The organism is Mycobacterium sp. E3339 (assembly GCF_001666915.1).
GTDB lineage: Bacteria > Actinomycetota > Actinomycetes > Mycobacteriales > Mycobacteriaceae > Mycobacterium.
The window spans coordinates 1-45,607 of sequence record NZ_LZIZ01000124.1 but is presented as its reverse complement, the minus strand read 5'-3'; the positions used below and the strand labels follow the sequence as shown (position 1 = coordinate 45,607).

36 protein-coding genes and 1 pseudogene are annotated in these 45,607 nt (G+C 63.0%); 14 read left to right on the top strand and 23 right to left on the bottom strand.

Annotation, left to right across the window (positions count from 1 at the left end):
- Positions 1 to 201: pseudogene (locus A5702_RS26705) on the bottom strand (TetR/AcrR family transcriptional regulator); the annotation flags it as partial.
- Positions 202 to 323: 122 nt separating this feature from the next.
- Between A5702_RS26705 and A5702_RS11310 the strand changes: the two are divergent.
- From A5702_RS11310 to A5702_RS11300, 3 genes are read left to right on the top strand one after another with little or no spacing between them, the layout of a single operon-like run.
- Positions 324 to 533: a three-helix bundle dimerization domain-containing protein gene (locus A5702_RS11310; protein WP_067819874.1), complete on the top strand. Its 210-nt coding sequence runs from the start codon at positions 324 to 326 to the stop codon at positions 531 to 533.
- 39 nt (positions 534 to 572) lie between these two features.
- The gene (locus A5702_RS11305) at positions 573 to 989 is read left to right on the top strand and encodes a DUF6636 domain-containing protein (RefSeq protein WP_068220704.1); all 417 of its coding nucleotides are present in this window, start codon (positions 573 to 575) and stop codon (positions 987 to 989) included.
- Positions 990 to 1,026: 37 nt separating this feature from the next.
- Complete coding sequence (locus A5702_RS11300; protein WP_068220701.1) at positions 1,027 to 2,196, top strand: acyl-CoA dehydrogenase; 1,170 nt, start codon at positions 1,027 to 1,029, stop codon at positions 2,194 to 2,196.
- Here A5702_RS11300 and A5702_RS11295 read toward each other — a convergent pair.
- Positions 2,193 to 2,750 (bottom strand): TetR/AcrR family transcriptional regulator, encoded by a 558-nt coding sequence (locus tag A5702_RS11295; RefSeq protein WP_068220698.1) that lies wholly within the window; start codon positions 2,748 to 2,750, stop codon positions 2,193 to 2,195. The two genes, A5702_RS11300 and A5702_RS11295, sit on opposite strands and share 4 nt — an antisense overlap.
- Before the next feature lie 155 nt (positions 2,751 to 2,905).
- On the opposite strand from A5702_RS11295, the gene A5702_RS11290 reads away from it, so the two are divergent.
- Together A5702_RS11290 and A5702_RS11285 are read left to right on the top strand one after the other, a co-directional pair.
- Complete coding sequence (locus A5702_RS11290) at positions 2,906 to 4,162, top strand: hypothetical protein (protein ID WP_231965042.1); 1,257 nt, start codon at positions 2,906 to 2,908, stop codon at positions 4,160 to 4,162.
- Positions 4,159 to 5,004 carry an SDR family NAD(P)-dependent oxidoreductase gene (locus A5702_RS11285; RefSeq protein WP_068220696.1) on the top strand — a complete coding sequence of 282 codons (846 nt, stop codon included), beginning with the start codon at positions 4,159 to 4,161 and terminating at the stop codon, positions 5,002 to 5,004. Before A5702_RS11290 ends, A5702_RS11285 begins: the two co-directional genes overlap by 4 nt.
- On the opposite strand, the gene A5702_RS27150 is transcribed toward A5702_RS11285, so the two are convergent.
- From A5702_RS27150 to A5702_RS11270, 3 genes are all read right to left on the bottom strand, one after another.
- Positions 5,001 to 5,261, bottom strand: a complete 261-nt coding sequence (locus tag A5702_RS27150; protein ID WP_255378671.1) for an SMP-30/gluconolactonase/LRE family protein — start codon at positions 5,259 to 5,261, stop codon at positions 5,001 to 5,003. The two genes, A5702_RS11285 and A5702_RS27150, sit on opposite strands and share 4 nt — an antisense overlap.
- 32 nt (positions 5,262 to 5,293) lie before the next feature.
- Positions 5,294 to 5,920 (bottom strand): SMP-30/gluconolactonase/LRE family protein, encoded by a 627-nt coding sequence (locus A5702_RS27145; protein WP_197506546.1) that lies wholly within the window; start codon positions 5,918 to 5,920, stop codon positions 5,294 to 5,296.
- 128 nt (positions 5,921 to 6,048) lie between these two features.
- Positions 6,049 to 6,282: a hypothetical protein gene (locus tag A5702_RS11270; protein WP_068220687.1), complete on the bottom strand. Its 234-nt coding sequence runs from the start codon at positions 6,280 to 6,282 to the stop codon at positions 6,049 to 6,051.
- A 631-nt stretch (positions 6,283 to 6,913) separates the two neighbouring features.
- On the opposite strand from A5702_RS11270, the gene A5702_RS11265 reads away from it, so the two are divergent.
- Positions 6,914 to 9,202 (top strand): ATP-dependent helicase, encoded by a 2,289-nt coding sequence (locus A5702_RS11265; protein ID WP_068220683.1) that lies wholly within the window; start codon positions 6,914 to 6,916, stop codon positions 9,200 to 9,202.
- Positions 9,203 to 9,214: 12 nt separating this feature from the next.
- Complete coding sequence (locus tag A5702_RS25605; protein ID WP_156669573.1) at positions 9,215 to 10,360, top strand: PD-(D/E)XK nuclease family protein; 1,146 nt, start codon at positions 9,215 to 9,217, stop codon at positions 10,358 to 10,360.
- Positions 10,361 to 10,487: 127 nt separating this feature from the next.
- On the opposite strand, the gene A5702_RS11260 is transcribed toward A5702_RS25605, so the two are convergent.
- From A5702_RS11260 to queC, 4 genes are read right to left on the bottom strand one after another with little or no spacing between them, the layout of a single operon-like run.
- The gene (locus tag A5702_RS11260; protein WP_068220681.1) at positions 10,488 to 11,264 is read right to left on the bottom strand and encodes a GTP cyclohydrolase I FolE2; all 777 of its coding nucleotides are present in this window, start codon (positions 11,262 to 11,264) and stop codon (positions 10,488 to 10,490) included.
- 5 nt (positions 11,265 to 11,269) lie between these two features.
- Positions 11,270 to 11,653, bottom strand: a complete 384-nt coding sequence (gene queD, locus A5702_RS25600; protein ID WP_082956029.1) for a 6-carboxytetrahydropterin synthase QueD — start codon at positions 11,651 to 11,653, stop codon at positions 11,270 to 11,272.
- Positions 11,650 to 12,357, bottom strand: coding sequence for a 7-carboxy-7-deazaguanine synthase (gene queE, locus A5702_RS11255; protein WP_231965041.1), 708 nt, complete (start codon positions 12,355 to 12,357; stop codon positions 11,650 to 11,652). Before queE ends, queD begins: the two co-directional genes overlap by 4 nt.
- The gene (gene queC / locus A5702_RS11250; protein ID WP_068220675.1) at positions 12,288 to 12,977 is read right to left on the bottom strand and encodes a 7-cyano-7-deazaguanine synthase QueC; all 690 of its coding nucleotides are present in this window, start codon (positions 12,975 to 12,977) and stop codon (positions 12,288 to 12,290) included. The genes queE and queC overlap by 70 nt, the downstream gene beginning before the upstream one ends.
- Before the next feature lie 982 nt (positions 12,978 to 13,959).
- On the opposite strand from queC, the gene dbpB (A5702_RS25595) reads away from it, so the two are divergent.
- The 3 genes from dbpB (A5702_RS25595) to dbpB (A5702_RS11240) are packed head-to-tail and all read left to right on the top strand — an operon-like array spanning position 13,960 to position 17,433.
- On the top strand, positions 13,960 to 15,102 hold the full coding sequence (gene dbpB, locus A5702_RS25595; RefSeq protein ID WP_082956028.1) for a DGQHR domain-containing protein DpdB: 1,143 nt from the start codon (positions 13,960 to 13,962) through the stop codon (positions 15,100 to 15,102).
- Positions 15,099 to 16,343 (top strand): tRNA-guanine transglycosylase DpdA, encoded by a 1,245-nt coding sequence (dpdA, locus tag A5702_RS11245; protein ID WP_068220673.1) that lies wholly within the window; start codon positions 15,099 to 15,101, stop codon positions 16,341 to 16,343. The genes dbpB (A5702_RS25595) and dpdA overlap by 4 nt, the downstream gene beginning before the upstream one ends.
- Positions 16,336 to 17,433, top strand: coding sequence for a DGQHR domain-containing protein DpdB (dbpB, locus tag A5702_RS11240; RefSeq protein ID WP_068220670.1), 1,098 nt, complete (start codon positions 16,336 to 16,338; stop codon positions 17,431 to 17,433). Before dpdA ends, dbpB (A5702_RS11240) begins: the two co-directional genes overlap by 8 nt.
- Positions 17,434 to 17,444: 11 nt before the next feature.
- Here dbpB (A5702_RS11240) and dpdD read toward each other — a convergent pair whose 3' ends face one another.
- From dpdD to A5702_RS11190, 9 genes are all read right to left on the bottom strand, one after another.
- The gene (dpdD, locus tag A5702_RS26290) at positions 17,445 to 19,580 is read right to left on the bottom strand and encodes a protein DpdD (protein WP_156669572.1); all 2,136 of its coding nucleotides are present in this window, start codon (positions 19,578 to 19,580) and stop codon (positions 17,445 to 17,447) included.
- A complete protein-coding gene (gene dpdK, locus A5702_RS11230; protein WP_068220664.1) occupies positions 19,577 to 20,107 on the bottom strand; it encodes a phospholipase D-like domain-containing protein DpdK in 531 nt (176 codons plus the stop codon). Before dpdK ends, dpdD begins: the two co-directional genes overlap by 4 nt.
- Positions 20,104 to 24,444, bottom strand: coding sequence for a protein DpdJ (gene dpdJ, locus A5702_RS11225; protein ID WP_082956027.1), 4,341 nt, complete (start codon positions 24,442 to 24,444; stop codon positions 20,104 to 20,106). Before dpdJ ends, dpdK begins: the two co-directional genes overlap by 4 nt.
- Positions 24,441 to 25,181: a hypothetical protein gene (locus tag A5702_RS11220; protein WP_068220657.1), complete on the bottom strand. Its 741-nt coding sequence runs from the start codon at positions 25,179 to 25,181 to the stop codon at positions 24,441 to 24,443. Before A5702_RS11220 ends, dpdJ begins: the two co-directional genes overlap by 4 nt.
- Positions 25,178 to 28,198, bottom strand: a complete 3,021-nt coding sequence (dpdH, locus tag A5702_RS11215) for a protein DpdH (protein ID WP_156669571.1) — start codon at positions 28,196 to 28,198, stop codon at positions 25,178 to 25,180. The genes A5702_RS11220 and dpdH overlap by 4 nt, the downstream gene beginning before the upstream one ends.
- The gene (gene dpdG, locus A5702_RS11205; protein ID WP_068220650.1) at positions 28,195 to 29,085 is read right to left on the bottom strand and encodes a protein DpdG; all 891 of its coding nucleotides are present in this window, start codon (positions 29,083 to 29,085) and stop codon (positions 28,195 to 28,197) included. The genes dpdH and dpdG overlap by 4 nt, the downstream gene beginning before the upstream one ends.
- 13 nt (positions 29,086 to 29,098) lie before the next feature.
- Positions 29,099 to 31,651, bottom strand: a complete 2,553-nt coding sequence (gene dpdF / locus A5702_RS25590) for a protein DpdF (RefSeq protein ID WP_304440335.1) — start codon at positions 31,649 to 31,651, stop codon at positions 29,099 to 29,101.
- The gene (gene dpdE, locus A5702_RS11195; RefSeq protein WP_082956025.1) at positions 31,644 to 34,748 is read right to left on the bottom strand and encodes a protein DpdE; all 3,105 of its coding nucleotides are present in this window, start codon (positions 34,746 to 34,748) and stop codon (positions 31,644 to 31,646) included. Before dpdE ends, dpdF begins: the two co-directional genes overlap by 8 nt.
- An 805-nt stretch (positions 34,749 to 35,553) precedes the next feature.
- Complete coding sequence (locus A5702_RS11190) at positions 35,554 to 36,006, bottom strand: VOC family protein (protein ID WP_068220642.1); 453 nt, start codon at positions 36,004 to 36,006, stop codon at positions 35,554 to 35,556.
- An 88-nt stretch (positions 36,007 to 36,094) separates the two neighbouring features.
- Here A5702_RS11190 and A5702_RS11185 point away from each other — a divergent pair, with 88 nt between their 5' ends.
- Genes A5702_RS11185 through A5702_RS11175 form a run of 3 tightly spaced genes read left to right on the top strand, consistent with a single transcriptional unit; the run spans position 36,095 to position 39,507 of the window.
- Positions 36,095 to 37,348, top strand: coding sequence for a cytochrome P450 (locus tag A5702_RS11185; RefSeq protein ID WP_067818033.1), 1,254 nt, complete (start codon positions 36,095 to 36,097; stop codon positions 37,346 to 37,348).
- Positions 37,349 to 38,509, top strand: coding sequence for a S9 family peptidase (locus A5702_RS11180; RefSeq protein WP_067818034.1), 1,161 nt, complete (start codon positions 37,349 to 37,351; stop codon positions 38,507 to 38,509). It abuts the gene before it with no gap.
- Positions 38,506 to 39,507 carry a tocopherol cyclase family protein gene (locus tag A5702_RS11175; protein WP_067818037.1) on the top strand — a complete coding sequence of 334 codons (1,002 nt, stop codon included), beginning with the start codon at positions 38,506 to 38,508 and terminating at the stop codon, positions 39,505 to 39,507. Before A5702_RS11180 ends, A5702_RS11175 begins: the two co-directional genes overlap by 4 nt.
- Positions 39,508 to 39,511: 4 nt before the next feature.
- On the opposite strand, the gene A5702_RS11170 is transcribed toward A5702_RS11175, so the two are convergent.
- From A5702_RS11170 to A5702_RS11150, 5 genes are all read right to left on the bottom strand, one after another.
- A complete protein-coding gene (locus A5702_RS11170) occupies positions 39,512 to 40,930 on the bottom strand; it encodes a serine/threonine-protein kinase (protein ID WP_067818040.1) in 1,419 nt (472 codons plus the stop codon).
- 78 nt (positions 40,931 to 41,008) lie between these two features.
- Positions 41,009 to 41,398: a hypothetical protein gene (locus A5702_RS11165; RefSeq protein ID WP_156669569.1), complete on the bottom strand. Its 390-nt coding sequence runs from the start codon at positions 41,396 to 41,398 to the stop codon at positions 41,009 to 41,011.
- A gap of 6 nt (positions 41,399 to 41,404) precedes the next feature.
- The gene (locus A5702_RS11160; protein ID WP_067818043.1) at positions 41,405 to 42,541 is read right to left on the bottom strand and encodes a serine/threonine-protein kinase; all 1,137 of its coding nucleotides are present in this window, start codon (positions 42,539 to 42,541) and stop codon (positions 41,405 to 41,407) included.
- A 118-nt stretch (positions 42,542 to 42,659) separates the two neighbouring features.
- Positions 42,660 to 44,477, bottom strand: a complete 1,818-nt coding sequence (locus tag A5702_RS11155) for an alpha/beta fold hydrolase (protein WP_067818045.1) — start codon at positions 44,475 to 44,477, stop codon at positions 42,660 to 42,662.
- Entirely contained in the window at positions 44,474 to 45,094 is a 621-nt protein-coding gene (locus tag A5702_RS11150; protein WP_067818047.1) for a TetR/AcrR family transcriptional regulator, read from the bottom strand. The genes A5702_RS11155 and A5702_RS11150 overlap by 4 nt, the downstream gene beginning before the upstream one ends.
- Positions 45,095 to 45,147: 53 nt before the next feature.
- Here A5702_RS11150 and A5702_RS11145 point away from each other — a divergent pair.
- A partial coding sequence (locus A5702_RS11145) for a polysaccharide deacetylase family protein (protein WP_068220639.1) occupies positions 45,148 to 45,607 on the top strand: 460 nt, incomplete at its 3' end.

The window sequence follows — 45,607 nt, the reverse complement described above, 5'->3', positions numbered from 1 at the left end:
GTACCACTCGTTCGGCTCGCGGGCGGGGCTCGTCGGCCGCGCCTGGCTGCGAGCCGGGCACCGATTCCTCAGCGCGCCGTTGGACACGCCGGTCGCGTCGCTGACGGCTCTGATCGTGACCGACGCCGGCCCGGACCGCACCGCCAGCCGTTCGACCGCGTCCAGGATCTGATCCTGGTCGTGCACGCGGGGACGTGGCATGCCGGCATAGTAACAGAGCATTCGCTCTGTTACTAACCGTCACCCGCCCGCAGCGGACTTTTAACACGCCCGGCACGCGAAAAGCCGTTTGACAGCGCGCGACGATCGGGAACCCCGTGCTCATGGGTAAGGTCACTCAGGTCAACGAGGAGGCGCTGTTGGCGGACATCGAGCGGCAACTGGTCGACGAGTTCCCCCAAGTGCCGGCTAAGGTCGTCGACGCCCTCATCCGTGAAGAGCACGCCCGGTTCACGCACAGCCGCATCCGCGATTTCGTCCCGTTGTTCGTGGAGAAACACGCGCGCGAGCAACTCAAGGGCCGGGCGAACTAAACGCTATTCGGCGCGCCGCCCCGGGCCTACGCTGGGCTCATGGTCGGGCGCCGATGGGTCACGCTGGTGATTGCCGCGACAGTCGGCGCCGCGCCCGGAACCGCACACGCGGACCCCGTCGACTTCCAATCCCCGTCCGGGAACATCTACTGCATGCTGGACAGCCAAGGCGTCGCGTGCGACATCAGTGACTTCACGTATCAACCGCCGCCGCCCCCGGAGTGCGGCAAGCACTTTCCCTGGGGCAATCGCTTCGTGTTGAACCTGGGCGAGCCCGCCGCCATTCATTGCCATGGCGACACGCTGCGCGTCGCCGGCGAGCAGACGCTCGACTACGGCCGGTCCCTGTCCGCGGGCACGATCACGTGTGCCAGCGAGCCGTCGGGCATGAAGTGCACCGACGGCAGCACCGGGCATTACTTCCGGGTGTCACGGGATTCGTACGATCTCGGCTGAGACTGACCGTACAAAATAGTATGGTACGGTCGGCGCCATGTCCGCGGTCGACGCTCGCCCGACGTACGGGGTCACCGACGCGTTCGTCGCCCGGCTGGCCGAGCGCGCCGAGGAGGCCGAGCGGCTGCGCCGGCTGCCCGCATCGACGGTCAGCGAGTTCCGGGAGACCGACCTGTTCCGGCTGCTGCTGCCGGCCCGCTTCGGCGGCCTGCAGGCGCCGTTTCCCGAACTGCTGCAACCGATTCGGCGGATAGCGCACGGGTGCGCGTCCAGCGCGTGGACGTTGGGCTTCTACGCCCTGCACAACTGGCTGCTGTCGCTGTTCGACATGCGGGTGCAGGAGGAGGTGTTCGCCTCGGGGCCGGTGCTGGCGCCCGCTCCCCTGGCCCCGACCGGCCGCGGCGTCCCAGCCGACGGCGGCGCGCGCCTGACCGGCCGGTGGGCGTGGGCCACCGGCGCGATGGACGCGGACTGGGTGATGGTCGGGGCGCTGATCGAGCGGCCGGACCGCATCGACCCGGCGCTCGTCGTGGTGCCCGCCGAGCAGGTCGAGGTCGTCGACACCTGGCACACCGCGGGCATGCGGGGCACCGGCTCGCACGACGTCATCGTCACCGACGTCTTCGTGCCCGAGCACCGCATGGTGGCCGTGGCCGACATCTACGGCGGCACGGCCCCGGGCGCGACGGCGCACGAGGCGCCGACGTATCGCTGGCCGATGGTGCCCGCGCTGGCGCTGGTGGCGTCGATGCCGGTGCTCGGCGCCGCCGAGCGGGTGACCGAGCTGTTCGCCGAGCGGCTGGGCGAGCGTGTGCTGGCGTATAGCGGTGTGGCGCAAAAGGATCAGCCCGCCGCCCAGATCCGGCTGGCGAGCGCGCGGGTGCGGTTGCGCGCGCTGCGGGCGCTGGTCGACGAGACCGCGGGCGGCATCGATCGTATGGTGGCCGCCGGCGAGCGGGTTACTCGGTCGGTGCGCGCCGAGGCGCGGCTGGCGGCGGCCCACACCGTGCACGAGAGCCGGGCCGTCATCGCCGACCTGCTGGAGGCCTCCGGGGCCAGCGCGCAGTTCCTGTCCAGCCCGCTGCAGCGTTTCAAGCGCGACGTCGACATCGCGGCCGGGCACGTGGTGTTCGATTACGACGTGAGCCGAGAGTTGGCCGGGGCGTTGGCGATTGGGGCCAAGATCTCCCCGATCGCGATGGTCTAGTCCTTGAGCATCAGCTCGAGGAACCGTTCCCGCTGAGCGGCCTGTTGCGCCTGCTGGGCCGAGCCGGCCAGGTGCAGCAGCCCGATCCCGGCGGCGAAGGTCAGCTCGGCGCGCAGCTTGGCGTCCTGTGGGTCGAAGCCGTAGTCGCTGTAGGCCTTGGTGACGGCGCGCAGCAGGCGCCGGTCGGCCGCGCGGACGTTGGCGGCGGCGGCCGGGTCGGTGCGGGCCCATTCGCGCATCGCGCGTTCCAGCGTCCAATGCCCCGGGCTGGTGAGCGCGGTCATCATGGCGGACAGCCGTTCGCGCGGGGGCAGCGCGTCGAGCTCGGCCAGCGACTGCCGCTCCTTGTCCAGGAAGGTGTTCCAGGAGTCGACCAGCGCGGCCCGATAGGAATCCATGTCGGCGAAGTGCCAGTAGAAGCTGCCGCGCGTGACGCAGGCCTGCCGGCAGAGACCCTCGATCTTCAGCGCGCGCACCCCCTGCTCGGCGAGCAGCGTGTAGCCGGCCTGCAGCCAGTCGTCGACGGTCAGACGCGGGGGCTTGCGGGCGGCCACACCTGCAGGTTACGGGTGGGCGCCGCCCGCCGTTCGCTGCCGGCCTATGTGAATTCCTCCCGAACACGCGGCCAACCGACGGGTGCGCACGAAACATGGGTGTAACGTTCGGCTCACTGGCCGACGAACACCTGCTCAGTTTCGTTAGGGGTGGCGTGAGCGCATCCGATATCTCCGACGTGTTGGCACCGACCGACGCCGACGAGGTCGTGGTGTCGTTCCAGGACGAGTCTTTGCTGCTGGGCGGCGACCCCGCCGCCGTCGAGTCCTATCTGAGCCGGCTGCGAGCTGCCGTGGGGCAGGGCGTGCGCGTCGCGGGCATCGACAGCGCCTCGCTCGCGAACGCGGCGATCGCCGGGCTGGCCTCGCTGCTGGCCGACTCGGGCAAGTACGTGCAGTTGCACCGCGATGCCGTGGATGCGTTGAGGGAAGGCAACCTCCTTCCCGTCTGCGACGGCTTCTTCCGGCTGACGACGGGCACCGACGCCTTTGCCCTTCTGCAATGGCGACCGGAACTGCTCGGGCCGGAGGTGATGCTCTCGGCGCAGCTGCTCGCCGTGCAGATGGCGTTGAAGTCCGCGGTGGCCGAGGTCGAAGACGCCGTCCGGCGGGTGGAGGACAAGGTCGAGGCCGTGCTCGAGGTCGCTCGGGCGCAGCGCGCGGGCGACGTCCTCGGCAATAGCCTGACGGTCTCGCGGATGGTCGACTCGCTGGACAAGTACGGGTCGCTGCCCGATGCGTATTGGGATTCGGTGGCCGCGCTGGGGCCGGCGCTCAACGTCGCCGTCATGCAGCTGCGCAACCATGTCAGCCGTATCCTGGCGTCGTTCGGTCCCGACTTGGCGGTGCAACAGCGCGCCGCGAAGCTGCGAAATGCCATCGCCGACAACCGACTTGGCGATACCCTGAGCCTGCTGGTGATCGCCGAGGAGGCGCTGCACAAGTGGCAGCGGCTGAACCTCGCGCGGATCGAGGCCAAGGAGCCAGAGCAGCTATTGCGGGCCATCGACGAGGCGCGCGGGCTCGTCGACCATCACCTGCGTGAGGACCTCGACATCTACCGGAGCGCTACAGAGGTGCTCGACCGGTTCGGACGGACGGCGGCCGTCGACGGCTTCCGGTTCTGGGCGGTGCGCGAGCTGGCGCGACAGCGGGCCGCCCTGCGTGATGAGTTCGATCGCTTCGCGAAGGCGCGCCAGCATCAGGTGGAGGCCTGGGAGGACTTCCACATTCCGAGCGTGTTGGATGCCGCCTTGGCCACGCTTGCGGCCGTCGGCGGTGTGACCGGCCGTGCGCTGGTGGCGGCCGGGCGAGGGGTCGTCTACTTGGGTGGGCACGTCGTCGCGCCGTTCCGTGGGCGTGGTGATGAACCGTCTCAGGCGACCGGACTCGAGGAACACCAGTCGGCGTGATCGAATTGGGGCTGGCGGGCAAGCGTGCCGTGGTGTCGGGTGCGGGCTACATCCCCGAGCGCGCGGGCCACGGTTGGTTCACGTCGCTGGCACTGGCCGAGGCGGGCGCCTCCGTGGCCTGCATCGACATCGACGAGCGGCGCGCCGAGCAAGTCGCCGGCGAGATCGCCAGCCGGGGCGGTCATGCCGTCCCGATCGTCGCCGACATGACCGACCCCGAGCAGGCCGGCCGGGCGATCGACGATGTCGAGGCGGCGCTGGGCGGGGTCGACGTGTGCGTCGACATCATCGGCGGCGCGACCTGGTCGAAGGTCGAGGACTTCACCCCCCAATTGTGGGACGCGGCAATCCATTACAACCTGACCCAGGTGTTCTACCTCTTTCAGGCCGCCGCCCGGTACATGATCGCCCAGGGCAGCGGCGGATCATTGGTGGCGATCGCGTCGGTCGACGGGATCGCCTCGGCGACCTACCACGCCGCCTACGGCGCCGCCAAGGCCGGCGTCATCTCGTTGGTCAAGACCTTCGCGGATGAGCTGGGGCGCTACGGCATTCGCGCCAACGCGGTGGCGCCGGGCAATGTGGGGTCCGGCAACGAGGACCAGCCGCCCGGTGAGTACAACGTCAACGGGATCAATCCGCTGGCGGCGCCGCGCGCGCATGACATCGCCAATGCGGCGTTGTTCTTGTCCTCCGAGCTGGCCGCGCGCATCACCGGCCAGACCCTTGTCGTCGACGGGGGCGCCACCATTCGGCAGCTGTGGGGGCTGGGCGAGTCGATGATCCCGGCCGACCCGGAGCAGGCGCTGCCGGACTTCATGAGGCCCGGGCCGTCGGGCTAGCGCTGATGTATTAGCGGCAAGCCCGGCACCGAGCTTCTGCCCTTCAGCACGTATGGGGTCGCGATCGAGCCGATGTAGATGTCGCGCATGTCGTGCCCGCCCCAGGCGATGCTGGTCGGGCCGCTTAATAGCCTGCCGTCGGGGTCTTCGATCACGGTTGTCGCTTGGCCGTCCGGGTTGATCGCCATGATCCGGTTGGCGAGAACGAGTGTGACCCAGAGGTTTCCCTCGGCGTCGAACGCGCAGCCGTCGGCCATGCCCCACCTTTTGCCGACCTCCGGGTCGGCCATTAGGCGGCCGGCGTCGGGCCGTACTCGTCGGGGCGCCGGCCGCCCAGCGGTGGGCCGAATCGCTCTTCGGGCCCCAGCGTTTCGCCTTCGATCGGAAACCGCACCACATCGGCGGCGAGTGTGCGGACCACATACAGGTAGTCCTCATTGCCGTCCAGCGCCATGCAGTTCGGGAAGCTCACCCCGTCGGCGACCACTCGCGCCGATTGGCGGTCCGGTGCGACGCGAAAGAGGAACCCGTCCGCGGTGCCGCGCGCGATGGTATCCATAAGGTCATCGGCCATCGTGCTCACCGAACACCACAGGCCACCAGTCGAATCCACGCAAACGAAGTTCAGCCACCGCAGCGGGCGTCCGTTGAGTTGTCCGCTTAGGACCTCCGTGACCACGCCGGTCACCGGGTCGAGGTCCAGCAGGACGCCCAAGCCCCAGTTGGCGATGAGAAAATGGCCGTTGCGGTCGAAGGCGATCCCGTTCGGCTCGCCACCGGCCTTGCCTATACGCCGAACGGTGTTCCCATCAACGAGTTCCGCGACAGCGGAGGCCTTGTCGGAGGCAAATACCCGACCATCGCCGGCTACCACTACGTGTTCCGGGCGATTAACCCCGCGCCCGACGGGGCGCAAATCTTTTACATAGATGACGGTCTCGCCCCTTCGTTGATCCGGCCTTGCCCTCGCGCCCGGCTAGCTGGGGTTATCCCGTTGTCTGTCCGCTTCTGCGTCCGCAGGACATGACGTAGATCGGCCAGTGTCTAGAGCCCACCAAACGTGTCTTGGATCAGCTTCAGCAGGGTGGCGGCACCATCTCGGCCGAGCTGAATCGACTGCGAGACCTTGTTGGGTATCTGTCGTTCGTCAGACCCGTATGTATCGAGTTGAAGAAAGGTCTGGCCGTCGACGGTGAAGCTTCGCCAGCCACACAAGACTGGTTTGTGCACCGCGTTCCTGTCTGAGCCAACGTGCTGAAATTCGCTGATTAAAGCCATTGGGCCTCCCCCAATCGTCGGTTCACCGAGAATATCGGCCAGCTAGTCGGAGCCGCATCCACCACACCCAAATCCGTCGGTTGACCACGGTCAAAGGGATAGAGGACGAGCCCGCGGAGGTAAGTGTGGCTGGCATTCGCAATGTCCGCCTTGGGCGTGATGTCGCGGCCCATCGCTGACACCGGCGTCCACCAAAGACGTTTCCGGCAGGTTGGTGCTGAGGTGCTCCAAGAGCAGGCGTCGCGGTACGCGAGGCGGGGGATGACTTCACAACTGAGTCTTGACGCGTCCGGTCCAGAATTAGGAGCACTCAGACCCCACTCGGCATAGATACAAATCGTGTTGGGCAAACGTCTGCGCAGCGCCATGTTTGGGCGGATACTGGCCGCGTCAGAGTGCGGAAGGGTGCGGTGAAGTTGCTCGTGAGCGTTACCTGCGACAAGTACGCGAGCTGCCAACTGCTCGATAAGGCCGGTGTGGAGGCGGGTTGCGATACCTGCCACGTCGTCGCATGCACCGGACGGGGCTCGGAGATATTCGCTAGTCAGGGCGGGCAACATAATGCATTTCCTGCAGGGCCTGCACGGCCCAACCGGGATTTGCAGGAAGAGGAGGCCGCCGCGTGATCACAATGAAAGAGTTTTTTGGTTGCCACGCGGAAGCCCTCGGATTCCTTCCGGACAAGGAAAAGTACGAAGCGATCACGGCCAGTCCGGACGCAACCCTGTACGTGGTCGCAGGACCGGGAACGGGTAAGACAGCGTGCCTAGCAGCGCGCCTTCTGAAACTAGTCCTTGTCGATGACGTCCCACCGGACGGCATTGTTGCAACCACCTTCACTAACAAAGCAGCGGCTGAACTGCGGTCTCGAGTTCTCGACTGGGGATTCCGCATGACCTCTCACCTCGCCGCCGACAAGCGCCTTAGTAAGAAGAAGCGGAAAGCCGTTGAGGCAGTGGATGTTAACCAAATAATCACCGGCACCATCGACAGTCTGTGCGAAGACATGCTCATGCGCTACCGCGACCCAGGCACCCAACCCCCTATCGTCGTCGACGAGTTCGTGGCCGGCACCTTGCTGCTACGTAACGGCCTCTTTGAAGACGGAAGGTTCCGCAGCCGACGGTTCGACGACCTACTTATGTACCTGGATGCGCGTGCGAGCAAATTTGGATGGAACGTCGGACGGAAAACTGAAGTGCTGGCAGCGGTGGCAGACCGACTGATTCACGACCAAGTCGACACCGCGCGGTACCAGCAAGAGCGCGATCCCGACGAAAAATACAAGCGTCAGAAGCTGATCGAGGCGGTCACCTCTTATCGCGAAGAACTTGATAAGCGCCTAATGATGGATTACGCGCGCCTGGAGGAGGAGGCCTTCACCCGACTGCGGAACGGACAATTATCTACATTCGTCGGCCGCATCCGCGCTTTACTTGTTGACGAGTATCAAGACACCAACCTGTTGCAAGAGCAGATTTACTTTCAGTTGGGTCGTGCCTGTGCGGGGGCGCTCACCGTCGTCGGCGACGATGATCAGAGCTTGTACCGCTTTCGCGGAGCGACTGTTGAACTATTCAGCGGCTTTCCCGAGCGCGCCGCCGCGGTGGGCTGGGCCCCCAAACCCGTCTATCTGCAGACGAATTACCGATCTACCCAGCAAATTGTTAGGTTCGTGGATAAGTACGCTCGCCTAGACCCTGGTTATCAACAAGTGCGAGCATCAAACAAGCCCCCGCTCACGCCGCGCGCCAATGCCCCAGAAGGGCCGCCCGTCATGGCGATGTTCCGCGACACAGCCGAAGAGCTCGCTCAATCGCTCGCGCGCATGCTGCGTCAGGTGTTTCGCGGCGACGGCTTCAATCTTGACAGCGGTGTGACGATCCGTTGTCAACGCCGTGAAGGTGATATCGGTGATGCAGCGCTGCTATGCGGCAGCCCACGAGAACACCGCGGTACCACACCGGCGCTTCCCGGGTTGCTGCGGCGGGCGCTCCTCCCTGACATAAAAGTGTTCAACCCGCGCGGACAGGAACTGCAAGACATCCCAGCTGTTGCAGCGCTGGGCGGCGGTCTGCTCTCTTGCCTTGATCCCGATGCGCGAATCGAAGCAGCGATCTTCTTGCCGCCCCAGACGCGGTCCACCTTCCAGACCTGGCGGCTTAGTGCCAATGACTACCCAGCGCTCAATAAGAAGCTCCCACGTAACTTCATCAAAGGCTGGGCTAGTAGGGGTGGCTTTCCAGAACGCGTCTCGGTGCTCGAACTGCTCTACTCCCTCTCTGCTTTTCTTCCCGAATTTCATGACGACGCCGAGGGGCAGGTGTACCTGGAGGCCTTCGCTCGCCAACTCTCGGCATGTGAGCAAGTCAGTTCGTTCCGGGGCCGGGTCATCACTGACCCCAACGGGGAACGGGACGCCAAAGGGTTGAACCTTGGCGACCGCAGCGTGCGCGATTTGCTGCAACACTTCCTTGGTCCCCTGGCTGCCGGCAGCGTCGACGTCAACGAAGACCTGATCGAAGACTTTCCGCGAGACCGGTTGCCGGTATTGTCAATCCATCAGGCAAAAGGCCTGGAGTTCCCACTGGCAATCGTCGACATCGGTTCCTCGTTCAAAAGCAATCACCACAGCAACCGATTCAAGCGGTATCCGATCGGACCGACCGCTGCGCAAGTGATGGAAGACCACTTCCGGTCATATACCCCGCTCGGGGTGCCGCAACGCGACGATGTTGATCGCGCGTTCGATGATCTTTACCGACAGTACTTCGTTGCATTCAGTCGTGCCCGTGATGTGCTGCTACTCGTGGCGCTGAACTCCGCTCGACCCGACGCGAACATCCCCAACGTAGCGATGGGCTGGCGGCGCGACGGTAAGGCTGTTTGGGTGAAAAAGCCACCGTTCATTGAGATTTAGGGAAAAACCGTCGTGGAACTCAGTGTTCGTAAGCCCCCTTACACGATTCCCTCTTACAGTTTGACGGGTGATCTGTTGAGTTTCATGCGATGTGGGCTGCAGTACCGCTATGGCGGACTCGGCCGACTGCCGGCTACACGCCCCGCGCAAATGTGGTTCGGGCAATTTATCCATGGCGTACTAGAAGAAGCATTCAGGCGGTATCGTGCGTGTGATGACGGCGCCATCGTCGACGATGCGGAGCTTGCCGACATCCTTGACTTGATCGCGCGGCGACTAGAGGCCAGCGGTCTTCGGCCCCGAAACCGAAATCTGGAATCGATCGGTAAGGAACGGGCAAAAATTGCTGTCCGACGACTCGGTCCTGAACTTTTCCCGATCATCAGCCAGGCCGAGATCCCACTAAACGGTACGCGAAGTATGCCGTTCGCGCGTTGGCCCAAATCCCTTCCGCGCCGCGAATCTGACCGCTACGAGATGGCGGGAGTTGTCGACGTGATCACCAGAGTCCAACTAGACGAGGCAAAATACAAAGCTAATCGCATCGTGTCCGCAATCACGGCCGCCCTGCAACCGCCGCTGCCGTCCGAATTCGAAGTGATCGTTGACTACAAGGGTATGCGGCGACCACCCACCAGGACGCGGCCTCACGCCCCCGATTTTTGGAGCATCTACGAATGGCAGTTGCAGACCTATGCCCAGTTGCGATCGCTGCAGCCCGATGCAAAGACAGTCAGAGCTGGAGTACTGGTCTTCCTCAACGAGTTGCGTCCGTCCGCAACAGATATTCAAGAGCTGCAGCGCGAGATTCGGCATGGGTGGACCGACGTCGTCCCCGTCGAGGGAACCAACGACGCACGATTCCTGCTTAGCGCCAAACGCGGGACCGTACCAGATCTTTCATTCAATTTTCGCTTGCAGAGGGCACTTCGAGTCGTGGCCGTTACGGACGAATCTCAAGAAGCCTCGGCCCGCCACTTCGATAACGAGGTCCTCAAGATCGAGATAGCGCGCGCGAAGGAACGCACGTCACCGCACATTCGCGCCGAATGGCCGACGAACGCTACCGACAACGCCACGTGCGTCGCCTGTGACTGGCGTACAGTCTGTCCCGAACATCCGACGGCGGCCGTCACGCTTCCAATCGAGAGCGCATGATTCGCGGCGTGCCTGAGTCAGCGCAACCGGGGTTTTGCTAATTCCCCACGGAGCGCAAGCCTGCTGGAGGGTGCTCCGGCCAGTTGCCGCCCTTGCAAGGCCGAAGGCTTGAGCAACCTACTGCAAGTTACTCAGCGTTCCATGTAACACTTGCGACGGCGTCGTGGCTATGGATGCTTTCCAATGTCCGTACTTGTACCTTGTGAGCGACGCCATGGGCTCGACACGCGAGCGACAAGTCACGAACCAAATCTTCTGCGAACATCGGGTTCCCGTAGGCGGTCATAGTGAGCGCCCGCTCATCCGAACGCTTCACTACAGGAAACACCGGGCACGAGCATGTCGATCGGATCATGTCGATCATGGATGCAACGCTCAGCGGGTACGGCGTGTCGCCGTCTCCGAATGTCGTCAACGAAACGCGGCATCTTTGATTGTGTGCGCCGTAGTCGCTGATCGCTTTGCTACATGGGCATAAGGTTGTGACATCGGTTGCGACTTCGACTGCGAGCTTGAAAGATTCAGGGCTTAGATTGCTAGTCATGCGCATTTCGTGAACTTGCCAGCCGGTCTCACCGCTCACCGGGGCGGTCACCTCAGTGGCGAGTGGCATGGCCATGACGATGGTCGCGCCATCGACTTCTAGTAAATCAACCAAGGCCTTGAGCACGGACGGGAATGCTTGAGGGTTGACTATATTCAAGCTGCTCTGGATGGCCTGAGCCATCCGACTCATGTGGGTGCCACGGCGATTCGCCGGAAGCCGCACTGTCACTTCAAAATCGGCGATTCCCGCTTGGCTGAGAACATCGTCGTCGAACCGTATGGGCTGACGAAAACCCGCAATGCCCACTTCATCGATCTCGATTCCTCGAAGGTCGATCTCCCCTTGGATGTCGGGCATTGCTGTCATTGAGGCCCGCCTCCAGGACCGCGATACATGCAGCCCGAAGTGCACGTTTCCGAGACGCTCACCGCCGACATCATCGGAAGGGAAGCTGCCAGTTCACGCCAGATCCACATGACTAGGTTCTCGCTGGTTGGATTTTCCAAACCAGTGATCTCGTTGAGATAGTAGTGATCGAGTTGTGCAATGACCGGTTTGCACGCATCCTTGATGACCCCAAAGTCGACGATCCAACCCGATCGCGGGTCGATGGGACCTTCGACGTGAACGCGCGCACGGTAGGAATGCCCGTGTAAGCGTGAGCACTTGTGGTCAACTGGAACATTGGGAAGCCTGTGGGCCGCCTCAAACGTGAACTCCCAGTAGATCTCTGCCGTTTGCGTCATGGTATTCCTAGATACTTGTGAGTTTGCAAATTCAGCTGCCACCTAGGGCGCTTGAGGCAGTATTCGACCGCAGACGCGGTGTTTTCACGCAGAGCAGGCCCGTCCATTGGCGACAATCGGAATGACTGGAAGTCGAGGTTCTCGTACTGCTCGGGGCCCCCACCATCCTGAGGGAATACCAGCTTTAGTTCGTCGCCCGAGGTCTGCACGAGGGGCGCACCGACCTTCGGGCTGACGCAGATCCAGTCGATTCCGTCAGGGGCACTTCGAGTTCCGTTGGTCTCGATAGCTACATAGAACCCCCGGTCATGGAGTGCGTCTACGAGCACCTCGTCCAGTTGCAGGAGCGGTTCACCACCCGTGCAGACAACCATGCGTCGGTCCCAGGAAACCTCGGGCCATTGACCTTCGACAGCATTTGCAAGTTGAGTTGCATCTCGAAAGCGGCCCCCGCCCTGCCCGTCGGTACCGACGAAGTCCGTATCGCAGAACTTGCAGATGGCCCTGGTGCGGTCCGATTCACGGCCCGTCCACAAGTTGCAGGACGCGAACCGAAGGAACACGGCGGGCCTTCCCGTGTGATGTCCCTCGCCCTGGAGGGTGTAGAAGATCTCCTTAACGTTATAGGGCACTGTCAGGCCGCCTGGTACGTAAGAGGATCCACCTCGCCGGCTTCCGCAAAACCCTTGCGGCGCAACAGGCATGAGTCGCACCGGCCGCAGGGCTTACCTTCGACGTCTGGGTCGTAACACGATGAAGTGAGACTGTAGTCCACACCTAGACCGAGGCCTGTTCTCACGATCTCAGCCTTTGTCATCTCAATCAGCGGTGTATGAATCGTTACGGAACTTCCACTGACACCGGCCTTGGTCGCGAGGTTCGCCATCGTCTGAAAGGCCGCTATGTACTCGAGGCGACAGTCAGGGTAGCCGGAGTAATCGAGAGCGTTCACGCCTATAAATATGTCCCGAGCGCCGACAGTCTCGGCGTACGCGAGCGCGAAAGACAAGAAGATCGTGTTCCGCGCCGGCACGTATGTGGATGGAATCTCATCTGTTAGTGCATCGACCGTATCGTGCTTCGGAACCGCGACGTCGGACGTCAGAGCCGAACCCCCAAACACCCGCAGATCGATGTCTGCAACAACGTGCCGCGCGACGCCTTGTGCTTGCGCAACGCGGCGTGCAGAGGCCAGCTCAATCGCATGCCGTTGGCCGTACCTAAAGGACAGCGCGTACGGAACGTACCCACGATCCTTGGCGAGCGCTAACACTGTCGTTGAGTCGAGACCGCCACTTAGAAGGACTACCGCAGGTGTGTTCATGGTCTTCTCCTGTGGGTGGGTGCGGTTATAGTAGCTCGAAACTACACCGGATAGCCGACACAACTCGCCTGTAGTTTTTGGATCAGAGGTGGCGCCCCTTGGAGAAACTGACGATCGTGGTGAACTGCACGGATCGAAAATCGCAGGTCCCTGCTGCCCGCCTCCGACTCCGGTCGCTCCCCGCAGGAGACCCCACGTCGCGCTTCAAACTGTGGCATCGGCGCGTCGAAGGCGCTCACGCGACGGCAAGGCTGTTCGATCTCTACCAGGGTGAAGCGTGGCAACAAGTGCGCGGCCTAGTGAGCGATGTAGCAAAAGCCGGAAACGATGTCAGATTGCTTGTTGCATCGGCAGGTCTGGGCCTACGCGATGTCAATACCCGCGGACCCGCATACGCAGCAACCTTCGCCGGTGGCCATCCAGATTCGGTGGGCTCAGGGCAAGCTGAGACACGCGACTGGTGGAGACGACTCGCCATGTTCAAGGCGGCGCACAAATTGCCCGAAACTGTAGACAGACGCATATTGCTCGTGCTGTCAGAAAGCTACGCACGGGCAATGGAAGATGACCTCAGTGCTCTCGCAGCTCGCGGTGGTGACCTCCTTCTGATCGGAGGGGCGCGGAACATTCCGGGGCTACCTAGGCTGGCGGCGGATACGTCGCTCAGGCGCGAACTCGGCGGAACCAGGTCAAGCCTGAGCATCCGGATGGCCAGAGCATGGTTATCCCAACGGTCAAACACAGCCCTTCATACCGTCGACGACGAGAGAGCGTGGTCTGAGTGGAAGCGCTCCGTGTCATACATAGAACGCTACGAACGGGCCCCGATGACCGATGCACAACTCTCAAGTCTGATCCGGAAGTTGATAGGTGCAGAGCAGGGGTTGTCGGCAACCCGGGCTTTGCGGCAAGTACGTGACGCCGGCATCGCCTGTGAGCAAAAGAGGTTCGGCCAACTTTTTCGTGAAGCTGTAGGTTCGCCGTGACTGCGAACGATGAAAAATTCCTCGAGCGCCGCGCTTTGCGCATAGAGCAGAACCCGACAATCCCCCTCTATCTATTTACGTTGGCGGCCGAGGAGGTCAGCGCGGTCGCGGATGTCGCACGCATCTCCCGTGATGCGGCGGGCAAGTTGATTGGCTATCAGCGGCCAGAACGACGGAACCACGTCAAGCAGATCCTCGATTATCTGAACTCAGGTGAAGTTCTGTTTCCAAATGGGTTGATCCTTGCTCTTCCCGATACGGTTCGCTTCCGTTCCAGTCGAGGGCCTGGCACGACGGACGGTCTTGCGACAGCCGGCACGCTAGAGATCCCGATTCCCTCCGACGACACGGCACCGCGGCCAGCCTGGATTGTGGACGGTCAACAACGAAGCCTTGCACTGGCTCAGACGAAAAACGGCCGGATACCCGTACCGGTAGCGGGCTTCGTTGCTCCCACGTTGGAGCTGCAGCGAGATCAATTCCTGCGAGTCAACACCGTTGCGCCGCTTCCCGCTAACCTCGTCACCGAGTTGCTGCCCGAGGTTATTTCGGCACCCTCGCCACGATTGTCGCAGCGCAAGATGCCGTCGGCCCTGGTCGAAATGCTCAACCAGGACCCTGAGTCACCGTTCTTCGGTCTCATCAAACGTCCCTCAACCGAGGCCGATGAGCGCCGCCATGCGGTGGTAACCGACACCAGCCTGGTCGAGGCACTACGCGAGTCTCTCGAATCCCCTTCGGGTGTCCTATTTCCGTACCGGAACATGGCAACGGGATCGACCGACACGGAAGGCATCAGGCGCGTCCTGTTGACGTATTGGTGTGCCGTCAGGGACATCTTTCCTGACGCGTGGGGTGAGTCCGCGTCAAAGTCGAAACTAATGGGCGGCGTCGGGATCAGGGCGATGGGTCGACTCATGGACCGGGTCATGGTGCACATCGACGTGAATAGGCCTGGCGCCGACGAAGCTACTCGCCGAGAACTTTCACGTATCGCCAATCATTGTCGATGGACAAGCGGAACGTGGACCGAGCTCGGCTTACCCTGGAACGAATTGCAGAACGTTTCTAAGCACATATCAGCGCTGTCGAACTATCTTGCCCGAGCGTACGTAGCTGCGCGCAAGGAACAAGCATGAAGTTTTACTTTCCCGACAGTCAGGACCAAGTCAGCCCTTCCTACGACTTCATCCACGACGAGTACCACCCTCTCCGTGTCCGCCAACGCGATGACCTCTACGCGCACGAGGTCCTAGCCAAGCGCCCATATGACGGCCTTCTTGTGTCGAAGGCTGTCGTAGACGGTTCGGCTAGAGAAGTGGGCAAGTACTCGATGCCGCAGCGGCAGCGCCTGTACCGACTCGGCGTACGGGGCTTCTTCCGCCTGCCTCCAACCATCGACACGCTCGGAGACTGTGGCGCATTCACTTACGTTAATGAGGCAGAACCACCTTACTCAGTGAATGAGGTCCTAGACTTCTACGGGCAATGTGGCTTCGATGCAGGAGTAAGCATCGATCACGTGATACTTGGCTACCGTCGTCCAGGCGCCGGCGATCCCCCTCCGGAATGGGTTGATAGGCGGCGCATCTCACTTACATATGCCGAAAAATTCTTATCGGCTGTCGTAGACCAACGCGTGAGCTTCGAACCCGTCGGGGCGGCGCAAGGCTGGGACCCTGTTAGTTTTGCCGACAGCGTGCGAGAACTTCAGGGCATGGGCTATCAACGAATCGCCTTGGGTGGCATGGTTGCTTTGAAGACCCCCGACATACTCGCGTGTCTAGAAGAGATCGCAACTGTCCGCCACGCAGAGACCAAACTCCATCTGCTGGGCATCACCCGCACCGAATCTATCGCAGAATTCAGCAGATTGGGCGTGACAAGCTTTGATAGCACCTCATCGTTCAGGCAATCTTTCATGGACGATCGGGATAACTACCACACCGCCGACGATCGATACGCAGCCATCCGCGTCCCACAGGTTGACGGCAACGTTGCGCTCAAGAAAGCGATCCTCTCTGGGGCCGTCTCGCAGCGACGCGCAATCGAGGCCGAACGACTAAGTCTCCGAAGACTTCGCGCGTTCGACTCGGGAGCGTGCGGCGTCGATGACGCCTTAGCCTCCGTACTGGATTACGGACGGATTGTCGGCTTGAAAGGCGACTACGGCGATCAGTACCGTCGCATGCTCATGCGCGCTCCGTGGCGCGAGTGCCCGTGCGGCCTCTGCGCCAAGCATGGCATCGAAATCGCGATCTTCCGCGGTAGTGAGCGGAACAAGCGGCGCGGCTTCCACAATCTGTCGGTGCTGGCGGAGAAGATGAAGCAGTTGACATCGATTGAGCCCGCGCGTCGAGGAAGGATCAAAAGTGGCTGACAGGTATGAAATCCGAGTGCCGGCACTGGAGATACGACAGGGCGACCGCAGAATCTATTGTTTCGGCATCGACGGCAAGCACCTCCTTGACTTCACTGCGGTCTCGCGCGTTCGGCGATCAGACAGTGGCGGCCTCGCGGGCTACCAACGTCCAGAGGTTCTCAACCACATCCGGTCGATACGCCGCTACATCGAGTCTCCCGATGCGTTGCTGCCGAATGCAGTTGTGCTCGCTTTTGATTCGCGGGTACGATTCGAAGCCAAGCGACGACGCCATACAGTCGAATATTCGACAATGGGCGAGTTGATCATCCCGGTTGACGAAACAGTCGAGGACACCGACAAGCCAGCTCTGCTAGTCGATGGCCAACAACGGGTCGCCGCAATCCGCGACGCCGAGGTGGCTGAATTCCCCGTTGCTGCAGTAGCTTTCATTGCTTCGGATCCCGACGAGCAACGCTCGCAGTTCATCCTGGTTAACAACACCAAACCCCTGCCGAAGGGGCTGATCCACGAATTATTGCCAGAAACGAGCGGATACTTGCCGCCGAAGTACGCGCGCCGCCAGCTCCCAGCTCAACTCATGACAAGACTAAACCTTGACGACGACAGCCCATTCCGCGGTGCGATCGCGACACCAACCTCGCCCGAAGGCTATATAAAAGACAACAGCGTCCTGAAGATGATTGAGAACAGTCTGTACGACGGCGCGCTTTATCAGTATCGCAACCCTGCGGATGGCTCTGGCGACGTCGAACAGATGCTCCTGCATCTGAAGATATTCTGGAATCTCGTCGAAAGCACCTGGCCCGTCGAGTGGAAACTCATTCCCCGTAAGTCTCGGCTAACACATGGCGTAGGCATCCAAGCTCTTGGCTATGTGATGGACGCGCTAACTGAGGGTCACGATGCGGACGCGCTGCCTGACATAGAACTCGACCGAAGCCTGAGCGCACTGTGCGAGGTGACCGCGTGGACCAACGGAACGTGGGACCTTGGGCCCGATGACCAGCGGCGCTGGAATGGTCTGCAGAATACGCCCAACGACATCAAACTCCTGACCAATTGTTTTGTTCGAGCATTGCGTTAAGACCCTCCGCCTCAGTTGGAGCTTGCTTCAGCCCAATCAAGCAGGGCCCGCATAAGCGATGAAGCTCCGCGGCCATGAACCAGCACCAGTCGACTCGGGTCATTGATAGCCACCTCGATCGCTCCAGTCGCTGCGTGCTTGGCGTGACTGGTCTGTACGAGCATGACGTCGACGCTTCGCACGAGGGAAGCGAGAAGTTTACTGTTGTCCGCTTCCGATGATGCTCGAACCTTCACGTCAGGCCACCGTTGCTGGACCCAGGAGGTAACGACTTGAATCGCGCTTTCCATCAACGAATAGATGCCGACAGACCTGAATGGCCGGACAACCCGGTCAGATGCATTGTGCTCATTGGGGAGTGCGAACTCAATGTTCGCAGAGTGGAAGAGAAGGCGGAGCACGGAGGCGTCACTACTATCGATTCGATCTGTCCATGCCTGTGCTACTCCTGCTGCTTGGGCTATTACCGTCGCGCGCTGTTCGGGGTCGGGGCAGGCGTACAACAAGAGCAGGTCTACCACTTGCGTTAGCCAAGGTGCGTCCCTGGGACCGAGGAGCGAAAGCTGGCTGGCAACGGAATCGACGATCTCGCCGTATTCCAGCGATGTACAGCCAGCAGCGAGTATCGCCTCAAGCAACGTGAGTGCTGCCTGACGCTCGGTTTTTCCGGGCTCACTCGAGAGCATGATGTCGAAGACGGTCGTTGCAAGCCCGGAAGCTGACGGTGGAATCCCGCCGTCGGTGAGCCACTCAACGAACAGCGCGATGCCGTTTCGTACCCGCGGACGACGCGAGTCATGGAGCGCATCAATGAGGGTCTCCGCGAGTTCGTCTGCTGCGGCGAGGTAATCGGGTCCGCGAGGCCATCCGCCTGACCACTCAGCCAGCAGATCCGGTCGATCAGGCCAATCACCGTTAAGCCAGTCCAGCCAGTCTGTTGGTACCCGGTGTTCGGCGGTCAAGGATTGAAGGACCTCGATGAAGCTGCGTTCGACGGCGTTCGCGAGCAGGCCTGAACGGTCGGCGGCACTTAAGTTGTCGACGACGGCCAGCGCACGCGTTGCGGCAACTGGGTCTCGTAGATTGACGGCTGCCGCAAGGGCAAGGGAGGCGTCCGAGCGGGTCGGTTCCTGTGCGCTCGCGACGTTAAGCGCCGCGACATAGTCGCCCTGATGGTAAAGGTTGAGCGCAGTCGCCGGCGTCGGCGGAGGCCGCTGCGAGGCGGTAATCGCCGCCAGCGCGCCAGTGATGACAGCGTCGTTTGGATAGCGATCCGACAGTTCCCGTAAGTTCTGCTCATGGGGACGGTCATAGAGCAACTGTCCCAGCGCATAACAGTGGGCTGTCGCCGTATCAGTCACTTGATAGCTGTGGGTCACCAGATCCGGCCAGGCGATATCCAGTCGTTCGGCGGCCTCGCGCAAGCTGGCTTCCGTTGCGGACTCGAGCGCCGGCGCCACCACTAGCGCGTGGGCCGCTTCGGCGATACTTTCTGTGACCGCCCGTGGGCGTGCCAGCAGCGAGATATTCTTCAGTGCGGGATCGTCGCGCAATTCCAAAGGTGTGCCAAGTGCGCTCAGCATCTCGACCCGAAGAAACCGCAGATTTGTCGCGCTTAACAGCGCGCGTCCGCGTAGTTCGTCGAGAGCCGCTTGCGCCTCGGAGCGGTCGTTGGCCGCCAGACTCTCGTAAAATTGCCGAAGGACCCGGCCGACCGGCCGGGGTCGATCGACCGCGCGGTCGGGCTCGAGCGCCCAGACGGCAGTCAACGTATCGATGTTGCGCCGCACGGGTTCGACCCACCCTGGCGTGACATCGACGCGGATCACCGACCCCTGCGGAACAAGTTGCAGCGCAGCCTGATCCGTCGCGTCTAGGGATGTTCGCGACACATCTACCAAACCGTTGGTCAGTGGGCGGCCAAGACAGCAGCGGACTTCCTCGCGCAGGAGTCGCCCGTCGCGATGTGACCGGGCGATTCCGTACCAGCGCGTCGTGCCTGACACTTTCGCGGGAAGCAGCGTCCTCTGGTTGAGGCGGTCCAACCTGGTTCGCAATGTGTCGAGCAGACTGGCGAGTTCACCCTGAAGGCGTGCGGGGACGATCTCGTTGGGCTTGGAGAAGAACCTCTCCGTTAAAGCAGTCACGCTACGCCCCAACGATCTTCGTAAGCGTGACGCGTTCGAGCGACTGTGTCGTTGTCGTTTGTGATCACGATCGACTCTTCGAGTCGACGAATGCCGTTGTACGTCAGGTTCATGGACCCACTGACTAGCACCTCGCCGGAAAGAATGCCCTTTTCGTGCAATTCGCTGGCGTACCGGCAGGAAAGCCGTTCATGGGATTCACCATCGGCCGACGCCCGATGGTGGAGTTGGCCCACAAATGATCGGTTATGGTCATCTGGCCTGCAGGCGATAACCACTGTGCCGCCCCGCTGAAGCAGGCTTATCACGACCTCGATAAGCCTGATCGCGCGCCGCGGCAAATCAGGCAGCAGGCCGGTGAACAAACCACTGCGGTTGTCGATGACAACTACATCAGAAATCCACGGTGTCACAATCCATATCGGAGTGCTGGGGTGGAGTAACTCAGCCACAAACAGCCCCTGGAGCGCGTCGGCGAGCTCCTCGTGAGACGACAGCGCCGAGGTTCGCAAACTCCGCGACTTCACTGCTGCGCCTCGCGTATCTCAATGTGGATATCCACGCCGTTTAACGATCGCGACACCCCGACGACGCGGGGGTGAAACTCCAGGACGTCCACGCTCGTCGGTTCGATCAGCAACTGTCGTATCACCTCCGCGCCGGATGCACTGGTGGGAACACGAACGGTCGTCGCGGCAACCTTCCGCAGTCGATCGTCCACCTGTTGTCGCCAGTGGGGATCGGTGACATCTACGGCCGTTTCGGGAGGGCAGATCACATGGGCGAACAGAAGTCGATCGGTGGGTTCGTAGCCCCGAAACGGGGAGTAGGCTTGCAAGGCATAGGATCTGACACGATATCCGCGCGACCACAGCAGGCCGATGATCTGGCCGATCTCCCAACCTGGTTGGGCGGCTTGGCCGAAGGCGACTGCCTGAATTCTTCTGCGGATATCAGGATCGGATGCGGCAACGTAGGCGAATACCCGCAATTCGATATCGACACCCAGTTGCGATTCCATGTCGTCCCAGCGGCGGATCAACTCGGCCACCAGAATTTCGAGCGCCCGACTACTTCCGGGTCGAAGAAGTCGGGTCGACAGGGCAGAAACCATGGCGTGATCGCACGCAAGTCCGGCCTCGAACAGCGCGACACGGAGCCGCTGCCAGGCTTCGGTAAGACCCGCGAGATTGTCAGCGGACCGGATTTGCTCGATATGGTCGGCGATGGGCGAACTGCTCGACACTCCCAAGAATCTGCGCATGTTCTCGTCGACCCGCTCGCCATCGCACTGGCCCAAAGCCGTTTCGACGAGTGCCCAGAATCGGCGGGGGTCCTCAACGTACCCGTCCACCAAGGCTTCGATGACACCCAAACCGCCGGGTTGGTCCTCGCTGATGTCGACCTGGGCTACGTGCTGGTCAGATCCCGGGCCTACGGACAGATCGATGCGCAAATCGGTAGCGTCCACTTCGGGACACAAGCTTTGGACTGCCTCGACGATTGCTGATGCAAGGGTGGTCAAATACCTCTCGTGGATCCACGCCCGCCAGTCCTCGTCCGGATCAGCCCACAACGCCTTCGCAGCCGAGCGCAACTCTGCGAAGACACCCGGCACTGCCAGGGCCGCGGAGATATCGGCGATCAATCCCGCGTCGTCCGCGTGATCGCATTCACCGTCGGGATCACCAAGTGCCAATACTCCGAATACTTCTCGCGCCGCATCGAGCATTAATGTGCGCAGACGATCATCGCTTAGCTGGCTCAAGGTCTGCTCGAGAGAACCGGATTGACTGTGCACAATCAGTACCGACAGCAAGACTTGGTGCAACCATTCGCGGGTGAATCGTGACGGAACGAGTTCACTAAGGTGCGGGCCGTTGCGGATGAGGAATTCCATGCGTGCGACGCGCAGAGACTGCAGCAGCGACGCACTGGGCGAGACGATGTCCGCTGGTCTCACGGTAAGCGCAAGACTGTCGACGTCCATGATGAATCCGACGTTGACGGCATGACTATGGAGGGTGACCGAATGCTGGGTAATCGGCGGTCCATCGCCGGAGTTCCGTTCGACTTCGAACTCACCGGCGTAGCGCCAGACTGTTCGAGCACAGCGATGCCGGTGAGTGAATGCGCGGAAATCGGAGACGACTGATGCCCATGGGCTTCCGGCGGGCATGTCTAGTACGACGGGCTCGCCGACATGCCGGAAGGCCACATCCCAGATCCAGCGACCATAAGAGGAGTCCGGCACGGTAGGCGCCGGCATAGTGAGCTTAAGTGCCCGGGGTTGGACACATGGCACCGCCTCGTGCCCGGGCGGGGGCTCCAACTCGGCGTATTGTTCGCAGAACTCATGCAACTGGAGGCTGGGTTCCTCCGGAGACGGCGGGGAGACCCACAGTCGGTCGGCCTTGCCCCGCTGGGCGTATCGATAGCTCACACGGCCGGGTGCGAACTGACGCAGTCCTTGAGAAACTGGTTCCATCTCCGGTTCGTGACGCTGCGCTGGCCTCATGATTTCGATCTCGGGCGTCTGGAGCGGCGAAAACAAAGCGGCTGGAAGAAAATCCGCGAGTGGCCGCGGCCAGTCGCGATCGCTCAGTTCGAGATCGGATGCCGCCACCTCCAGGGCGCGAATGAGCGTGGGCAGCACAGATGGGATGAGTCCCCGGGGACTGTCCCATAGCACAGCTCGCAGGTCCTCGTCGGATAAGCAAAGGGCCCGTTGCAGTTGCTCTCCCATGCGCTCAACCGCATTGACGTTGAGCTGTTCACGAACGTGCTTGACGAGCCGCCTGGCGTGCTCCCGTTGCGTATCTCGAGACTGCCCCCAGGGTTTTTGGATCACGTCGGCCAGTGAGGTGCCGGGCCCTGATCGGGAAAGGCGGTCCAGCAGCCACCAGGTTGCCTGCATTTTCAGAACGCTTCTGTTGCGCAGTGGCAGCGCGACGCGTGGCACGCAAGGATCGAAAAGTGCTTCGTAGGATTGAAATGCCAGACGGTCGCGGCCGAAGTCCGACATCACGACGACCGTCCACGGCCGCATGGTGGGGTTTCGGCCGGCGCGTCCTCGACGCTGGATGAACGACGCCGGATCACGAGGTGCCTTGTGCTGGATAACCGCGCCGACCGCGGGATCGTCGAAGCCGACTTCCAGGGATGCGGTCGCTACGACCACATCGGCACTCGCGTCAACCCCGGTATCGCGAGATGTCGTCCGTGCGACGCGGACCGGTCGATCCAGCGTTCCGAGGTCCTCTGCAATGCGCCACACTTGACCGGCCTCATCGCGCACCCGCACGTCCGATCCCGTTGAGACACGAAGGGTCGCAAGGCTGCCATTCGGCTTGCGGTTGACACCGCCAGGCCGCCACCCTTCGGCGTCCAGAAGTTGGGCATGAAGCCTATTGGTGACATCGAGGTCGTCGACGAAGACGAACAGCTTCGATCCGAAAGCACCTTCGCTCGGCCCGTCAGTCGTAGGATCCAGCACCCTTCGCAACAGCATCGATACCTGAATAGTGGTCGATAACAACGACGTCTGCGATGCCGGGTCACCACGCAGAGCCAAGAAATACTCTCGGCCGATGTCAGTCAGCTCAGACGGTTCCGGTTGCACGACGGTAAGCCGCGAGGTCGACAGGCCGGTCAGATCTGCAAAGAAACCGGTCGGATCCGCCAACGTTGCGGACAAGCCCACGATGTGCGGTGGGATAGCCATTTCGGATCGCCACCTGCGCAACAGGTTCGCCACCTGCGCGCCGTGTGTCCCTTCATAGGTATGGATTTCATCGAGCAGCACGAACTCCGGTGATCGAGAGTCGTCGCCGATCAGCAGTCGCCGGAATTGCCTCGAGCCCAGTTCTCTGTTCACCATTTCGGTGCTCGTGAACAGGACGGCTGGCGGGGACGCCTTGAGGCGATCACGGGTGAATGTCAACATCTCCGGCCCGACGACCGATGCACATCTTTCACAGACGAGCCGTTCAGCTGTTCCGGACGAATCAGGCCAGATTAGTCGGCCTCCGCACCCCTCTTCGAGGCAGTTGACGATGGGGCATGCCAGCCCACCCGGTTCAGACTTCCACGTCGAGTATGGTGACCGTTCGGCACTGGCACGGTTTGTGGGCACGTCGCCATAGAGCACGCCAATGTTCGGAGCTGAATTCCCGAGGGCGCGGCACGTGGATAGCAGGTTGCGCAGTTGGTCTCGCAACAATTCGTTGCGCGGATAGATAGCGACGATCCGGGGTACGCCTTCGGGGCGGGGATCGGCCACTAACTGGGTCAGGGCGGGTAGGTAGAAGGCCAACGTCTTACCCGATCCCGTCCCGGCAGTGATGACAGTCCCGCGTGACCCCAACCGAGGCTGTAACAGCTGGGTCAGCGCGCGCTGCTGAAACGCTGAAACATCGCGTCCGGCGAGAAGCGACGTCGTGATCACACGGTGGCGATCCGACCAGACAGCACCACTGGAACGCAACGTCGAATCCAGTTGATCTACCGCGATATCGCGTCGAGGAACCGTTCGAGCGCGACTGAGGAATCTGAAGTCTGATACGAGATTCGGTGCTGACGCCCAGGGTCGGCCGTGGAACCACTGCCGTAGTCGCGCAGCCAGGCGAACAGTCTCGGCCATCCGGCTTCGGAAACGTTGCTCGGTGACACCCGTCGCGAATACAAGGCGTCGGTCGAGCAAAGTGTCAATCACGGTGTCGACGTCTTCGCCGGGTGCGAGCTGCTCGATTAACCGCTCGAGTTCAGGTTCGCTCAGCGAACCGTCGCTGACGCCCCAACTCAGTAGCGGCAATTCCCGACGCTCGATGCCGTTCAGCACATCGCGCAAAGTGGAATCTTTCATCGGCGCCGTACCACGAGGTCACCGTCGACACCTGCTGCGCGCAGCGCCTCAAGGAGACCCGCCGTGAGGAAGGCGAGGGGTAGCCCATCGTCGGACGCCGCCAACGTTAGGGCCTCCTGTACTTCTGGCGTGAGTGACGTATGTTCGGTCTCGAGGGCATGCAGTGCGCGAGCCAGATCGTCGCCCAACGACTTGATCTGCTCGAGCCACGATACGTTGGCGTCACCGTCGCACAGTTCGGCAATTATTTTGTCTTCGTCGGCAATTGGATCTTGGCGCTGAAGCATGACCAACTTTCTGGCTGTTCGCTCGGCGGCGAAGCGCTGCCTGGAGTCGCCGACAAGCCGGCCGGGCTGGGTCTGCTCGACTAGCGTTTGATATCCCTCGAAGAGGGTGCGCCATCGTGCACTGGCCCATCGGGCGGCGCGGGTGCGCTGGTCCCCGGCAACGTCGATCAGTTTGGTCGCCGGTTGCTGTTGGAATGCCTTTGGGCCGTAACGTGATAGACCTGCTCGGAACGCGTTCAGCGCTGCGGCGCTGGCCTTGGCATCGATAGTCGGAACTTCTGTCAGCGACAAACGCGACTGCAGTCGGGAGACGCCCGTCAGATAACCGGTTGCGGTGTCGAGCGCCTCAACCAAGTGGTCGGCCTTGGTTACGAGTTCGATGCCGGAATCGGCTGATTGTGCGGCTTCAAGTTTCAGCTGGAGGTCAACAGCCCCGTCGTACAAGCTCATCGGATCAACCGCTTAATGGCGTCGTCGAATCGGTTGGTTGCCTCAAGGACGCGCGTGGCGGCCTTCTCCAGGTCCGTAGCGCCCCCTGATTCAGTTTGGCGGGACACGAGGTCGCGCTCGACACTGTCAATCGCCTTGGCTGCTCTCGTAGCGAAGTCGTGAACTACCACAACAAGATCGGGGGTGTCGCTGGCAACTAGCGTGAGCTTTTCCGGCAGCGTCATACTCTTGGTCACTGCCTCGGCAGCGCTGTTGAATGCGCGAAGCGCCCGCGATGGCTCGTAGCTGGCCAGTTTGGTCAGTTCGTCGATTGCGCCGCTGTCCATTAGCCGACCCGCCTGGAGGGATGTTCGCAGCGTGGCTAACACTCTGGCGGTTTGGTCCTCCCACGCCCGGTCGCGGTCAATCAGTGGCTGAATCGCGGCGACACGCCTCACCAAGTTTGCCCATTCCTCATCGACAGCGGGCCCGATAGCCCGGAAAAACGCAGCATTTGCCGAATCGTCCGTATTCAACTCCCAACTCGCGGTGAAGTCCTTCACCAAGGGTAGAAGACGGTCAGCTTGCACCATCCGGACTCCACCGGTGCCGCGCGCTTCGCCGAATTCAGCCTCGATGAGCTTTTGAAGTCTGGGTTTCAACTCCGCTGCCCTCGCGACTAGGGCTGTCCACTTGGCGGATCTACCCGCCCTGGCGGGGAGTGCTCGGGGCCGCGCGAAAATGGCCGACATGCAATCTGTCAGGGACAAATCGCGGTTCAGGTCGTCTAGGACCGCTGAAGCGACGATCGCCCCTTCCACCGCTGCCTTCGTCGATTTGCTGACGGACTGGCTGAGCTTGGAGACGACTGCCATCGTCCACGCCTCGACCGCCGAGGCGAGCATCCGACGGTAGACCGCGGCTTGTGGCCAGTCCTGAGCCTCGAATTCGCTGGCGAGAATTAGCGCTTGGAGTGCTGCGGCGTTGACCTGGTTGCGTTCGATGACGACGAAAGCAGTCTCCGCTGATTGCTGCTGGGACACGCTGCCGTTCAGGACGACATCGATGTCGCGAAATCGCGACTCGTCGAAGCCTGGGCCGAGATTGACTGGCAGGGGGCCGAATTCGAGGTTGTTTCTCACAACTTTATGAACCAGTTTCCGGAGGTAATTGGTCGCCGTCGCCGACAGTTCACGTTGGCTGTTCGCCCAAGCGGTGAGTTCGATGAACGGCTTGCGTCGCTCAGACTTGAGTTGATCCTCGATGCCGCCGCGTGGTGGCGGGCGGCGCCGCGTGTCCTCCTGGCGGCGTCGATGATCGCCGCCAGAGTCGTGCAAGGAACGTAAGGACCGTAGGTCCTCCGCGAAGTCATTGACGCCGAAGGCTTCCAAAATGGCCGCGCTGACGTCGGCCGGGGAGTCCGGGCTGGCCCAATATCGGAGGATGTTACTAACCCGGTCGTAATCGAAGGGCCGGAGACCTCTGACTCGGGCCGCGATGAGAGGCGCCAACGGCTCGCTGTTTTGGTCAAAGACCGCCAGTGTCGAGGCCGAAGGAAAATCGTTGCTGCGTAGATCGAGTGAGCCTTGGATCAAGAACCGGTTGATGACTTCGCGAACGACGTCGCGCGGATCAAACCGCTCAGTTGACAAGGCACGCACGAATCTTCCAACTGCGGGCGCATCGAGCGGATACAAGCCGTATCCCTCGCGGCTCGTGCCGAACGCGTCGTGGCAGCGCTCCTGGTGTAGACAGTCGTGGCATGCATTGCGAAGCCATAGATTATCGTCGTCGCGGTTTCGGCTTGTCCATGCCGCATCGATCTCACCGGGGTCCAGTCGGGTGGCGTTGAAGTAACGCGCAACGAAGGACAGTGCCTCGTCTTCATCGACCCCCTCCTCGCCGTACGGGGCATCGAACCAGTAGGCGTCATCGCAGCGGGTCCGCACAGTGTCGAGGTCATCGAAGTGACCTTCGGTGACGGCGAATATCATCCGTAGGCCACACATGTCGCCATCGACGGAATGGACGGGTTCGACGATAGCGTCGAGGAATTCGCGTTCCACCCCATGCAGGACCGTGAGATCCTCCACAAACAGCGCCAATTGCTTTTCGTCGCTGCGCAACGCACGGCGGACTTCACGGAAAACCTCGACCAAGTCGACCTGGTTGGACACGGCCACATGTTTCTCAGCCGCGGGCAGAACTTCGTTGATCATCGCGACGGCTGCATTCTTGTAGTCGGGCAGTGTCGCGAATTTCCCCAGCAAATCCCTCGCGCCTTTGCTGGCGTTACCGATCTCTTCGAAAGTCAGGGGGAAATCTGATTCCAAGAAGTTGGTGGCGTCATCATCGAGACCATCGCCTTCCTGGCGGCCTCGAAGTGCGAGTCCGACGAGTCGCGGGATGACTGCGCCATCGGCTGTCAGTTTACGACGAACGACGGGATCGCGCAGGAGGTCTGGCAGCTCACGGGACAGTCGCTTTCGCAATTGTGCGTTCCGTTGATTTTGTGACGACTCCGGTTCGTAAAGACCGACCTGACTTACCAACAACGCCAACTCATCGAGCAGTCGCTCAGCTAAGATCTCGTCGGATTCCGTGTGAGATGGCGCAGCCTCAAGCGCTTCGCGGGCTTCTTCAATTCTCGGACCGGTCAGGCCTCGGATCACAATCTCAATGGCGCGTCGTAAGCCGGTACGGTTCTTCGGAAGATACCGGACTTCCCAATCCGGTTCGTTCTGCGTTTGAGCTTTTACCCATCGGACCAGGTGGGACTTTCCCGTGCCCGAACCTCCAACGATCGGGATGAATAGATAGCCATCGGGTCGCAGTCGGCCTTTGAACGCCTTGAGCACATCGGCTTCGGTCACCCATGTGCCGCCCGAACGCTGGTCGAGTCTTCTGCGTCGCAAGCGAAGTGGGTGATGAATTGCTTGGAACCGTCCATCGGTGAGAAGACTGGCTGCGTCGCGCGGGGTCATCGCCAGCACGGCATCCTCACGCCAGCACACGTAATTCTGGAATGTGGTGGTCATCTGCTTGTGCCGATCCTTACGTGGGAGAAAGTCGATCCATCGGCCTTCGCGATACGGGCCGCGTCGGCGCGGTCGTCGAGGAAAATCGATTGCTCGCTAGTGAGCCTTTCGAGGGCGTCACTCAACGGCGCGCTGAGTCCGCGACTCTGATTAGGGGGGCGTTGCCAGTTCTCGGCAACGAATTCCCGGTAGCGCCCCCCGTCGAGGACAGGGACGTGTTCTGCGACGTGCTTGACAAACTCTTGCGCCGTAAGCTCATTTGCCCCGCCGAAAACCGTTGGTAGGGCGTCGCGCACCGCTGCGGTTGGATCGGGGACCAGATGCCCCTGCGGGTTAGCCCAGGCAAAGCCCAGTGTGCACGCCCATCGGCGAAAGGCATTCCATCGGGTGCTGTTGCCGATCGGCCAGTTCGACGACTCGCCCTCCTGTTGGCGCGGGCCGAAGTCAGCCAACTGAAGCGTCTCGGCCGCGCGGGGGCCTCCTTCCTGTCGGACCGGCGCTTCTCCAGCGGCGAAGGTCAAAAACCAACTCAGCGCGCTCGTTAAGTCTCGCGCACCTACCTGGCTTGGCCATGGGGCATTGTTGACGGGGTCGTCGAGGACGCGTCTGCGGAGCAAGCTGATCAGCCTGCCGGCGTCGTCCTCCACGGCCTTGAGCACACCGTCCGCCAGTCTGACTTTGTCGCCAGTGCGCACAAACAAACTCAGTTCTGTCCCAGCGCGCAGGTTCACCGTCACGTCATTCTGCGGATCTCCCGGCAGGCTAGCAGGCGCGAGTGTCGCAACGAGTCGTTCGACGGTGTCCTGCTGTCCCCGCTGGGAAGCCAGGTATCGGGTGATCAGGACAATGCCACTGGGACGGATTTCCGGCGGGTTCAACAACGCCACGAGATCACCTCTCTCACAATTTTTCGATGTCGGTGTACGCATAAGACCCGTCTTGGTCTCGAAGAGTCAGGCCATCATGGCCGACAGGCGAGTCGGGCGTCCCACAGACAACTGTGAGCGGGGCACGGCTGTTGCCCTGCAGAAAGTCTTCAATATCCTGCTGGTCCGCTAACACGAGTAAGGTGGGAACACCCACAGCCGTGATGGGATCGTAGTCCCGCAGTGAATCCACCATTACCGACTGCATTAAGGCTGGTGACTTCGACACGGTGTCTCGGACCATGGCAACCAAAATGTCCGATGCAACGATCAGGCGAATGCCGCCAGCGGAAGCTAATCGTGGCAACAGTTGGCGCAATCTGCGCGGTGTTGACAGCACCGACGGGTCGACGTAGACGGCCACGCGTCGCCCATAGGCGCCTTGAATCGCTATGCGATCCAGCGAAGGTCGATCAGAAGGCGGCGGAACGGCGATGGCAGCGGGAATGGGCGAGGGAGACGCCCAGGGAGGCTTTCTGCGCGCGCGACACCAACGGCACCCGCCACACGCAACCAAACATGTCGTGCGCAGTTCCACGGGCAGGTTTATCGCGAAGCTCTCTGCGGTGACCACGCCGATGCAGACCGCCCCAGCGATTGCGTTGCGCAATCGTAAAAGACCTTCTCGTGAATTCTCCACCATCGAGGCCCGCGTGGGTTCGGCCACGTCCTGCCAGAATTGGTCGGTTTGGTGATCCCCCCGCAGGAGCCGAACCGTCAACCACCCAGCATCCGATTCCAACTCGCCGTCGGCGTCGGGACCCGAGAACGAGAAGTCCCATCCGACAGCACCAGTTCTAGCAAGCAGGATCACGGTAGACAGGTTCCAGCGCTCGTTGTAGGACCCATGTAGGCGGACTCTGCCCGATGTCGCCGTTAAGGGAAGGCGGCACAGGCCATCTCCGGTGTCTCTGTGGGCGATCAGCATGGCAGTCCAGCGCTCGCGCGCACGTTCCGATGTCAGGTAGGTCGGCGACGCAAGATCACTGGCGACCTCGTCGTCTTCACGAGTGGCGAGCAGCACTGACGTCGACGCGTTTCCGTCGCGGCCACCGCGCCCGACTTCTTGATAGAAACGATCAATACCCTCTGGTATGCACGCGTGGACGATTGAACGAATGTCGGGAACATCGATGCCCAGCCCAAATGCGGATGTGGCCACGACAAGGTCAATTGTCGACTCGACACCGCCGTCGTCACGCATGCCCCGAAGGACCTTTTCGCGGTGTAGTGTCGATGAGCCGCCGTCAACAGTCTCCAAACGCTGGTATCCGGCTGCGCGTAGCACTCGCGCCAACTTCTGGGGCGTATATGTTCCCGGCCGGTCCTCCTGACGTAGGGTGGTATAGATGATTGCCGGTCGCGGAAGGTGGCGCAGCGCCTCCAGTAGACGTCGTTCTCTCTCTTTGGGTTCGAGATTTGTTGACTGCCAATAGCTTGGCTCCGGCCGCAATACGGGCGCTGCGACCTGAAAAAAAGGCCCCGGTTCTCCGAACAACGCGTTCAACAGACCTAACACATCCTGCGTGAGGGTCGCGCTGGCCAAGATGGTTTTGAACGGGCGATGGCCGCTTTTCGTCGCAGCGCGCAGCAGGTAGCGGCGCAGGCCGGCAAGGCTGTGGAAGTGCGGACGAAATGCATCCCCCCACGAGCCGATAACGTGTGCTTCGTCGATCGCGAGCAATGATAACCGTCCCCCCGCCGCGGCATCAGCAAGGGGCCGGGCCAAAGACGCAACGACGGCTTCGGGATTGGTAAAGATCACCCGTTGCTCTCCCGACCAAAGCCGTTCGCGGAAAGCCTTTTTCATTGCCTCCGACAAGTTGCCGTGGTAGGCGGTCGCGGGCGAATGCGGATTCTGCTTGCTGTACCGGCGTTCTTGATCCAGCGCGAGCGCAACGGTCGGCACCACGATAATCGAGGTCATTCCCGGCGGTGCTGTCTCTGCTGCGGCGAGCATGGCCAGCGTCTTGCCAGCACCTGTTGGCAGATTCACCACCAGTGTCGCTCCGTCCGGCAACACCATGGCACTGCGCACGGAGGCACGCTGTCCGGGTGACTTGTACCCGGAGAACGATGCGTCAATAGCGTTGAGAAAGGGGTCTCCCGACACACTTTCGTCAATGCGGCGGGGGGTGGCTGCTGCCGCGTCCCCGTCGACACTCATACCGTCGGGAACGTCGAGCCACGGAGGGCGCCACGGTTCAGCAGAGATCCGGACGCGTCCCGTTGCCGTGCGCTGGGATAGCAGCCCATAGCTGATCCAATCGAAGGACTCCGGGAACAACTGACAAATCGGCACTTCAAGCCAGGCACGCACCAGTGCGTCGGAGGTCGTCGTTGATGCGCCCCGTCGCACGTCGTCGGCCCGAAGGCACTGACGCAACAGCACCGCGATGTCCGCAGATCCGTTCGACCTGCTTGAGTCGTGGCTGGACAGCGCCGAAGCCAGGCGGTTGGTCACGTCGACTGATGCATTTGCCGCCCACGTGTCTAGCAACGTCTGCGCGGGCCCGGGTCTAATCACGGTTCACTGCCAATCCGGGGTCTCCCACGAAGATGGCGCCACATCCCAGTGGCTGGATCTGTAACTCCAGCCGTTCGGGCAGCAGTGTTTCCAACTGCTCAATCTCGCCGTCGGTGTCGACCATTCCCGCATTCGTGCGCGCGCGAGCGCGGTCCACGCGCTGCGCGATTCTGTGCCGAACCTCGTTGGCGGCCAATAGCGCTCGATCCACCACGGAGGAACGCCTACTCGCAATCGCTCGGGTTTGTTCCGCGGCGATGACACACAGACCCGTCCAATCAACCGACGCGATGAGTTGTTCGAAAAGTTGCGGCCGTGAACCTAAATTAATGTCCCCGGTACGTGGCGTATAGGGCTGGAAAAGCCTGCCATCCTTCGCCTCGTCACCGAACGACGTCATCACGACCTTCTCGACAATGGGCGGCGAAACCTCCTGCAGTATTTGTTCAACCCATCCCAAGACACCGAGCGTGTCCGCCGCTTCGATGAAGGCCTGAGCGAAGGACGCCGACACGAGATAGTCAGCGCGAAAAACAATTTCGGCGGACGACATGCCCGGCCACGGCCGAAACATCGCGAACGCGACACCCCGGTCGCTCTGCAACAAATGCTTAGCGATCGTGTCGACCGTAGGGTGGCCGGCACGCAAGATCGGGATCCTGCGACTAACCGCCGGGCCTCGCCGTAGGGCGATCGGGATCTGAGCGACCGCCGCGATTTGTGTCTCCACGTCGAACGGAACCTGCGGCCGGGGACGTCGGCTGATCCTGATGACAGCTTCATCCTCCCAAGTCAATTGCGTGCCGACTCCCTCTAGCCAGGTCACGAGCGCGCGGGTGAGCGCAGGGTCGCGATCACTCTTAATCAGGTGACGGTCCGCGCTCAGCGTCTGATCACATCCACGTTCATCGATTTCGTCGAGCGCGTCATGGGCGACGATCCGTACTAGTTCCTCCGCCAGTTTGTCGGGTTGTTCGTCGGCCGCACCACCCAGTGCCTCGGGTCCTTCGCGCAGCACGTTGGCGAGCACTGCACGCTCGGTGTCGCCGAGGACGTATTGAAGCGACGATAGGGATCGTGTAAACGCCTCGCATCCGTCGGAGACGAACTCCAGCCAATTCATCGCGTAGGGCTCGTCGCCGAAAATCACCACCTTAGAGTCGATTGCGCCCACACCCGGAGGCGCATGACGATCGCAACGTCCGATCCGTTGCTCGATGCGGAAAGTTTCCCAAGGGAGATCGAGATGAACTAATAGATCGGCAACCTGAAGGTTGGCGCCCTCTTCCGCGCTGTCGTCGACTATCAGGATGGAACACTGCCCGCCCTTAGTCCAACGCTCGATCGCGGCACGATTCGCATCTTCGTCATTGGTCTTGACGTGCGTTGCTATGCGCTGTCGGCCCCAGCGTCGCACCATCTCATCCGCAATCGCCGCCGCGCATTCGGCGAATGCTGTAGCTAGAACAACTCGTGATTGCGTTTTGAAACCGGTGAACTGTGCCAGAGCATCCACCAGCGCACTCGTGCGAACCTCGCGCTCCGCGCAGATCCTGTCGATCAACTGGTCGAGGTTAGCCACGACTCCACGGTCGACTAGTTCTCGTAGTCGGGATACAAGCCCTTTGGAAGGGTCGGCAGCTTGATCCGAGCGAAGTGCCAATACCGCGTACGGAAGCGACCCGCAGCGCTGGGCCGCCTCGCGGAACAAGTCAACGCACTCCTGTATCTCGAGTGTGCTGTTCTCCGAAGCCACAAGTAGATCCATGCGGAGCCGGTCAAGAAGTTCCGTGCGCTGACCTGTGTTTGCATCATCGACTGATACGAGAAAGCCTTTAGCCCGCTTTCGACCACGCACGCCGAAACTTGCCGTGATATCAGGCGTTCGGCGCGTGCGCAGCATGCGCTGGTGAAGGCGATAGGCCTCCGAGAGATGCTGCCGCACGCGCGTGACCGCTGCCGCACGCGACTCATCGTCCGCCGAGGTCGCAGATGCGAGGAGGTCGGCCAGGAGCGCATCCCCAGAATAGTCTGCCTGTAACTGTTCTGCGTACAACGTCAAATCGAATTCATCGATGTCGGGAACTAACGCCTGGCAGATCAACGCGAGCTTATCGCGGTCGTGCACACGCCTGGTGAATTCCTCCACCTGATCCGGGCGATAATTTGCCGGATCCAGGAGATAAAGAAGGTCCAGAAATCCTGCCTCGTTCGATCTGACGGGCGTCGCAGACAGCAATAACAGTTCCTGTGCGGCATGAGCAATCTGGGCGATTCGCCGCCTAGTGTCGGCGCCAAGCGCCCCGTTACGAGTCACTCGGTGCGCTTCGTCGATGACGAGGAGGTCAACGGGGTCTTCTGGCCAACGCGCTTCGTCAGTCAGTGACCGAATCCAAAGCGGAGCTTTGCCGGTGCGGAATCGCTCGATGAGTTCATCTGCCCATTGGTATCGCAGATGCTCGGGCACCAGGACGAGGACGCGGCCCGCGGGTTTGCGATCCAAGAACCGCCATATCAACGCCGCGGCCTCGATCGTCTTGCCGAGTCCGACCTCGTCCGCCAATAGGTAGCGCTTGACGGGATCGTTCGACACTCTGCGCACGACCGCTAGCTGATGGCGGTGCAACTCGACTGATGCCAACAGCAATCCTTCCACACCCACTGCTGCTGCGCGCTGTCCTGCCCAATGCCGAAGAAACTCCAACCGGGACTCATACACTTTCGGCGCATCACCGCCGAAGCTTTCCAGGATCGCGAACGGGTCTTCGATGGGTACGTCCCACCGCACCTCGAACGCGTCAGTCGCAAGGAGGTCGCCCTGAAGATTGGGAAATGCGACGGTGTATCGCTTCAAGCCGTCAGGGCCGCCCTCGATGCGACCGATGCGCCAACCGGGCCCCTCGCGAAGATAGACCCTGGTGTGCGGGCTTAGTATCGCCGGCGCCAGAGACTTCGCGGCGTGCGCACGTTCGGTGTATGCCGAGGTGCTGGGGCCGGTGAAGTACCTGACGCGAGCTTCACCGTTCCTCACCGCCAGCAATCGTCCGACGCCCAGCCTCGCGTTCCGAACAAGATCTCCTACATACGCTCGACTCATCGCGTGGTAACTCCGTCCGCGCCCCTCCTGACACGAGTTGACGTTTGATCCATACACACGCAGAAGAAGCGGTATCGACGCTCGCACTTGACGAACGATCGAAGTTCCACGCGCATACGCCGAGCCGAGGCGCTGTCTTGCCGTGGCATGCGCTCGGTCGGCAGCACATTGGGTACCGCTACTTGGTCAAAGGTGCGCTCGACGAACGGGGTCAGGCCAACGATCCGACTCAATAGTGATAAAGCCTCGCCAATGGCGAAAGGAGAAATTACCTTGCTCAGAGCGGTCCTCTCACGCTGATTTAGGCAGATACCGGCGCCCCCGTTTGGACGTACAGCGAGCGTAAGCCGTCCCACCGAAAAGCCCGCGGTGTACATGAAACCACGCCGAGCTAGCATTCCTCAGGCGTTCGCGACTAGATTTTGGTTCCAGCTTCTCAACGCCTCCGGTGACGATCGCAATCGATTTCCGTATGCCCTGGTGCGCGCAGGCGATTACCAGATTGCGCTGCTGCCCTGCCCAGAGGACGACTTTGTCCTCGCCGGGACAACGCCTCTCTACAGCAAGGACGCGGGCGCCCGTCTGGAGGGAATCACCGCGGTTAGATCCGACAGGGTGGTAACAGGCCTTAGGTGCCGGCAAACATCCCGTGGCCTAGCCGCAGCACATCGGGCGAATCTGATGTGATTGCCTGACAAGCACACCTTCGCTTGACTGGGACGGCCGCGAGTGGGGCCGGCGATGACTCAAACCCGAGATCCACGTGTCAGAGCGCCTTGCCAGTGGCCGACGCAAGGAATCCGACCTACGGTCGCGACGGCAACGCCGCCAGCCAGCCGTCTGAGAGCAACTCAAGCAACTGCCCGTCCGGATCGCGGATCATCGCCATCGCGTCGGTCACGGTCCCGTCGACTACCACTCCCCCGAACTCCGCCACCCGAGCCAACGCGCCGGCGAGGTCGGACACCGAAAACGAGATGTGCGTCAGCCCAACCTGATCCATGACGCGACCGGACCCGGCGTGAACTTGACGCTTCGAGTAGTCCATCAACTCCAGCACAAACCCATCCCGTACCAGATACGTCGCATGCACACCGAGCGGCTCGGGAAGCTGGACCAGCTTGGAGGTCGGGCCGTCGGGCGGGTCGAGCTCCCACCAAAACTGGAAGCCGAGCACATTTTCGTAGAACCGCCGCGACCGCTCGCGATCGGAGACGCACAGTCCGACGTGGTTGAAGGTCGTCCGGTGACTACTCATCGTGGCCTTTCTCGGCAGAACCCGGCGCGTAATAATGCAAAGATAGTGCAGATAGCCGATCGCGCGGCACGGTGGAGGACCAACCCAGATGACAATCCGTCCCGACGTCGCCGAAGACGCGATCGTCGACTTCGACCACCATTCCGACGCGTTCAACCTCAACGAAAACGCCATCAACAAAGACCTGAGAAGCAGGTGCCCCGTCGCCTGGAACAAGAATTACGGCGGATTCTGGTTCCTCAGCAGCTACGACGCGGTCAGCCGAACGGCCAGAGACGGTGACACCTTCGCCCACAAGTACGAGCCCAACTCAAAAGACGGCGTTGACTACCAAGGCGAGATGGGCGTCCCGCGCCCCGACGGCCAGCCGGCCCTGGGCATCGGCGAGGTCGACGGCCCGTACCATCAGGCGCTCAGACACGCCCTGGCCCCGTTCTTCTCCCCCGGCGCCGTCCAAAAACTCAAGCCCTTCATGGAACACAAGGCGCACGAGTTCCTCGACCAGAAAATCGAAGACGGCCGCATGGACCTCGTCCTCGACTACGCCAGCCCGGTCCCGGCCATCCTCACCATGAAGCTGATGGGCCTTCCCCTCGACAACTGGCACCTCTACGCCCACCTCTTCCACTCCGTCATGGCCGTGCCCCAGGACAGCGACGAGTACAAAAACGCCATCGCCAAGGTCCCGAAGATGATGGAAGAAGTCCTCGAGTACGCGGCCGGCAGACGGGCCAAACCGACCGACGACCTCACCAGCTTCCTCCTCCAGTTCGAGTTCGACGGCCACCGCCTCACCGACGACCAGCTGCTCAACATCCTCTGGAACCTCATCGGCGGCGGCGTCGACACCACCACCTCCCAAACTGCGCTCACGCTCCACCACCTGGGCACCCACCCAGACCTCAGGCAACAACTCATCGACCACCCCGCGCTCTACCGCACCGCCACCGACGAATTCCTGCGCTACTTCAGCGTCAACCAAACCCTCAGCCGCACAGTCACTCACGACGTCGAGCTCAACGGCCAACGCCTGAGAAAGAACGACAGAGTCGTCATCAGCTGGCTGTCGGCCAACCACGACGAAAAAGAATTCGAAAACCCCGACGAGATCATCCTCGACCGCGCGCCCAACCGTCACGTCGCCTTCGGCCTTGGGCCGCACCGCTGCATCGGCTCGCACCTCGCTAGGCTGATGGCCGAAGTCATGGTCAAAGCCGTCCTCGACCGCATCCCCGACTACCAAGTCGACGCCCAACACGTCCACCAATACCTCGGCAACCCCAGCATGACCGGGCTCGCCAACCTGCCGGTCACCTTCACCCCCGGAGCAAAGCGAGGCTAGATGCCCGCCAACCCGATCACCCAACTACTCGGGCCGTTCACCCGGACCGGCGGCTTCTACGCCCGCTCCTGGGGCACCTACCTGGATCGCCAGCCCGACGAGCTGCCGGTCGCCCGGCCCACCATCGCGCTCGCGGCGCAGGCATTCCGCGACGAAATCCTGCTGAGCGGCTTCAGCATGCTGCGCCGGGCCCCCGACGCCGAAACACTGGAACGAATCAACACAGAAGTCGTTGCGGCACAGGACTTATACAAAGATAAGGGCTGGCTCGACAATCCCGAGGGATTCTTCGCACCACCCCCACCGCTCAACGACGTGACCGTCAAGCGCGTGAGCAATATGGGACGCAACTACGAGCGGCTGTCCTTCGACAGCGACTACGACCCTTACGAAGGCGAACCCGGCCGGGACCGCTGGCGCAGCTACACCGGCAACAAGCGCGAATACGCGCTGATGTTCCGGCACCGCCGGCCCCGGCCCTGGCTGGTCTGCATCCACGGCGCCGAGATGGGACGCGCCGCGCTCGACCCGATGCTGTTCCACGCCTGGCATCTCTACCGGCAGCTCGACCTCAACGTCGTGCTCCCGGTGCTCCCCCTACACGGCCCCCGAGCAAGCGGCGGACCGAAGTTCCCCAGCGAGGACGTCCTCGACGACGTCCACGGCGCCGCCCAGGCGGTCTGGGACATCCGGCGGCTCATCGGCTGGATCCGCGCGCAACAGCCCGACGCCGAAATCGGCGTCAACGGCATCTCCCTGGGCGGCCTGATCTCGTCGCTGGTCGCCAGCCTCGACGACGGTCTCACCTGCGCCATCCTCGGCGTGCCCGCCGTCGACCTGGTGAACCTGGTCGGCCGCCACGCCAGCCTCAGCGGCCACGCCGCCCTGGGCCACACCATGAATGAAGCCAAGCCCCTCGGCCGCATGATCTCGCCACTGGCGCTGACCCCGCGCGTCCCGAAAGCGGGCCGCTTCATCTACGCGGGCCTCGCCGACCGGCTGGTCCACCCGCGCGACCAGGTCACCCGGCTCTGGGAGCACTGGGGCAAACCCGAAATCCAGTGGTACCCAGGCGGTCACACCGGATTCTTCCGCTCGCGGCCCGTGCAGCGCTTCATCGACGACGCGCTCGTGCAGTCGGGGCTGGCGGAGCGGAGATGACCGCCGCCTACCTGCGCTGGATAGCCGGGAACACGGTCGGGCCACTGGTCCATGCCTATCGACGCACCGGCGCCGACGTGCCCTTCGGCGATCCGGTTCCCTCGCACGGCACCGAAATGGAGGGCTGGTTCTGGCGCCTCACCGATGCCGCCTCGGGTCGCGTCGTCGTCGCGCTGTGCAGCGTGAACCGGCATCCCGACGGCGACTGGGCCACCGTCGCGGTAGCGCTGCATCCCGGCGACGTGGTGCGCTCCGCGGTCATGGACGGCGCCCACGCCGACTCGTCGACCTTCTCCCTACACGCCGGGACCGCTCCCGACTGCCGCCTGGTGGCGTACCTCGATCGGCTCCAGATCGACCTCGACGGCATCCATCTCAACCTGCATTTCACCGATCCGTTCAACTGGCCCAAGGCTTTCGGCGGAGGTGGGGTCTTCTCGTCGGTCCCGTTCCTCAACCAATACTGGCATCCCTACCGGCTCGGCGGAAAAGCCGGCGGCACAGTCGAATTCCGCGACCGCACGTGGTCGTTCAAGGGCGCCCGGCTGTACACGGAACGTAACTGGGGCGCGGGCTTCCCCGAGCGCTGGTGGTGGGGTCAGGCCCACGATTTCGGCGACGCCGACGTCTCGGTCGCGTTCTCTGGCGGCCTTCTTCAGCTCGGCCCGATCCGCAGGGACGTCACCGGTGTCGTCGTGCGGCTCGGCGACCGCGTCATTCGGGTGACCCCGCCGGCGCCCGTGCGATCGGACGTCGGCGACGGACGCTGGACCATATCGGCGCGCACACCCCGCTACCGCATCGAGCTGGACGGCGACGGCACCCACGCAGATCCGCACGTGCTACCCGTTCCGCTGCCCGCGCAGCGGCGCAACATCGACACCGATTGCGAGCACCTCGCGGGCCGATTACGTTGCAGGGTAAGGGAATACGGTCGGGTGGTGTTCGACGGCACCTGCGAGCTGGCCGGCCTGGAGGTCGGCAGCCGGCCGGCCTAGATCGTTACGACGCCGTCGCGTACTGCAGGACCGGCTCCGAGGAATCGACGTGGCTGCCGCTGATGATCCGCAGCCGATTGGGCCGCACCTCGTAGACGACGCCGTCGACCGGGTTGGTGACGTCGAACCCGTCCCCCGCGCGCTCCGCGTTGGACAGCTCGATGTGGGCGCCGTCGCTGATGCGCTCACCACGGTAGTAGTAACTGCCGCTGAGGTTTTGGCACACAACGGCTAGCGACTTGGCGGTGCGCACCACGGCGGCCGGCGGATTCCCCGGATCGCAGCGGGCCGTCTCGCCGACGAACCCTAGCCCGTCGGCGCCCCGCACCGGGGCCGACAGCGTCGGCGTCTTCGGCGGCGGCGGGCTGGATGGCGCCGGACCAGAAGGCTTAACGGCGGCCGGTGGCTGCGAACCGCCACCGGCCAAAGCCGAGACCAGCGCCACCAGAAGGCCGACGACGACCAGCGCCAGCGCCGCGCCGATCGCCAGCAGCGGCCCGCGGCCGCCAAAAGGCCGACGCGGCAACGGCGATGGCATCTCGACAATCGGATACGGGCTGAAACCGGTGTCGTCCGGATTCGGATACACCGCCTCGAACGGCCGGGTGCCAAGGGGCCCGGCGCCGACGCCAATCGGTTCGTACGCCGAGTTCACGGCTTCGCTCGCCGCCCGCGCGAGCTCACCCGCGGAGCCGAACCGCGCCGACCGCTGTTTGGCCATGCCGCGGGCGATCACGTCGTCGAAGGCCCGGCCCACGCCGCGGCGCATGATGCTGGGCCTCGGCGCCGGCGACAACAGGTGCGCGCGCTTCAACTCCTCCGCGCCGCCTTCGAACGGCGGCTGGCCGGTGAGGCATTCGTAGAGCAGGCAGGCCAGCGCGTACACATCGGTCTGCGGGCCGACGCGGCCGGTGGTGAACCGCTCGGGCGCCATATACACGCGAGAACCGTCCGCGATCCCGAAGTCGATCAGATACGCGAAGTGATCGGGCGTCAGCAGCACATGCTCCGGCCGCACGCCCAGGTGCACCAGCCCGGCGGCATGCGCGGCGTCCAGCGCCCGGGCCACCTGCGCGACGATCGACGCGGCCCGCGGCGCCTCCAACGCACCTTGCGAGCTCAGCAGGTCGCGCAGGCTGCCACCCTCGACCAGTTGCATGTCGACGAAGAACACCCCGTCGATCGAACCGAAGTCGTGCACCGGGATGACGTGGAGTTCGGTCGACCGCGCGGCAATCCCACACTCGCGCTGAAACCGTTGCTGGAAGTCATCTTCGGCCGCCATCGCGGCAGGCAACAGCTTGACCGCGACCGTCCGGTCGTTAACCGTGTCGTACGCCCGATAGACCTCGCCGGTCGCGCCCGCACCGATCAGTGAGCGCAGCTCGTAGGGGCCAAAACGGGTGCCGAGCCGCGAGGTCAATGGGCAGTCCTTTCGCTGGGCGGAACAGGTCCAGCCCGGCGGGTTCCCATATTGGCCGAGGACGTAACGTGCGGCGGCTCACGCGTGCGGCGGCACGGGGCACCAGAACAGGCCGCAGTTGAAGTTGGGCGGTCCGGCCGGCGCCGGGTGCGGGGTGGCGTTGATCGGGCCGCCGGGCCATCCGTAGACGGCGCCGCTGTCGGCGTCGACCACGCCGCGGTAGTCGTAGTAGTAGAGGTGGCACACGCCCATGTCCCAGTTGATGAAGTTGTCCGGGACACGCTCGCCGGGGCACCACTTGCCGCAGGTGTGCCCGGCCGGGCAGTTCCCGCCGACGTGGCCGTACGGGTCGGCCTGCGCGGTGCCGGCGGCCAACCCCGCGCCGATACCGGCCGTCAGCAGCGCGCCGGCCATCCACTTCTTGTTCATCCCGCAATCACACAACAAATCGCCGGCTACCGATCCCATATCGGCTCAGCCTCCGTGCCCACCCTTGTGCTTGGGTCCCCCGTGCCCGGGCGGCGGCGCTGGGGCCGGCTGCGGGGTGCTGCTAGGCGTGGTGGTGGTCGTCGTCGGGGGCGGCGCCGGTGTGGTGGTGGTCGTCGTGGGCGTGGGCGGTGGCGACGAGAACGGCGGATCGATGGCCAGCAGCAGCATCGCCAACAGGAACGCGGCGAGGATGCCCGCGACCCACCATTTGCGGCGGGGGCTGTGCGGCTCCAAAGCGGGGACGTAGGTCAGCACGGCGGGCGGCGGCGCCTCCATGACCCGGGTGCCGACGGGAGCCCTCACGGGTTCGGCGCCGAACAGCGCGGCGCGCATCGCGCCGGCCTCGTCGAATCGCGACGCGGGGTCGCGCGCCATCGCGCGTTCGATCGTGGCGGCGAGCGGCGGTGGCACGTCGGGGCGCAGGGCGGCGATCGGCGGCGGCGAGTCGTGCAGGATCGCGTGTGCCAGCGCGCCCAGGTCCTCCTGCGGGAACGGCCGCCGCCCGGTCAGCGCCTCGTAACCGACCACGCCGACGGCGTAGAGGTCGTCGACCACCGTGGCCGGTTTGGACGTCAGCCGCTCGGGGCTCAGATAGGCCATGCTCCCGACGACTTCGCCCGCCCGGGTGTAGGCGGCGCCGGCCGTTTTGGCGATGCCGAAGTCGGCGAGCTTGGGTTCGCCGGTGGCGGTGAACAGGATGTTGCCGGGCTTGACGTCGCGGTGCAGGATGCCGGCGTGATGCGCCTCGGCCAGGGCGTCCAGGACGCCGTCGAGGACGGCGTGCACGAACGGCGGCGGCAGCGGCCCGCGGGCGATGTGGTCGGCCAGCGACACGCCCGGCAGCCGCTCCATCACGATGAACGGCAACCCCTGATGCTCGCCGACGTCATGGACGACCACGACGTGCCGCCCGGTCAGCCGCGCGGCCGCTCGCGCCTCGGTGTCGAATCGCAGGCGGCTGTCGGGACGGTCCGCGATCCCGGGGTAGAGCAGCTTGACGGCGATGGGCCGGCCCAGCTTGCGGTCCCAGCCGTCGCGCACCTCGGCCATCGCCCCGCGGCCGAGCACACCCCGCAGCTCGTACCGGCCGTCGCCAAGGAGACCGCCCGGCGCCGGAGGCACTTCACCGCGGTGAGACTGAGTTCCCTGGAGGTCCGTGTCGATCTCCTGTCGGAAAGCTGGCTGGCCTGATTCCGAGTAACCACCCGATCCGGAATCGAAACTAGCTACTCAACAGGAGTCAAACAGCAGGCGGTTTCTGCACCGCCCCCGCGTACTCGCCGACGAAGCCGTTCCTCAGCCACCACCGCGGCTCGGTGTGCTCGAAGATTTCCTCGCCGAGGGCGCGCGTGCGCACCGACTTCTTGACGGGGAACGGGTTCATCCCCGACTTGTATTCGACCCCGACCATCGCGGGCCTGCCCGGCCGGCCTCGCCGGCGCAGCAGCTCGAAGCCGGCCCCCTCCAGCAGGGCGTTCAGCTCGGCGGGGCGGGGGAACCGGCGGAAGTCGTGGTTCGGCTTGTGCAGACCGAACACGAACAGCGGCCCGACGGTCACGAAGCACAGCCAGGTGCACACGTTGCGATCCGGTGCGACGTAGAACATCCGGCCGCCCGGTTTCAGCGCGCGGAACACGGTGTCCATCAGGCGGCGGTGCTCGGTGCAGTGGTCGAGCACCCCGTGTAGGTAGACCAGGTCGAAGCGGTTGTCCCCCAACACCTCCGGGTCACGCGCGTCACCGACGACGAACCTCACCCCGGCCCGGTCGGCGAACCGCCTGCGCGCGGCGTCGATCGACTTGTAGTCGACGTCGACGCCCACGACGTCCCAGCCGCGCAGCTCCGGATATCGGTCGAGCAATCCCGCGATCGCCCCGCCGGCGCCGCAACCGACCACCGCCATCCGCGGCCGCTCGCCCTCGATGGGCGGCAGGTAGTCGCGCAGGAAATCCCATGCCGCGTAGTCGATCTCGCCGACGAGCTCGGCGGTGAAGCGCCACTGGTCGCTCACCTCGGCGTTGGAGAAGTACCGCACGCCGCGCTCGATAGTGCCGTTGCTGATCCGCATCAGCAAGCGGTCGATCGCCGAATAGCGGTACTCGGGCTCGCCCGCCGCGTCGTTGGCCCGTTCGCGCTCGAGGAATTCGAAGAATCGCCGCTCTTCGGGTTCGATCGGCGCCTGCCACGACTTCGCGTCCCCGAGCACGCGTTCGGAAATCCACGAGTCGATCACGCGGCTGTACACGTTGGTGTCGAACAGCATCAGCTGGTGGCCACCGCCGGGCATCATAAAGAAGTCCTTGGGCCCGCCGATCCGCTCGAAGCAGGCCCGGCAGTGCTCGGCGCCGACGATTTCGTCGTGCTCCCCGCACGTGACAAGGACGGGTTTCGTGTTGGCAGCGGCCGGTTTTGGCGGCACGTAGTTGAACACCGAGTGGTAGCTCTTGAGCCCGTACCGCCAGACGTAGAACGGATCTTTCTTCTTCTTGTCCAGCAGCCCGGGGTCTTCCTGGTAGGCGGCCTCGAAGTCGATGACCCGCCGCAGTGGGACCCGCACCCGGTCGCCCAGCTTGTCCGCCGCCCACTTCGCCGGCCGCGACCGGAACAACCGGATCGCCGGGCTCATCGGCGTTTCGTGGTTCAACAAGATGTTCATGCACACCCCGGCCGTTACGGCCGGGCACGCGTCCAGCGCGTGGAACGCGACCTCGCCACCCTGGCTCGCGCCGTGCAGGACGACCGGGAGGGACGTACGCTGCGCCGCGTAATCGGTGACGGCCCTGGTGTCTTCGAGGAAGTCCGCGAAGCTGAACACGCCCGGCTCGCCCTCCGTGCGGCCGTGCCCGGTCAGGTCGAACGAATAGACGGCCGCCCGGTAATTGCGGCGCATGTGCTCGGCGAACGCGTCGTAACTCTCGCTGTTCCCCGCCGTGCCGTGCACCAGCACCAGGACGTAGTCCGCGTTGGGGTTGTCGTAGCGGCGCACGAAGATTCGTTTGCCGCCGGAGCCGACCACCGAATCTTCGACCATCGGTTGCACGGTGAGGTTGGCGGTCATCGCCTTTCCAATCCTTCGGTGATGCGGGCGGCGAGCAGTTGGGCGAACACGTCGAAGTCGCGCCGAAAGCCCGCCGCGTCGGATACGAACGGACGCTGCATGGACATACCCAGCAGCACGGTTTCGAAAAGGCGCACCGACTCGTCGATCAAGGGTTGCGGCGCGTCGTCGCCGGCGATGCTGCGCAGCGCGCCGGCGAGCTGCCGGCGCTGGGTGTCGCGATAGTCGACATACGCGGTCCGCAAGAACTCGTTGTGGTTGGCGGCCGCGGCGAACTCGACCATGAACATCACCGCGTCGATGTTGTCGATGAACAGGGCGTACATCAGGCCGGCCGCCTCGGTCAGGCCCTCGCGCACCGACATGCCGTGCGGCAGACGGGCCGACGCCGTGGCGAACATGCGCTTGGCCATGTCGTCGATGGCCGCCTGGAACAGCTTTTCCTTCGTCTCGAAGTGATAGTGCAGCAGCGTCTGCGAGACGCCGGCCCGCGTCGAGATCAGCTTCATCGAGGACTTTTCGTAGCCGTACGCGCAGAAGCATTCGATGGTCGTCTGCAGGATCCGCTGCCGGGCGGCGCCGGCGGGAACCTCGGACTTCGACACGGTGACGGTCACCCCGCCAGGGTACTAACTGATCGATCAGTCAGGCAAGAGTAGGATGTGGATCGATGCGACCGAGAATCACGTTGACCTTCGACAACGGCCCGACCCCCGGGGTCACGGACCAGGTTCTCGACGTCTTGGCCGAGCGCGGGATGTCGGCCATCTTCTTCGTCGTCGGCGAGAACGTCTCCTCCCCGGCGGGACATCGGTTGCTCGAGCGCGTCGTGCGCGACGGGCACCGGATCGGCAACCACTCCCTCACCCATGGCCGGCCCCTCGGCGAGCTCTCCGCGGCGGAAACCCTGCGCGAGATCCGCAGCACGCAGAAGATTTTGGACGGCTTCGGCGACGGCGGTCGCTACCTCCGGCCGTGGGGAACGGAGGGCGCACTGGAACGGCGCTGCCTGAACCCGACGGCGATCGAGTATCTCCTGACGGAGAAGTACACCTGCGTGCTGTGGAACAGCGTCCCCCGCGACTGGGCCGATCCGACCGGGTGGGTCGACCGGGCGCTCGCCGACACCC

Excerpts from the sequence above, each read along its gene's own strand:
- A5702_RS11310 (WP_067819874.1), top strand. The coding sequence starts at position 324 with ATGGGTAAGGTCACTCAGGTCAACGAGGAGGCGCTGTTGGCGGACATC.
- A5702_RS11305 (WP_068220704.1), top strand. The coding sequence starts at position 573 with ATGGTCGGGCGCCGATGGGTCACGCTGGTGATTGCCGCGACAGTCGGC.
- A5702_RS11300 (WP_068220701.1), top strand. The coding sequence starts at position 1,027 with ATGTCCGCGGTCGACGCTCGCCCGACGTACGGGGTCACCGACGCGTTC.
- A5702_RS27150 (WP_255378671.1), bottom strand. The coding sequence starts at position 5,261 with ATGGCCGACGGCTGCGCGTTCGACGCCGAGGGAAACCTCTGGGTCACA.
- A5702_RS11270 (WP_068220687.1), bottom strand. The coding sequence starts at position 6,282 with ATGGCTTTAATCAGCGAATTTCAGCACGTTGGCTCAGACAGGAACGCG.
- A5702_RS11265 (WP_068220683.1), top strand. The coding sequence starts at position 6,914 with ATGAAAGAGTTTTTTGGTTGCCACGCGGAAGCCCTCGGATTCCTTCCG.
- A5702_RS11260 (WP_068220681.1), bottom strand. The coding sequence starts at position 11,264 with ATGCCCGACATCCAAGGGGAGATCGACCTTCGAGGAATCGAGATCGAT.
- queD (WP_082956029.1), bottom strand. The coding sequence starts at position 11,653 with ATGACGCAAACGGCAGAGATCTACTGGGAGTTCACGTTTGAGGCGGCC.
- queE (WP_231965041.1), bottom strand. The coding sequence starts at position 12,357 with ATGCCTGTTGCGCCGCAAGGGTTTTGCGGAAGCCGGCGAGGTGGATCC.
- queC (WP_068220675.1), bottom strand. The coding sequence starts at position 12,977 with ATGAACACACCTGCGGTAGTCCTTCTAAGTGGCGGTCTCGACTCAACG.
- dpdA (WP_068220673.1), top strand. The coding sequence starts at position 15,099 with ATGAAGTTTTACTTTCCCGACAGTCAGGACCAAGTCAGCCCTTCCTAC.
- dpdJ (WP_082956027.1), bottom strand. The coding sequence starts at position 24,444 with ATGAAAGATTCCACTTTGCGCGATGTGCTGAACGGCATCGAGCGTCGG.
- A5702_RS11220 (WP_068220657.1), bottom strand. The coding sequence starts at position 25,181 with ATGAGCTTGTACGACGGGGCTGTTGACCTCCAGCTGAAACTTGAAGCC.
- dpdH (WP_156669571.1), bottom strand. The coding sequence starts at position 28,198 with ATGACCACCACATTCCAGAATTACGTGTGCTGGCGTGAGGATGCCGTG.
- dpdE (WP_082956025.1), bottom strand. The coding sequence starts at position 34,748 with ATGAGTCGAGCGTATGTAGGAGATCTTGTTCGGAACGCGAGGCTGGGC.
- A5702_RS11190 (WP_068220642.1), bottom strand. The coding sequence starts at position 36,006 with ATGAGTAGTCACCGGACGACCTTCAACCACGTCGGACTGTGCGTCTCC.
- A5702_RS11185 (WP_067818033.1), top strand. The coding sequence starts at position 36,095 with ATGACAATCCGTCCCGACGTCGCCGAAGACGCGATCGTCGACTTCGAC.
- A5702_RS11180 (WP_067818034.1), top strand. The coding sequence starts at position 37,349 with ATGCCCGCCAACCCGATCACCCAACTACTCGGGCCGTTCACCCGGACC.
- A5702_RS11175 (WP_067818037.1), top strand. The coding sequence starts at position 38,506 with ATGACCGCCGCCTACCTGCGCTGGATAGCCGGGAACACGGTCGGGCCA.
- A5702_RS11165 (WP_156669569.1), bottom strand. The coding sequence starts at position 41,398 with ATGGGATCGGTAGCCGGCGATTTGTTGTGTGATTGCGGGATGAACAAG.
- A5702_RS11155 (WP_067818045.1), bottom strand. The coding sequence starts at position 44,477 with ATGACCGCCAACCTCACCGTGCAACCGATGGTCGAAGATTCGGTGGTC.